Annotated in this window: 41 protein-coding genes and 1 pseudogene (2 of these 42 cut by a window edge); 26 read left to right on the top strand and 16 right to left on the bottom strand. The window is 72.7% G+C overall.

The genetic code is table 11. From position 1 onward, the window contains the following. The 11 genes from RQM47_RS07900 to RQM47_RS07850 all read right to left on the bottom strand — a co-directional run. Positions 1 to 1,273, bottom strand: the 5' portion of a protein-coding gene (locus tag RQM47_RS07900) for a glycosyl hydrolase family 28-related protein (protein ID WP_314008328.1). It extends 416 nt beyond the left edge of the window; 1,273 of the gene's 1,689 nt are visible here — the first part of the coding sequence; it begins with the start codon at positions 1,271 to 1,273; the stop codon falls past the left edge of the window. A 53-nt stretch (positions 1,274 to 1,326) separates the two neighbouring features. Further along, positions 1,327 to 3,090, bottom strand: a complete 1,764-nt coding sequence (locus tag RQM47_RS07895; RefSeq protein ID WP_314008326.1) for a chondroitinase-B domain-containing protein — start codon at positions 3,088 to 3,090, stop codon at positions 1,327 to 1,329. A 92-nt stretch (positions 3,091 to 3,182) separates the two neighbouring features. Then, entirely contained in the window at positions 3,183 to 5,042 is a 1,860-nt protein-coding gene (locus tag RQM47_RS07890; RefSeq protein WP_314008324.1) for a hypothetical protein, read from the bottom strand. A gap of 88 nt (positions 5,043 to 5,130) precedes the next feature. After that, entirely contained in the window at positions 5,131 to 6,765 is a 1,635-nt protein-coding gene (locus RQM47_RS07885) for a T9SS type A sorting domain-containing protein (RefSeq protein WP_314008321.1), read from the bottom strand. A gap of 87 nt (positions 6,766 to 6,852) precedes the next feature. After that, on the bottom strand, positions 6,853 to 9,750 hold the full coding sequence (locus RQM47_RS07880) for a TonB-dependent receptor (RefSeq protein ID WP_314008319.1): 2,898 nt from the start codon (positions 9,748 to 9,750) through the stop codon (positions 6,853 to 6,855). Positions 9,751 to 10,265: 515 nt separating this feature from the next. After that, positions 10,266 to 12,743, bottom strand: coding sequence for a glycoside hydrolase family 2 TIM barrel-domain containing protein (locus tag RQM47_RS07875; protein ID WP_314008316.1), 2,478 nt, complete (start codon positions 12,741 to 12,743; stop codon positions 10,266 to 10,268). A gap of 13 nt (positions 12,744 to 12,756) precedes the next feature. After that, positions 12,757 to 15,045 carry a DUF4861 family protein gene (locus RQM47_RS07870; protein ID WP_314008313.1) on the bottom strand — a complete coding sequence of 763 codons (2,289 nt, stop codon included), beginning with the start codon at positions 15,043 to 15,045 and terminating at the stop codon, positions 12,757 to 12,759. Beyond that, positions 15,042 to 15,833, bottom strand: coding sequence for a gluconate 5-dehydrogenase (locus RQM47_RS07865; protein WP_311662246.1), 792 nt, complete (start codon positions 15,831 to 15,833; stop codon positions 15,042 to 15,044). Before RQM47_RS07865 ends, RQM47_RS07870 begins: the two co-directional genes overlap by 4 nt. Further along, positions 15,830 to 17,038 (bottom strand): alginate lyase family protein, encoded by a 1,209-nt coding sequence (locus RQM47_RS07860; protein WP_311662245.1) that lies wholly within the window; start codon positions 17,036 to 17,038, stop codon positions 15,830 to 15,832. Before RQM47_RS07860 ends, RQM47_RS07865 begins: the two co-directional genes overlap by 4 nt. Further along, the gene (gene kduI, locus RQM47_RS07855) at positions 17,038 to 17,880 is read right to left on the bottom strand and encodes a 5-dehydro-4-deoxy-D-glucuronate isomerase (protein WP_311662244.1); all 843 of its coding nucleotides are present in this window, start codon (positions 17,878 to 17,880) and stop codon (positions 17,038 to 17,040) included. Before kduI ends, RQM47_RS07860 begins: the two co-directional genes overlap by 1 nt. Positions 17,881 to 17,994: 114 nt before the next feature. Continuing rightward, on the bottom strand, positions 17,995 to 19,044 hold the full coding sequence (locus RQM47_RS07850) for a LacI family DNA-binding transcriptional regulator (protein ID WP_311662243.1): 1,050 nt from the start codon (positions 19,042 to 19,044) through the stop codon (positions 17,995 to 17,997). 264 nt (positions 19,045 to 19,308) lie between these two features. Between RQM47_RS07850 and uxaC the strand changes: the two genes are divergently transcribed. The 9 genes from uxaC (at position 19,309) to RQM47_RS07805 (ending at position 28,796) form a co-directional block, all read left to right on the top strand. Next, entirely contained in the window at positions 19,309 to 20,871 is a 1,563-nt protein-coding gene (gene uxaC, locus RQM47_RS07845) for a glucuronate isomerase (protein ID WP_311662242.1), read from the top strand. After that, a complete protein-coding gene (locus tag RQM47_RS07840) occupies positions 20,868 to 21,878 on the top strand; it encodes a TRAP transporter substrate-binding protein (RefSeq protein ID WP_311662241.1) in 1,011 nt (336 codons plus the stop codon). Before uxaC ends, RQM47_RS07840 begins: the two co-directional genes overlap by 4 nt. Beyond that, the gene (locus tag RQM47_RS07835; RefSeq protein WP_311662240.1) at positions 21,875 to 22,501 is read left to right on the top strand and encodes a TRAP transporter small permease; all 627 of its coding nucleotides are present in this window, start codon (positions 21,875 to 21,877) and stop codon (positions 22,499 to 22,501) included. Before RQM47_RS07840 ends, RQM47_RS07835 begins: the two co-directional genes overlap by 4 nt. Further along, complete coding sequence (locus tag RQM47_RS07830) at positions 22,498 to 23,841, top strand: TRAP transporter large permease (protein ID WP_314008311.1); 1,344 nt, start codon at positions 22,498 to 22,500, stop codon at positions 23,839 to 23,841. Before RQM47_RS07835 ends, RQM47_RS07830 begins: the two co-directional genes overlap by 4 nt. A 43-nt stretch (positions 23,842 to 23,884) precedes the next feature. Then, entirely contained in the window at positions 23,885 to 24,724 is an 840-nt protein-coding gene (locus RQM47_RS07825) for an SDR family oxidoreductase (protein ID WP_314008309.1), read from the top strand. A gap of 2 nt (positions 24,725 to 24,726) precedes the next feature. Continuing rightward, positions 24,727 to 25,809 carry a mannonate dehydratase gene (locus RQM47_RS07820; protein WP_314008306.1) on the top strand — a complete coding sequence of 361 codons (1,083 nt, stop codon included), beginning with the start codon at positions 24,727 to 24,729 and terminating at the stop codon, positions 25,807 to 25,809. Positions 25,810 to 25,864: 55 nt separating this feature from the next. Then, positions 25,865 to 26,539: a bifunctional 4-hydroxy-2-oxoglutarate aldolase/2-dehydro-3-deoxy-phosphogluconate aldolase gene (locus RQM47_RS07815; RefSeq protein ID WP_311662236.1), complete on the top strand. Its 675-nt coding sequence runs from the start codon at positions 25,865 to 25,867 to the stop codon at positions 26,537 to 26,539. An 86-nt stretch (positions 26,540 to 26,625) separates the two neighbouring features. After that, on the top strand, positions 26,626 to 27,678 hold the full coding sequence (locus RQM47_RS07810; protein WP_311662235.1) for a sugar kinase: 1,053 nt from the start codon (positions 26,626 to 26,628) through the stop codon (positions 27,676 to 27,678). 131 nt (positions 27,679 to 27,809) lie between these two features. After that, on the top strand, positions 27,810 to 28,796 hold the full coding sequence (locus tag RQM47_RS07805) for a polysaccharide lyase (protein WP_314008304.1): 987 nt from the start codon (positions 27,810 to 27,812) through the stop codon (positions 28,794 to 28,796). 412 nt (positions 28,797 to 29,208) lie between these two features. On the opposite strand, the gene RQM47_RS07800 is transcribed toward RQM47_RS07805, so the two are convergent. Together RQM47_RS07800 and RQM47_RS07795 are read right to left on the bottom strand one after the other, a co-directional pair. After that, positions 29,209 to 31,002 (bottom strand): hypothetical protein, encoded by a 1,794-nt coding sequence (locus RQM47_RS07800; protein ID WP_314008301.1) that lies wholly within the window; start codon positions 31,000 to 31,002, stop codon positions 29,209 to 29,211. After that, positions 30,995 to 31,999 (bottom strand): DNA-formamidopyrimidine glycosylase family protein, encoded by a 1,005-nt coding sequence (locus tag RQM47_RS07795; RefSeq protein WP_314008298.1) that lies wholly within the window; start codon positions 31,997 to 31,999, stop codon positions 30,995 to 30,997. The genes RQM47_RS07800 and RQM47_RS07795 overlap by 8 nt, the downstream gene beginning before the upstream one ends. A gap of 151 nt (positions 32,000 to 32,150) precedes the next feature. Here RQM47_RS07795 and RQM47_RS07790 point away from each other — a divergent pair, with 151 nt between their 5' ends. Next, complete coding sequence (locus RQM47_RS07790) at positions 32,151 to 32,702, top strand: hypothetical protein (RefSeq protein ID WP_314008295.1); 552 nt, start codon at positions 32,151 to 32,153, stop codon at positions 32,700 to 32,702. Positions 32,703 to 32,738: 36 nt separating this feature from the next. Here RQM47_RS07790 and RQM47_RS07785 read toward each other — a convergent pair whose 3' ends face one another. Both RQM47_RS07785 and RQM47_RS07780 read right to left on the bottom strand, forming a co-directional pair. After that, a complete protein-coding gene (locus tag RQM47_RS07785) occupies positions 32,739 to 33,479 on the bottom strand; it encodes a prolyl oligopeptidase family serine peptidase (RefSeq protein ID WP_314008292.1) in 741 nt (246 codons plus the stop codon). A 263-nt stretch (positions 33,480 to 33,742) separates the two neighbouring features. Next, complete coding sequence (locus tag RQM47_RS07780) at positions 33,743 to 34,483, bottom strand: hypothetical protein (RefSeq protein ID WP_314008289.1); 741 nt, start codon at positions 34,481 to 34,483, stop codon at positions 33,743 to 33,745. Between the two features lie 135 nt (positions 34,484 to 34,618). Here RQM47_RS07780 and RQM47_RS07775 point away from each other — a divergent pair, with 135 nt between their 5' ends. Together RQM47_RS07775 and RQM47_RS07770 are read left to right on the top strand one after the other, a co-directional pair. After that, positions 34,619 to 35,563: a diacylglycerol kinase family lipid kinase gene (locus RQM47_RS07775; protein ID WP_314008286.1), complete on the top strand. Its 945-nt coding sequence runs from the start codon at positions 34,619 to 34,621 to the stop codon at positions 35,561 to 35,563. Positions 35,564 to 35,625: 62 nt separating this feature from the next. Further along, complete coding sequence (locus RQM47_RS07770) at positions 35,626 to 36,174, top strand: 2TM domain-containing protein (RefSeq protein WP_314008283.1); 549 nt, start codon at positions 35,626 to 35,628, stop codon at positions 36,172 to 36,174. Positions 36,175 to 36,198: 24 nt separating this feature from the next. On the opposite strand, the gene RQM47_RS07765 is transcribed toward RQM47_RS07770, so the two are convergent. After that, entirely contained in the window at positions 36,199 to 37,188 is a 990-nt protein-coding gene (locus tag RQM47_RS07765; protein WP_311662226.1) for an RsmB/NOP family class I SAM-dependent RNA methyltransferase, read from the bottom strand. Positions 37,189 to 37,721: 533 nt separating this feature from the next. Here RQM47_RS07765 and clpX point away from each other — a divergent pair. From clpX to RQM47_RS07695, 14 genes and pseudogenes are all read left to right on the top strand, one after another. Beyond that, the gene (gene clpX, locus RQM47_RS07760; RefSeq protein WP_311663121.1) at positions 37,722 to 38,999 is read left to right on the top strand and encodes an ATP-dependent Clp protease ATP-binding subunit ClpX; all 1,278 of its coding nucleotides are present in this window, start codon (positions 37,722 to 37,724) and stop codon (positions 38,997 to 38,999) included. Positions 39,000 to 39,129: 130 nt separating this feature from the next. Beyond that, a complete protein-coding gene (locus RQM47_RS07755; protein ID WP_311663122.1) occupies positions 39,130 to 40,656 on the top strand; it encodes an SLC13 family permease in 1,527 nt (508 codons plus the stop codon). Positions 40,657 to 40,729: 73 nt separating this feature from the next. Next, positions 40,730 to 41,830, top strand: a complete 1,101-nt coding sequence (locus RQM47_RS07750) for a YihY/virulence factor BrkB family protein (protein ID WP_311663123.1) — start codon at positions 40,730 to 40,732, stop codon at positions 41,828 to 41,830. A 59-nt stretch (positions 41,831 to 41,889) separates the two neighbouring features. After that, positions 41,890 to 44,208, top strand: coding sequence for an outer membrane protein assembly factor (locus RQM47_RS07745; RefSeq protein WP_314008280.1), 2,319 nt, complete (start codon positions 41,890 to 41,892; stop codon positions 44,206 to 44,208). Between the two features lie 162 nt (positions 44,209 to 44,370). Then, positions 44,371 to 49,587, top strand: a complete 5,217-nt coding sequence (locus RQM47_RS07740; protein ID WP_314008277.1) for a translocation/assembly module TamB domain-containing protein — start codon at positions 44,371 to 44,373, stop codon at positions 49,585 to 49,587. Positions 49,588 to 49,715: 128 nt separating this feature from the next. Beyond that, on the top strand, positions 49,716 to 50,675 hold the full coding sequence (locus tag RQM47_RS07735; protein ID WP_314008274.1) for an ABC transporter permease: 960 nt from the start codon (positions 49,716 to 49,718) through the stop codon (positions 50,673 to 50,675). Positions 50,676 to 50,768: 93 nt separating this feature from the next. Then, the gene (locus RQM47_RS07730) at positions 50,769 to 51,788 is read left to right on the top strand and encodes an ABC transporter ATP-binding protein (protein ID WP_314008271.1); all 1,020 of its coding nucleotides are present in this window, start codon (positions 50,769 to 50,771) and stop codon (positions 51,786 to 51,788) included. Positions 51,789 to 51,913: 125 nt separating this feature from the next. Then, on the top strand, positions 51,914 to 53,098 hold the full coding sequence (locus RQM47_RS07725; RefSeq protein WP_314008268.1) for an MlaD family protein: 1,185 nt from the start codon (positions 51,914 to 51,916) through the stop codon (positions 53,096 to 53,098). A gap of 134 nt (positions 53,099 to 53,232) precedes the next feature. After that, positions 53,233 to 54,528 carry an FtsX-like permease family protein gene (locus tag RQM47_RS07720; protein ID WP_311663129.1) on the top strand — a complete coding sequence of 432 codons (1,296 nt, stop codon included), beginning with the start codon at positions 53,233 to 53,235 and terminating at the stop codon, positions 54,526 to 54,528. Positions 54,529 to 55,000: 472 nt separating this feature from the next. After that, a complete protein-coding gene (locus RQM47_RS07715; protein ID WP_314008265.1) occupies positions 55,001 to 55,441 on the top strand; it encodes an Rrf2 family transcriptional regulator in 441 nt (146 codons plus the stop codon). A gap of 54 nt (positions 55,442 to 55,495) precedes the next feature. After that, positions 55,496 to 56,557 (top strand): annotated as a pseudogene (gene nirK, locus RQM47_RS07710) (copper-containing nitrite reductase); the annotation flags it as partial. Positions 56,558 to 56,691: 134 nt separating this feature from the next. After that, entirely contained in the window at positions 56,692 to 57,231 is a 540-nt protein-coding gene (locus RQM47_RS07705; protein WP_311663132.1) for a plastocyanin/azurin family copper-binding protein, read from the top strand. Positions 57,232 to 57,293: 62 nt separating this feature from the next. Next, the gene (locus RQM47_RS07700) at positions 57,294 to 57,614 is read left to right on the top strand and encodes a cupin domain-containing protein (protein ID WP_311663133.1); all 321 of its coding nucleotides are present in this window, start codon (positions 57,294 to 57,296) and stop codon (positions 57,612 to 57,614) included. A gap of 4 nt (positions 57,615 to 57,618) precedes the next feature. Further along, a protein-coding gene (locus RQM47_RS07695; protein WP_314008262.1) for a group III truncated hemoglobin crosses the window boundary here: on the top strand, positions 57,619 to 57,671 show its start. The gene runs 334 nt beyond the window's last position; 53 of the gene's 387 nt are visible here — the first part of the coding sequence; the start codon lies at positions 57,619 to 57,621; its stop codon lies off the right edge, out of view.

Below are 57,671 nucleotides of genomic sequence, written 5' to 3'. Positions count from 1 at the left end.
AGTGCGTGTAGACGCACATCCGCGAGCCCGTGTTGAACGTGAACGTGTGGACGACCGGCGCCGCCACGTACACGTCGCGTGCCAGCACGTTGTAGCAGTCGCCCATGTGGACGCCGTAGTGGTACGTCCGACCGTAGACGCCGACGTCCTCGATCGTCACGTTCGAGCACACGTCGGTCAAAATCCCGCTGTCGCCGTTGACCACGTCCACGTCGCGGACCCACGAGTGGGCCGTGTTGGTGAGGTAGACGGCGTTGTTACCCGGCTCGACGTGGTGGACGTTGTACTCGTCGTAGAGGAACTCGAACCGGATGCCCTCGATGCCCACCTCGGTGATCGGCTCCCACGCCGTGAGCGTCGGCGTCCACGCCGGCCGGAGGTCGTGGAGGAGCGGCTCCTTGATCGTCACCCGGTCCCCGTCGACGGCCAGCACCGTCACCTCCTGGCGCGTCAGCGGCATGTCAGGGCTCTCCCAGTGGCGCTCGCCGATCGCCAGGTCGCCGGCGCGGCCGGCATAGAGGTAGTCGAGGAGCGACCCGTCCGGCCCCTCCCGGTTGAACCAGTTGACCTGGACGATCTGGCCCGGCGCGACGTCCGCCCCGCCCTCGGCCGTGACCACGTGCGTGCCGCGCACGCCGCTCAGTCCGGTCGCGAGCGTGGCCGGCTCGCGGTCGTAGCGGGCGAGGTACGGCTTGCCGCGCCCGCCCGGCGTGTTGGTCCAGATGTAGCCGCCCGACCACGAGTAGAGCGAGAATGGCTCGTCGATGCCGCGGTCCCGCTCGCGCTGGCGCTTGTCGTTGGCGAGCAGGTACTCTTCGAGCTCGGCCATCGGCGCCGGCGTGGGGAGCGCGCCGAGCGGGGCGGGCATGTAGAGCGTCGTGCCGTCCGCCCCGCCCCCGGCGCCCTGGAGCACGAAGTCGCTCCGCTCGATGTACAGGATGTCCGTGAGCACGAGCCGCCCCGCCGGGAGGCGCACGAGCACCGGCCCGTCCGTGTCGTGGGCCGCCGCGAACGCCGCCCGCAGCGCCGCCGTGTCGTCGTCGCCGTCGTCGGGGACCGCGCCGTAGGCGGCCGCGTCGAGGACGGCGTGGCCGTCGAACCGCTCGGGCAGCGGCTCCTCGCCCCAGCGGTAGCCGGCATAGGAGAAGTCGGGGAGGTAGTGCTCGTCCTGGACGGCGTCCGACAGGATCTCGGGCGTCCACGCCTCCTGCGCGGCGGCGCTCGACGCCAGCGCGACCAGGAGAACGGCGGCGAGCGGGGCGGGGCGGGTCATGGTACAGGGGGGTCTGGGACCACCCCGCCCTACCTGGGCGGGGCGGGGCGGCGTCAGTCGCGGCGCCCGGCCACGACGACGGCCCGGCGGGCGACGTCGGCGCCGGCCTGCGCGACGACGAGGTAGCGGCCGGCGGGCACGCGCGCGGCGTCCCACGCGAGGCGGTGTTCACCGGCGGCGACCGGGCCGTCGACGAGCACGGCCACCTCGCGGCCGAGCACGTCGTACACGCGCACGGCAACGTGGCCGGCCGCGGCGAGCCGGACCGGCACCGTCGCCCGTTCCAGCGTCGGGTTCGGGTAGGGGAGGCCGAGCGCGAGGGCCGCCCCGCCCGCCGGGTCCTCCCCGCTCGCCGTCGGTCCCGACCCGCCGCCGGACGACGGGCGCTCGCGCGGCCCGACGTCCTCGGCCGTGAGGGGCCGGCGGAGGACCGGCGCGTCCGAGCGCTCGTCGGCCCCGATGTCGGGTGTGGCGTCGCGCGGCTGGCCGTCCACGTCGGTGGCGAGGTCGAGGCCCGGGACCGAGGCCGCCGCGTCGAACAGTGGGCTCCCGTCGAGCGGGCGCCACAGCACGCCGTCACCCGGCTGCAGGAGCGGGTTGGCGCGCGTGACACCCTGCGGCTCGTCGATGCCCAGCGAGCCACCCCAGTAGACCGTCCCGTCCCACGTCATGTCCACCGGCTCCGCCTTCAGGTCTACAATCGTCTCCCCTTGCGAGAGGAGCACGTTGTTGTGGAAGCGGACCCCCTCCGGCGGCAGCGTCCGTTCCGAGTCCGCCCCGGCCCCGATCGTCAGCGCGTCGCGCGCCCGAACGATCGTGTTGTAGGCGACCGTGACGTTGCGGACCTGGAAGTAGCGGTTGAGCGGCGAGTTGGGGACCCCGTTCATGAGGGCGATGGCGGACTCGAACCCGGTCCCCGCCAGCAGCTCGAAGTAGTTGTTCACGATCACGTGGTCCTCCCCGATCACCCGGACCCCGCCTGTGTCGTCCACGCGCTCCCCGAGGAACACGTTGCCCTCGACGAGCGCACCGTTCCCGTGGCGGAGCGTGAGCGCCCCGCGCGACCGCAAGAAGGTGTTGCCGCGGAAGACGTTCTTCCCGCTCTTGTTCGAGATGATCTCGGCTTCGCCGTCGCACCGCTCGAACAGGTTGCGCTCGACCGTCACGAAGGCGTCCTGCATCGACTTCGTGCTCGTCCCGATCCGGATCGTCTCGCCCTCGTTCTGGCCCAGCGGCGGGCGCGGCCCGAAGTGGTTGTGGTCGATCCGGTGGTACGTCGGCTCGTGGCGCGACGCAGGCTCGAGCCAGACCACGAGCGTCGTCCCCACGTTCGTCTTCCCCGCGATGTAGTTGTGGTCGACGCGGTTGTGGGTCCCGTAGATCGAGACCCACTTGTACTCGACGTTCCGGTTAGACGGGTTGACGTCGACGACGGTCGAGTTAGTCAGGCGGCTGTGGTTGGCCGTTCGCCCCCCGTCGCGGAACTGGATGACGTGGCCGCCGCCGAGCGCCCCGCCCTCGAACCGGAGCCCGTCCACCACGACGTAGTCCCCCCCGATCCGCAGCGACGAGGACCCGTCCAGAATCACGCCCCCCGGCGTCTGGGCGACGAGCCGGACCGAGTCGGCCTCGGCGCCGTCTGCGTTGAACGAGATCGCCACGTCCGTCCACCGCCCGTCGGCCATGACGATGGTGTCCCCGGGCTGGGCACCCGAGATCGCCGACCGAAGCTCGGACGGCGTCGTCACGAGCGTGCTTTGCGCCGCCGCTGCGCCAGCGACGAGGAAGGACAGGACGAGGAGGATGGGTCGGGACATGGTCAGCAGAGGGCCGGGCACACAGCGCCGGGCGGGGTGGTGGATAGGAGGGGTCCGCCCCACCCCCGGATCACGGGCGGGGCGGGGCGGCATCAGCGGACGACGGTGAACGACCGCGCGGCGACCGCGTCCGCCCCGGCCGCCAGCCGCGCGAGGTAGGTGCCCGGCGCGAGCCGGCCGGCCGGCACCACGACGTCGTGGCGCCCGACGCCGTACGGACCGGACGCCGCCACGACCACCTCCCGCCCGAGCACGTCGAACACGGACAGCCGGACCGGCGCCGGCGCCGCCAGCTCGAACGCGAGGCGCACGCTCCCCCGAGACGGGTTCGGGGCGGGGGGGAGGAACCGGGTCCCCACCCCGCCCGAGGGCTCCGACGCCACCGGCCGGCCGGCGTCATCGAGTTGGCGGAGGTAGAGCGAGCGGGGCATCAGGCCGTCCCGGTTCGTGCCCTCGATGTACGGGTCGGTGTCGCGGAGGAAGGGGCCGTCGGCGCTCACCGTGCCCGACACGCCGATGGCGTAGTTCTGAGCCGTCGGCGGCTTCTCCACAACCACGAGCGCCCCGTTCATGTCCGCGTTCCACACCACGCAGTTCGCACACGCCCACCCGTGTGAAGACCCGTAGTCGCCCCGGTTGCCCAGGTGAATCCGGCGGTCGCTCGTGCCCGTCCCGCGCGAGCCGATCTCCACGTGGTTGTCGTAGAGGAAGCCCATCCCCCACTGCCGGTGAGCCTCGCTCGACGTGGAGGCGTCTTCGGACGTGTTGTCCAAAAAGACGATGCCCGAGTCCAGCGACGTCCCGTTGCCCACGTAGGCGTGCCGAGCCTTCGTCGCCCGGTTCCCCTCGAACAGAACGAGCTGGGACTTCTCCACCTCGAAGTTGTAGCGCCGCCCGCCACTCACGAGCGAGTGGGGCTCCAACGCCTGGCAGCCCCGGACGGTGACGTAGCGCGAGTTCTGGACCGACACCCCGGCATGCCAAAAGTGCCGCGCCGTCACGCCTGTCACCCAGCCGTTCTCGACGAGCGCGAACACGAGCGCGTTGCGCGCCTGCGTCTCGTCGGACGGCCCCCGCGTCTCGATCTCGATCCGCAGGTCCTCCACACCCACCTCCTTGGTCACGCCCGACACGTCGCGGCGGTACAAGAACGATTCTGAGACCGAGCGGTCGAGCCGGTAGAACACCGGCGCGTCGAGCGTGACCGTCGCGCCGTCCACCGCCAGGACCGTCCGAGCGTACGCGATCGGGTACTCGTCGACCTCCCAGTCCGGGTCCGACGCCGTCCCGCCTCCGTCCACAGCGGCCACCCACGCGGCCGTGGCGGGGTGGAAGAGCACCACCGGGTCGCCGGCTCGAACCCGCTCCGGGTTGGCGACCTCGAACGTCCGAGCCCCAATGGGCACCACGTCGTCCGCGACCAACGTGGGCGCGCGCGCCGACACGCGCCCGATGAGCGCGTCCCCGCCCGCCGACGCGCTCCGCCCGACGTAGACGACGGGGTCCTGGTTCGCCCCGCTCCGCACCAGGACCGTGCTCGACGCCGGGTCGTCGCCGTCGCCCGCTCCCCGGAGGACCACCCCGCCCCTATCGATCACGAGCGTCCCAGAGATCTCGTACGTGCCCGCCGCCAGCTCGACGGCGCCGCGGAGACCGTCCGCGTTCGGGGGAAGCGCTTCGACCGCGTCGATGGCTGCCTGCACCGAGGCCGTGTCGTCGCCGTCCACGGGCGCCACCGCGCGCGCCGTCGGCACCTCGGGCAGGGCCACGCCGCCGCCGCCATATCCGGCTCGGGAAAAGTCTGGGACGCGGTTCCCCTCCACGTCAGAGGCGTACTGGAGCCGGCCATCCGGCCCCGTGCGGACAGCCTCGGACTCCCAGCTCTGGGCGCGCGCCGACAGCGACGCCGCACCAGCGAGAACAACGAGAGACAGCAGGCGAGCCGTAGACATAGCAGTCAAGAAAGGCCGGGCGCACGATGCGCCCGGCCGTGAATGAAGTGGCCCGGCCGCTCACGAAGAACGGCCGGGCCGGGTGCAGCTACCGGGCGATTGTGAACCGCACCGTCTGGACGCGGACCGCCCCGCCCGTATCGGCGGCGACGCGCGCCACGTAAAGGCCCGACGGCAGCGACGACCCATCTAGGCGCACCGTGTGGCCTTGCCCGGCAGGCACCGTCGTGGACGGCACCGAAAGGACGCGCCGGCCCAGCACGTCGAACACCTCGACCGCGACCGAGGCCGCCTGGTCCAGGTCCATCCGGAGCGATGCCACGCCAGCCGACGGGTTCGGCGCCGTGCCGCGAAGCACGAAGCCTCCCTGGCTCGGGTCATCATCCGCGTCCGTCGCCATGCCCCCGGCGGCCTCCCACGCGGCTTTCACGGCCGGCGGGAAGTAGTTCAGGTCGCCGAGCGGGAAGCCCAACTGACTCGCGGTGTACGCCGGGTTCGAGGCCGGGTACGAAAGGTCCTCCGGCGGCGGCTGGTCGGCTGGGAAAAGGTCGTCCGACCCAAACGTCCACGTCCCTGGGTCGGTCGCGCCGTTGCGGAAGGCCCTCAGAAAGGCGATGTAGTCGTCGAGGTTCGGCGGATTGGTAAAGTCGATGTCGTACGTCTCGTTCTCATTGAGGACCACGCTTGGGTTCGCGGCAGCGTACTCCAAGAGAGCGTCGTCGATGAGCGCGTAAGCCACGAGCGGGTCGCCCGATGCCGTGCGCGCGTCGTAGAATGCCTGGAGGTCGTCGGTGATCATGTACCCGTTGTTCTCGACCACGATCCTCCGGTCCGCCTCTGTAAACCCGCTCGCGATGTCGGCGTCGAGCGAGTCGATCCGAACCACGCCGTCAGCCACCTCGCCCTCCTCCGGCGGCGCCTGGCCAAACCCGTAAGGGTTAACGACGAGGTTGTTCGTGAACCGGAAGTTGATGGCCTGCGTGGCGAACGCGTTCGTCGTCAGGTCTCGGCCGGTCCCGTAGACCGTGACGTGGTTGAAGATGGCGTTCTCGAGCACCGGGCCGTCGTAGCGGACGAGGTAGCCCGAGATGTTCAGGAACGACGTGTTCTCCACCACCAGCGAATCGCCCGTCACCGTCCGGTAGTCGATGGGGCGCCCGTTCGAGCTCCCATCGTTGCGAATGAGGTTGCGGAACTGGCTGTCGGTGAAGTACAGCTTCGTGTCGTCCACGTTGACCTCAATCAGGCGCGACCCGCCGCCCTGGAATACGCAGTCGTCTACCACGAACCGCATCCCCTCCGCGTTGAGCGCGAACGAGGTCGCGTTCTCGCCCCCCTGCGGGTTCACCGCCAGAAAGTAGATGCCTGTGAAGTAGGTGTCCCGCGCGAGGTTGAAGTAACGGCTGGCGACCGGTTTGCCCTGGGCGTTGATGCCGGGATGGACCACCGGCCGGTTGCCGTCGCCGTCGGCCGCACGAATGCGCAGCGTGTAGCCCTGGTTGTTGATCTCGCGCGTGACGCCGTAGTAGGCTCCGCGCTGGAGGACGTAGACGCGGTCCGCTGGTCGGTCGGTGTCGTTCTCGATGGCCGCGTTGAGCGTCCCTGGGCCGGGCTCGACCACGAGCGGCGACTGAGCCGCCGCGCCGGACGTGAGCGCCAGCGCGAAAACGGCGATGAGGAACAGGCTCAGCCTGTGGGTGGGGATGGGAGTAGCAGTACGCATGGCAGCAGTAGGGTGGGGTTGAAGGGCGCGACCACAAGACCAGGATGGACGTCCTGGCCCGGCCCGGTCGCGGGGCCGAGCATGTGTTTAGGGGCGGAAGCGGAGCCCGAGGTTGAACGAGCGGCCGTAGACCTCCTCCTCACTCAGGAAGCGCCCCGTGCTCTGGAGCGCGACGTCCGGCCGGTTGCTCAGGTTGTTGAGTTGAGCGAACAGGCTCAGCGACGGGAGCACGCGGTAGCTCGCTTGGGCGTCCCACCGGACGTAGGTGTCGAAAAAGGAGAGCGTGCGGTCGCTGTTGCCGTAGCCCGTCAGGTTCCCCTTCTGGTACAGCACTGATGCCCGACCCGAGAACGGTCCGCGGTCGTACCCCAGCGAGAGGTTCGCCACCCAGTCTGGCTGGTCGATCAGTCGGACCTCCTGGTTCACGTTCGTGAACGTGGTGACGGGGATGAAGAACGGCGGCTCAGCGACGGTCGTCGCCTGAACGCGCTGGATCTCCGTGTCGGAGAAGATGCGCGAGACGTTGGCGTTGAACACGACCCCGTTGAGCACGCCCGGTAGCCACAGCAGGTTAGCCTGCCAGTCGACCTCGATGCCGCGCACCGTCGTCGGGCTGTCGAGGTTGCGCGGCTCAAGGACGCGGTACCCCACGAACTCGGGGGCATAGCCGTTCGCCGCCGCCGTCGACTCGTCCTGAAGCTGGATGTCGGCCTGGTAGATGACCCCCTCGATTCGCTTGTAGAACGCGCCGACGCTGAAGAGCCCGATGCGGTTGGAGTAGAAGGAGAGGTAAGCGTCGACATTCTGGGCCTGCGCTGGGCGGAGCCCAGGGCTCCCCTTCGTGATCAGGCCCGAACCGGCGTCCCGGATGCGGAGCTGGGGCGACGTGTCATCGAGGTCCGGCCGCGCCTGGGTCTGCGTGTAGGCCACCCGGACGTCGAACCAGTCCGTCGGCCGGACGCGGAGCTGGACCATCGGAAACCAGTTGCCGTAGCTCTGCTCCGAGCTCGTGTCGCGGAGTACCACTTGGTCGGCCTCGGCACCCGTGTCAATCTGCGGGACCCGGCCGAAGAAGGCCTCGTAGCTCGTGTTTGTCCGCTCGTACCGGATGCCCGGCAAGAGCAACACGCGCGGACCGAAGTTGAGCTCCGTCATAACGTAGCCGGCCAACACGTCTTCGACGACGTCAAAGTCCTGGAAGTCGCCCCAGATCGCCTGGATCATCTGATCGTCGAGCTCGCTCTGGGTGCGCCGCGCGAGGTCGAGCAGGGGCGTCTGCGAGACCTGGAAGTCGCCTCCGAGAATGTCCTGGCCCGAGTTCGCCTCGTCGACGAACGACCGGAGCCCGACCTGCCCTCCCGCCGACCGCTGGGCGTCTGGGAACAGAGAGGCGAGCTCGTCGAGCCCCCCGATCTCGCCTCCGTAGTACAGGTGGAGGTAGCGCTGGGTGTTGTCGTTGTTTCGGTGCTTCGACCTGTATTTGCCGCCGGTCTTGACGAAGCCTGAGACCCAGGAGCCGAGCGCGAACGGGACCTTCAGGTTCGCCTGGGCGCCCAGGTCACGTTCGCGGCCCCGCTCCTCAGAAAAGTCCAGCCGCTCGAAGAAGGTGTTGTCGACGTCGCCTCGCGCCGCTTCAGGGACCGCCTGCGGCCCCTGATCCCGAACCAGCGAGTCTGCGATGAACGCCGAGTTTTCGCGGAAGCGGGCACGGCTGTCGTACGGCGTCTCCAGCACTGAAACCGAGCGATTCAGCGTCACGTCGAGTTCCGCGACCTCACCCAGGTCAAAGTTGCCCGAGAGTGCCGTGCTCAGGACATCCGTCTGGAGTTGGGCGTCACGGATGTCGTAGGTCACCTCGGACTCGACCGGCCCGTAGGTGTTGTCGCGCGAGACATAGTCCCGGTCCAGCCGGCTGACAAAGTTGGTGAGTTGGACCGCCCCCACCGGGAGGCGGTAGTCCAGAATGAGACTGGCCCCGTAGCGGTCACGCGTCTCCGCACGGTTGCGGAGGTCGACATTGTCGATCAGCAGCGTGCGGTCGTTGGCGTCGTCGCTGTTGGCCTGGTCGAGGTAGTCGGCCGTGATCCGCTCGGAGCTGCGGTCCGCGCGTTCCAGGTTGCCCTGGACGAACACGCCGAGGCGGTCGCTGAGGAAGCGGTTGCTGGCCGAAGCGTTTGCTTTGTACTGCCCGAACGACCCCGTAAGGTCGTTGTACCCGCCCTGAATGAGCGCCCGCGTGCGGAGCCTGTCGGGCGCCCCCTGGAGCCGGAAGTTGACCGACCCACCGATCGCGTCGGCATCTTGGTCGGGCGTGATCGACTTGTACACCTCGACGCCAGCCAGCATCTCCGACGAGATCGAGCCGAGGTCGGTGGCCCGGGTGTCGAAGCTGGTCGACGGGAGCTTGACACCGTTGACCGTCACGTTGTTGTACTTCGGCGACAGGCCGCGGATGACCACGTTCTGCCCCTCCCCCGCGTCGCGCTGGATCGAGATACCCGGGAGGCGGCCCACCGACTCAGCGGCGTTGGCGTCCGGCAGTTCTTGGAGGCGGGCGGCCGAGACGACGCTCACGATCTGGTTTGATTGGAGCTGCTGATTGATCGCCGCCACCTGCCCCTCGGCCTGAGCCGTGATCTCGACGCCCTCGCCCTCGATCACGTCCAGTTCCAGCGCGATGTCGAGCTCCTGGGTACCCCCCTCTGGGAGGTTGACCTCGACGCGCTGCTCGCGGTACCCGATGTAGGTCACGATCACCGTCTGCGGGCCGCTCGGCGCGCGCGCGATCCGGTACTCGCCGAGCAGGTCCGTCGCGTCGCCGAGGGAGGTCCCCTCAATGCGGACGGTGGCGCCGATGAGCACGTCTCCCGTCTCCGCGTCGGTGACGGTCCCGGTCAGCACGGCCGGGAGCGGGCCGGCGGCGGCCGGCACCGCAAGCGCGGCGAACAAGACCGGGAGGGCGAGGAGGAGGAGGGTTCGGATCATGGAGGATGAACGACGTGGAGTCTGCCTAGCGATGCCCGGCTCCGCTTCCGCTGACCCGACACTCGCCTTCGACGGTGTCGTAGCGGCCTGGAGGGGCGGGGCGGTGCATGAGTAACGAGCCCGTGTCGAGAAGGGCAGCGAGTGTGCCCGGAGAGGCCCCCGAACGCTCGACGCGTCCGCACCAGGGGGGGAGTTGACCTCGAGCTCCAACAAGGGCGCGCCCCAACGTTGGAAGCGCTTCGCGGGAGACGCAGAGCCTTCCATGCGGGGAGGTATTAGGGAGAGTGGCAAGCCAAAGGCGGACGCTTCTGAACGAATTTGAACATTCACTGGACCGCAAGAGCCTTCATGGTAGGGCTTCCGAAAACTCAAGTCAAGTCCACAGGAGGCATTTATCTCCCCCCACGCTCTCAGAGGCTGGAAACAGCATTCAACCTTGAAATGAACGTTTCAACACACTCCTCAATCACCGCCCCGCCCCGCCCTCCTCGCATGCAGAGGGCGAGGCGGCTCCGTCAGGGGCGCCGTGACGATGTCGCCTCGGGGGCCGGGACCACGAGGTAGGTCCCCTTGAAGTCCTGGTTCAGCACGCTCACCACAGCCCGGCCGCCGGTCGTCGGGACGAACTCGATGGCCGCCCGCCCGTTCGCCATCGACACGCGCTGGCTGCGCGTGGGCGTCCCCCAGTCGACGAGGATCTCGCCGTCGCCGTCGTGGCTGAAGTAGACCGGCTCCTCGTAGTCGAGCACGCGGCGCCCCTCGGCGTCGAGCATCGTCGCCACGACGAGCACGTTCCCGTTTGCGAGCGGGGCGGTCGAGAGCACGAGGTCGCTGGCAGTCCCGGGCGGGGTGGTCGCGTACGACACCGCGAGCGAGTCGCGCGTGACCTCCGCCCCGCCCACGAAGCCGACCGCCACCAACTCGTTCGGGCCTTCCACGAACGGGACCTGCCACGAGAGGCCCGACGCCGGGAAGGCGGCGATGTCCTTCTCATGCATGCCCAGGCTCTCCCCGTTCAGATAGAGGTGTGCAGCGTCCGTGTTGCAGTAGACGCTGGTCTCGCGCGGCTCACCCGCCGGCCCCGTCCGCTCGGTCCACGTCGGGGATTCGATGTAGCAGAACGGGTCGTCGCCCTCGGCCGCCGAGGTCCAGTAGCTCTTGAACACGTAGTAGGCGTCCTTCGGCCGCCCCGCCCGGTCCACGAGCCCTTTCTGGTTTACGAACGGGAGGTCGTTCTCGGGGCGGAGCGGGGTCCCGAAGTCCTTGAACGCCCACTGCGCGTTGCCCGAGAACGTCGGCATGGTCTCCGAGACGCGGAGGTGCCAGTCGAACAGGTCCACGATGTAGTTTTCGCTCCAGTCCCCGTTCTGGGCGATGTTCGCGACGGCCACCTGGTTCACGGCCTCGCTGAACTCGTCGGGGTCCACGAGCCCTTCGCCGTCGATGGGCGTCTCGGTGTGGCGGCCGACGTGGCTGGACCCGCCGTACTCCATGTGGAGGAGGCGCGGGTACTCGGCCTGGGCCTCTTCGATGGCCTCGGCGTACTTCGTGTAGACGCCTGAGTACCACCCCGCCCAGATCGACGGCGAGAACACGTCGACGAGGTCGTCGCCGTCGTAGTACTTCCGCATGGCCGTCATCCGCGACGGGTCGAGCGCGTGGGCGACGGAGTCGAGGTGCTCGACCGTCGCGCGCAGAAGGTCCGGGTCGTCGCCGCCGGGGACGTCGGGGAGCCAGTAAATCTCGTTCCCGAGCGACCAGAATAGGATGCTCGGGTGGTTCAGGTTCTGGTCGATCTGCTCGCGGAGCAGGCGCTCGGTGTTGGCCTGCCACGCCGCCCCGCCCGCGCCGCCACGGTTCCACGGGAGCTCGTCCCAGAGGATGATCCCGAGGCTGTCGGCGGCCTGGTACACGACCGGGTCCTGCGGGTAGTGGCCCAGGCGCACGAAGTTGGCGCCGACCTCCTTCATCATCTCCATGTCGCGCCGGTGGAGCGCGTTGGGCATGGCCGAGGCGTAGCCGGCGTGCTCCTCGTGGCGGTGCGTCCCGCGCAGCAGGAGCCGCTCGCCGTTGAGGAAGAACGCGCCGCCGGGCTCGAACGAGAACCACCGGAACCCGAGCGGCTCCGTCACCGAGTCGATGGTCTCCCCGCCCCGCATCAGGTCCACCTCGACCGAGTAGAGGGCGGGGCGGTCGGGCGACCACAGGGCGGGGCGGGCGACCGTGTCGAATGCGAGGTCCACCACCCCGCCCGCGGCCGGGGCCTGCGCCGTATCGACGGTCCGGCCGTCCGGGTCGACGAGGCGCGCGGCTGCGGTGAGGTCGGCCGCCCCGCCCCCGGCGAGGCGCACGCGGACCGTAGCCTCGGCCTCCTCGGCGCTCACCGTCGGCGTGAGGACGTGGGCGCGGTCGATGTAGGTCTCCGGCACACTCTTAAGCCAGACGTCGCGCGTCAGCCCCCCGAACAGGAAATAGTCGGCCTTCTGGGACGGGATGAGGTCGGGGTCATAGGCGTTCGACACGCGGACCATCACCTCGTGCTCGGCGCCCGGCGTGACGTGGTCGGTAAGGTCGACGTCGAACCCGACGTAGCCGCCGACGTGGCCGCCCGCGTACGCGCCGTCGACGTAGACGTCGGCCGTCATGGCGGCGCCCTCGAAGTACAGGATCGTCCGGCGGTCCGCTCCGGGCGGGGCGGTGATCGTGCGGCGGTACCAACTCGCGTCGCGGCGGTAGCCGGGGACGATGTCGGTCGTGTCCCACACGTTCCAGCTGTGGGGGAGCGAGATGGGCTCCCAGCCGTCGGCCGCCAGAGCGTCCGCTACGTCCGCGTGGGCCTCTTCGAGGTAGTCCCAGTCGGCGTTGACGTTCGTCACCACGCGCTGGGCCTGGGCGTCTGACAGGGCGAGGAACGCCAGGGCCACCGCCACGAGGGCGGAGCGGAACCGCAGGGTCGTCAGCACGGGCGAGAGGCGAGCAGGAGAAACGGACATGGGCGGGGTGGGATCAGCGGGCGCCGAGGGCGGGGCGGCCCTCGTCGAGGCGCAGCCGGCGCTGGAGGGCCTCGACGTAGTAGTAGTCGGCGTAGACGATGGGGACGTCGACCTCGAACTGGTCGGGCACGCTGCCCACGCTGTGGTCGAGCAGGAACGGCTGGTCGTAGTCGTCGGCGACGCGGTAGTCGGTCGCGAGGCTGGTCAGGATGCGGTCGGCGGCGGCCACGTAGCGCCCGCGCTCGGGCTCGGGCACGAACCCGGCCAGCTCGTACAGCCCCGACGCGAGGACGGCGGCGGCCGAGGCGTCGCGCGGCTCGTCGGGGAGGGCCGGCGCGTCGAAGTCCCAGTACGGGACGCCGTCGCCCGGGAGCTGCGGGTGCGCCAGGACGTAGTCAGCGATGCTCTGGGCCTGGGCGAGAAAGTCGGCCTCCCCGCTCTCGCGGTAGGCCATCGCGAACCCGTAGAGCCCCCACGCCTGGCCCCGGCTCCACGCGGACGCGTCGCTGAACCCCTGGTGCGTGCCCTTGTAGAGCACCTCCCCGCCCAGCGAGTCGTACTGGACGACGTGGTACGAGGAGTCGTCGGGGCGGAAGTGGTTGGCTAGAGTCGTCCGCGCGTGCTCGGTCGCGGCGCGGGCGAACTTGTCGTCGCCCGTCAGCTCGGAAGCGGCGTAGAGCAGCTCCAGGTTCATCATGTTGTCGATGATGACCGGGAATTTCCAGTTCCCCCAGTCCCACGAGCGCGTGGCGCCCACGTTCGCGTCGAACCGCGTCAGGAGCGTCTCGGCCGCCTCGACCACGACGTCGCGGTAGTCGTCGTCGCCCGTCAGGCGGAGGCCGGCGCCGGCCGTGGGGTAGATCTTGAAGCCCATGTCGTGCGTCCCCGCGTTCGTCTTCTCGGGCTCGACGACGGCGGTCCACCGGCGCGCCGCGTCCTCAAAGGCCGGGTCGCCGGTGGCGTCGTAGAGCTCCCAGAGCGTGCCGGCGTAGAACCCGCTCGTCCACTCGCGCGAGGGCGACACGTCGAGCGCGCCGTCGGCGTCGATCGAGCGCGGGATCTCGTCCGCGCGGGCGGGGCGGTCGAGGAACGGCCGCAGCCGCTCGGCGGCGGCGTCGAGCGCGGCCTGGGCGTCGAGGGCGTCGTCGGGGAACGAGACGCGGAGCGGGTGCGCCAGCCGCTCGGCGGCGTCGTCGAGCGTCGCCCACCACTCTTCCACCCCGCCCACGTCGTTTGCCGTCCACCCCGCCCCGACGTAGGCGACAAACGGCGTGCCGGGCTCGGCCTCGGTCACGAGCAGGCTGTGGTCCTCGGCCTCGGCGTGCTCCGCCACGCGGTCTGTGCGGACCAGGACGGCCGTGCCTAGGTCGCCGTGGCCCTCGTTGCCGACCGGCCCCCAGCCGCTCAGCCACGTCCACCGCCCCGCCCCGCGCGTCGACGTGACCATGCCAGGGCGGTGGACGAGCCCGACGACCGTCTGAAGCGGCGCCTCGCCGTCGGACTCGAATACGCTCTCCTGCCGGTAGACCGGCTGCCCGGCGTCGACCGTGATCCGGCGCGTTTCGGTCACCGCGCGCCCGGCGGCGTCCCAGGTCGGGTACGTGAGTTCGGCGACGGCGCGGAGCGGGCCGTCGGCCAGGATCCGGTGGGCGGTAAAGTTGGGGGCGGGGTGGAGCGCGCCGCCCGCCCAGACGGCGGTTCCGCCGGCGCCGAGCGAGCGGCCGACCGAGAAAAAGTCGGCGCCCTCGCCGGTGTCGGTGTGGTAGTCGCCCTCGGCGTACCAGCGGTCGGCCACGAGGGCGTCGGTCCGCTTGGTCCACACGTCGACGCCGCTGCTGACGAGGTCTTCGAGCGCGCTCAGGCCGGCGCCGTACGTGCGGAAGGCGACGCGGTCGTTTTCCCAGGCGAGGTCGTCGCGCCGGGCGTCGCGCAGGACGTGCGCGCGCGCCTCGACGGGCGCGGGCGGGGCGGCCTCGACCGTGAACGTGCGCGCCTGGCCGGGCCAGAAGGGGGCGAGAAACAGGAGCGCGTCCGGCGTCCCGTCGCCGTCGTCATCGAGGACTTGCGACGGCGCCTCCCCGCCCTCGGCGTCGAGCACGCGGACGCGCCCGGCGCGGGCCGCGGGGAGCCGGCGCTGCAACGCCTCCCAGTCGACGCTTACGATCTCGTCCGGCCGCTCGGTCGCGGCCGGATTTTCCACGCGGAGGGACACCTGCGCCGCCCCGCCCTGCGCCGCGACGGGCGGGGCGGCGGCGAGGAGCAACGTGAGAGCGAAGAGGAGTGGGGCGGGGCGGAGCGTCATGCGTCTTGGGGGCGGCCGATCGTGGCAAGGATGCCGCCGTCGACGTAGAGGACGTGGCCGGTCACGAAGTCGCTCGCGGCAGAGGCGAGAAAGACGGCGGCGCCCTGCAAGTCGCTCGGGTCGCCCCAGCGGCCGGCCGGCGTGCGGCTCACGATCCACTCGTTGAACGGGTGGCCCGGCTCGCGGAGCGGGGCGGTCTGGGTCGTGGCGAAGTAGCCCGGCCCGATCCCGTTGACCTGGATGTTGTGGCGGCCCCACTCGGTCGCCATCGACTGCGTGAGCATCTTGAGCCCGCCCTTCGCGGCGGCGTAGGCGCCGACCGAGTCGCGGCCGAGCTCGCTCATCATCGAGCAGATGTTGACGACCTTGCCGCCGCCCCGCTCGACCATCCGGCGGGCCACGGGCTGCGTCATCACGAACACGCCCGTGAGGTCCGTGCCGACGACCTTCTCCCACGCCTCGACGCTCATGTCGAGGAGCGGGACGCGGTCGATCACGGCCGCGTTGTTGACCAGGATGTCGATGGGTCCGACCTCGGACTCGATCCGCTCGACGGCGGCCTCGACCTCGTCGGATTTCGTGACGTCGAACAGGTAGCCGTGCGCCTCGATGCCGTCCTCGCCGTAGCTCTCGACGGCCCGGTCGATCTTCTCCTGCGACGAGTGCCCGTTGATGACCAGCGTGGCGCCGGCCCGCCCGAGCCCGCGCGCCATGGCCATGCCGAGCCCGTGTGTGGCGCCGGTCACGAGCGCGCGCGTGCCGGTCAGGTCAAAGAGGGTCGTGCTCATCGGGCGGGGTGGGGAAACAGCAAGTGGTAGCGGGCAGTCGGGTCCGGGTCGAGCCGCTCGCGGGCGGCCTCGTAGGCCGGCGCGTCGTAGGCAAGGGCCGCCCGGCGGAGGAGCGCGGCGAGCCGCCGTTCGCCGTCGTCCCAGGCGTTCGGGAGCTGGGGGAACGCCCAGTTGTCTCGGCCCTCCACGACGGGGACGAGGTAGTCGAGCGCGCGGCGCAGGCTCCGGCCCTCGACCGACTCGTAACCGAACAGGTCGACGCCGACGCGCGGCGCGAGCGCCGCGGCATTGAAGGCGTGGAGGAGGTTGGAGGCCGAGTACCCGAACGACTTCGTCCGCGCGGCCTCCTGGGGCTGGATGCCACCCGGCTCGATCTGGCGGTCGATCCGGCGCGCGGGGAACGCCGCCAGCACCTCGCGGGCAGTCTCGTCCTGGCCTAGGTACAGCGCGATCGCCGCGACCTGGGCGTCGTAGGCCGTCGCGTGGTTGTTGAGCCAGTTCGACTCCGCGATCCCAAGCTCGCTCGTGCGGAGCCAGACGAGATAGTCGGCGAGCCAAGCGTCGACCCCGCCCCAGTCGGCAGCCGAGAGGGCGGGACCCGTCTTGAGCACGGCGAGAGCGTCGACGACCTCAGGCATCTCCGACGTCTCGATGATCCCGAACTTCCGCCCGTCGCTCCGGCCCCGGATGCCCTGGGCATACGTGAGGTTGGGGTTCATCCGCGTGGCGGGGTCCACGAACCAGAGGCGGAGCAGGTCGCCGGCCTTGGCGGCGTAGCGGTCGTCGCCCGAGAAGTACCACGCCCACGCGAGCGTCGGGACCGCGTCGAGGACAGCCGAGAGCGCCCGGTCATCGAGCGCCCGCGCCTCGGGGTTCCGCTCGCCGTCGCGGCGGACGTAGGGGAGCCCGTCCGGCGTGTCTGGGTCGGGCCACCAGTAGGGGGCCAGGCTGTAGTAGTCCTGCGGGTCCCCGCTCGGCGCCGTCGCGTCCTTGTCCAAAATCGAGGCGAACGCCGTGCCGACCGCCTCGTCGGCCTCCGCCAGAAGGCGCTCGTACGCCGGCCGGAGCGCGGCGTCGCCGTCGCGGACGCGCTCTCGGACGGCCTCCACCCCGCCCCGCCCGTCCCCACGCACCCCCTGCGCCGACGCGGAGGCGACGACGAAGAGCCCGAGGGCAACCAGGAGGGCGGGGCGGGGCGGGCGCACTAGCGGAGGTCGGCGACGTCCACGACGTCCATGTCGCCGTAGTCCAGGTTCTCGCCGGCCATGCCCCAGATGAACGTGTAGCTGCCCGTGCCGGCACCGGCGTGGACCGACCACGGCGGCGAGATCACGGCCTGCTGGTCGTGGACCCACAGGTGGCGCGTCTCGTCCGGCGGCCCCATAAAGTGGCACACGGCTTGGCCCTCGGCCACGTCGAAGTAGAAGTAGACCTCCATCCGGCGGTCGTGGGTGTGGGCCGGCATCGTGTTCCAGACGCTCCCCGAGGCCAGCTCGGTCATCCCCATCTGGAGCTGGCACACGTCGACCACGCTCGACACGAGGAGCTTGCGGATCGTTCGCTTGTTGCTCGTCTCCGCCGCGCCGGCCTCGACGACCTCGGCGTCGTCGGCCGTCACCTTTTTCGTCGGGTAGGCCGCGTGCGCCGGCGCCGAGTTGAGGTAGAACCGGGCGGGGCGGTCGGCGGCGTCGCTGGCGAACGAGACGTCGCGGGCGCCGCGCCCAACGTAGAGCGCCTCCTTGTGGCCGATGGCGTAGGCCTCGCCGTCGACCGTGACGGTCCCCGCCCCGCCCACGTTGATGACGCCGAGCTCGCGGCGCTCCAGGAAGAAGTCCGCCTTGAGCGGGTCGATGGCCTCGAGCGTCAGGGCCGAGCCCGTCGGGACCGCCCCGCCCGCGACAAAGCGGTCGTAGTGCGTGTACGTCAGGCGGATCTCGCCCTCGGTCATGAGGTCCGGGATGAGGAACTCGTCCCTCAAGCGCTGGGTGTCGTACGCCTTGACGGCGTCGGGGCTGGCGGCGTAGCGGGATTCGTAGGAGGTGGGCACAGAAGGGGCGGGGTAGGGAGAACGTCGCGGATTACTGGTCACTCGCCGCCTCGACCGATGCGGGCGTGCCGCGAGCGCCGAAGACCGAACAGGCGAATGAAACGGGACGAGCGGCTACAGAGAACGGGTCGAGGCCCGCTCGACGAGCTCGGCGTCGAGGACCACGCGCTCGGGCGGGGCGGGCGCGTCCGACGAAAGCTGGAGGTCGAGGAGGGCGGCGGCGCGCCGGCCCATCTCGCGCGTCGGCACGCGGACGGTCGTGAGCGGGGTGGCGAGGTAGGCCGCCATCTGGATGTCGTCGTAGCCGACGACCGAGACGTCGCCGGGCACGCTCAGGCCGAGCTCGGCGAGCGCCCGGAGCGCGCCCATCGCGACGAGGTCGTTGAAGCAGGTGATGGCCGTGGGCCGCTCGCCGCCCCGCCCCGCGTCGCCGCCGAACACGTCGAGCGCCACGCGGTAGCCGTCTTCCAGGCGCGCGCCGCCGGGGACCACGACGTCGTCGTGGAACTGGAGCGGCGACTCGCTGAACGCCTCCTTGACGCCGGCCACGCGGTCCCGGCTGTGCTGCGAGTACTGCGGCCCCGAGACGTGAACGATCCGCTCGTGCCCGCCCTCGATCAGATGCCGCACGGCCGCCTTCGACGCCTTGACGTTGTCGACCGTCACGCTCGCGGCCTGGAGCCCGTGGACGTCGCCGAGCAGGACGAAGGGGAACCCGGTCCGCCGGAGCGTGAACAGGTGCGAAAGGTCGACGTGCTCGTCCAGGACCGGCGCCACGATGACGCCGTCGGCGTGGCGCTCGCGGAACGCCTGGATCAGCCGGCCCTCCTCCTCGAAGCTGCCCTCCGACGTCCCGAGCAGGAGGTGCGCCCCGCTCTCCTCCAACGCGGCCCGGACGCCGAGCAGCACGTCGGCGTAGAACGGGTTGTCGGCCTCCTTGATGATGACGCCGACGCTCCGCGGCCGCTCGGCCCCGTCCTCGGACGCGCGGCGCGCGAGCGGGGAGGACCGCGGCAGGCGGTACTCGAGGTCCCGGATCGCGTCCATCACCTGCTGCCGCGTCGTGTCGCGGACCGAGCTCCGGGCGTTGATGACCGCCGAGACGGTCCCCGTGGAGACGCCGGCGGCCTCGGCCACGTCGAGGACGGTCACACGCTTGGCCATGCTTGAACGTTTCAGGTTTTGAGAGAATCAGCCGGACGATGTCGCCTCGGATTTCAATCGGAGGATAGACGCGCGGCCGAGACGTGTCAAGGAAAGACGGGCGGCCTCGGAAGGGATTTTTTGAAGCCTGGGCTCGTATTCCCTCTGGACTGTCCTTACCCTTGCGGTGGCCCTGGCCCGCCACCCCGCTCCCAGATTGAACAGGACGGCGCGTCATGTCAGAAAGTTGAAACCGTCAAGTTGTCCCCATCCGCCGCCCCACCCGTGGCTGACGCCCTCCGTCTCCACCCCGACCGCTTTTTCCCACCTGATCGGGCGGAGCGGGACGCCGCGCGCGCCGTCTACGACGAGACGGCCGGGCTCCCCATCGTGAGCCCGCACGGCCACGTCGACCCGGCGCTGCTCGCCGAGGACCGCCCGTTCCCCGAGCCGGCCGAGCTCCTCATCACGCCGGACCACTACGTGTTCCGGATGCTCCACAGCCAGGGCGTCCCGCTCGACGCGCTCGGCGTCCCCCGCGCCGACGGCTCGCGCGCTGACGTCGCCCCCCGCGAGGTGTGGCGCCTGTTCTGCGCCCACTGGCACGCGTTCGCCGGGACGCCCACGCGGGCGTGGATGGAGTACGAGCTCCACGAGCTGTTCAGCGTCGAAGTCGCCCCGAGCGCCGACACGGCGGACCGGATCTACGACCAAATCGCCGAGCGCCTGGCCTCGCCCGAGTACCGGCCGCGCGTTCTGTTCGAGCGGTTCGGGATCGAGACGCTCGCAACGACCGACGCGGCCTCTAGCGCGCTGGAGCACCACCGGGCGCTCGATGCCGACGACTGGAACCGCCCCACCCCGCCCAACGGCGCCGCCGACGGTAGCGCAGGCGCTCGCCGCGTGATCCCGACGTTCCGGCCCGACGCGCTCGTCCAGATCGCGCGGGCGGGGTGGTCCGACCACGTCCAGCGGCTTGGAGAACTCGCGGGCGGGGCGATCGAGGACTACGACTCGTTCGCCGCCGCGCTCCGCCGGCGCCGCGCCGACTTCGCCGCGCTCGGGGCCGTCGCCACGGACCACGGCGCCGAGACGGCGCGGACGGGCTGGCTCCCGGAGGCCGAGCGCGACGCGGTCTTCGCGCGCGCCCTGGGCGGGGCGGCGACGGCCGAGGACGAGGCGGCGTTCACGGCCCACATGCTCATGGCGTTCGCCGAGATGAGCGCCGACGACGGGCTCGTGATGCAGCTCCACGTCGGCGCCCTCCGCAACCACGACCGGCCCCTGTTCGAGCGGTTCGGCGCGGACAAGGGCGCCGACATCCCCGTCGCCACGGAGTTCACGCGCGCGCTCCGCCCGCTCCTCTCCGAGTTCGCGGGCGGGACGGACCGCGACACGGCGGCCGCGGACGGGGCGGGGCGGCCGCCGTTCCGCCTGATCGCGTTCACGCTCGACGAGAGCACTTACGCCCGCGAGCTCGCCCCGCTCGCCGGCTACTACCCGGGCCTCGTCCTCGGGCCGGCATGGTGGTTCCACGACTCGGTCGAGGGCATGCTCCGCTACCGCGAGCGGACGACCGAGACGGCCGGGTTCTACAACACGGCCGGGTTCAACGACGACACGCGCGCGTTCTGCTCGATCCCCGCCCGCCACGACCTTGCCCGGCGCGTCGACGCCCACTACCTCGGGCGGCTCGTCGCCCGCCACCAGCTCGGGCTGTCCGAGGCCCGTGAGGTCGGCCGCGCGCTCGCCTACGACCTCCCACGGCGGGCGTACCGGCTCGACCGCCCCGCCCCCGCCACAGCGGGCGGGGCGGCGCACGCGCGCACCGACGGGGTGCTCGCGTGAGGTGGGTCCTCCTCCTCGCGCTCGTCGGCGGGTGTGCCTCCGGGCCCACGGGCGGGGAGGGCACGCGCGTGCTCCGGCTCGGCCATGGGCTGAGCACGGACCACCCGGTCCATCTCGCCATGACGGCGATGGCCGCGCACGTCGACTCTGCGAGCGGCGGGAGCCTCCAGCTCGCCATCTACCCGTCGGGCCAGTTGGGGAGCGAGCGCGAGTGCCTGGAGCTGCTCCAGATCGGGTCGCTCGCGATGACGAAGGTGTCGGCGAGCGTGCTCGAAGGGTTCGCGCCCGAGTTCGCCGTGTTCTCGCTCCCCTACCTGTTCCGCGACGAGGCCCACCGGCTGGCGTTCTTCCACAGCGACGTCGGGGCCGACGTGCTCGACTCGACCGAGCCGTTCCGCTTCCGCGGCCTCACCTACTACGACGCCGGCGCCCGGAGCTACTACACCGTCGAGCGGCCGGTGCGGACGCCAGACGACCTCCGGGGCCTCAAGATCCGCGTGCAGGAGAGCCCGACGTCCATGCGGATGGTCCGCGCGATGGGCGGGAGCCCGACGCCGATCTCGTGGGGCGAGCTCTACACGGCGCTCCAGCAGGGCGTCGTCGACGGGGCCGAGAACAACCCGCCGAGCTACCACCTGTCGCGGCACTACGAGGTGGCCCCGTACTTCGTGCTCAACGAGCACACGGCGGTCCCGGACGTGCTGGTCATCGGGGCGCCCATCTGGGACGAGCTCTCGGAGCAGGAAAAGCGGTGGGTCGAGGAGGCCGCCGAGGCCAGCGCGAGGCTGGAGGAGCGGCTCTGGCGCGCGTCGACGGCCGAGGCGCTCGCGGCCGTCCGCGAGGCCGGGGCCGAGGTGATCGAGATGAGCGCCGAGGACCGGGTCCCGTTCTCCGACCTCGTCGCCGCCATGCTCACCGAGGTCGACGCGCCGACGCGCGCGCTCATCGAGGAGATCCAGGCCGTCGAGTCCCGCCCCGCCCCGCCCGCGAGCCCCGAGGCCGAGTGAGCGCGCCCCTCCTCCGCGCCACCACCGCGGGCGGTCTGAAAGGGACCGTCGACCGCGTGCTCGCGTGGGCCTGCGTCGTGCTCATGGGCGCGAGCGTGATCAACGTGACGTGGCAGGTCGTGACCCGGTTCGTCTTGGGCAGCCCGAGCGGGTTCACCGACGAGCTGGCCCGGTTCCTCCTCGTCTGGCTCGGCCTCCTCGGCGCGGCCTACGCCGTGGGCCAGCGGATGCACCTCGCCATCGACCTCCTCCCGCGCGCGCTCGACGCGAGGCCAAAGGCGCGGGCCTCGCTCGGGGTCGTGCTCCAGGGCTGCGTCTTGGCATTCGCCGTCGGCGTGATGCTCTACGGCGGCGGCAACCTCGTTCGCCTGACGACGCTGCTGGGGCAGCGCTCGGCCGCACTCGGCGTGTCGCTGGGCGCCGTCTACACCGTGCTCCCGCTCGCAGGCGCCGTCATCGGCTTCTACGCGCTCCACGCCATCGGCCTCTACGTCGCCGTGCTGCGCGGGCACGGGCGGGGTGGCCCCGACCCGGACGGGTCGAGCGCGGAGGCGTTCGCCGCCGCCAGCCGGCCCGACGCGACGCCGGGGTCCGAGCTCCCCATCCGCGAGGACGACCGATGACGTGGGCGCTCCTCCAGGCCGCCCCCGAGGCGTCGGCCGCCCTCGCTGCGGACGGCACGGCCATCGCCGTGCTCGTGGGCGTGTTCGTGGTGCTGCTCGCGCTCGGCGTCCGCGTGGCGTTCGCGATCGGGCTGGCGACGGTCGCGACCATGATGCTGTCGATCGGCCCGACGGCCGCGCTCACGACCGTCGCCCAGCGGATGGCGACGGGCCTCGACAGCTTCACGCTGCTCGCCATCCCGTTCTTCATCCTGGCCGGCCAGCTCATGAACCAGGGCGGGATCGCAGCCCGGCTCATCGACTTCGCCAAAGCCCTCCTCGGCCCGCTCCCGGGCGGGTTGGCGTTCGTGAACGTGCTCGCGTCGATGCTCTTCGGCGCCATCTCGGGGAGCGCCGTCGCCGCCGCCTCCGCCATCGGCGCGACGGTCGGGCCGCGCATGGTGGACGAGGGCTACGACCGCGACTTTGCCGCCGCCGTCAACATCACGAGCGCGACAACGGGGCTCATCATTCCGCCGTCGAACGTGCTCATCGTGTACTCACTGGCGAGCGGAGGGGCGTCGATCGCGGCGCTCTTCCTGGCCGGCTACGTGCCGGGCCTGCTCGTGGGCGGGATGCTCATGGCCGTGGCCGGCGTCACGGCGTGGCGGCGCGGCTACCCGACCGGCGAGTGGTCGGCGTTCGGCGAGATCGTACGCCGGTTCGTAGCGGCGCTGCCCAGCCTGTTCCTGCTCGTCGTCGTGATCGGCGGGATCGTGGGCGGCGTGTTCACGGCGACCGAGGCGGCGGCCGTGGCCGTCCTCTACGCCGGCGCGCTCGCGTTCGCCTACCGCGGCATCACGCTCCGCGACCTCCCCCAGATCCTGCTCGACGCCACGGCGACGACGGCGATTGTCCTGCTCCTGATCGCGGTGAGCATCGCGATGTCGTGGATCATGGCCTACGTGAACCTGCCGCAGGCGATCGCCAGCACGGTCACGGCCGTCGAGAACCCGATCGCCGTGTTCCTGATCATCAACGTCGTGCTCCTGTTCGTCGGCGTGTTCATGGACATGACACCGGCCATCCTCATCTTCACGCCCATCTTCCTGCCGGTCGTGGTCGAGTTGGGGATGGACCCGGTCCACTTCGGGATCGTGATGGTGCTCAACCTGTGCATCGGGCTGTGCACGCCGCCCGTCGGGAGCGTGCTGTTCGTGGGCGTCGGCGTGGCCGAGACGACGATCGCGCGCGTGGTCCGGCCGCTGCTCCCGCTGTTTATCGCCATGCTCATCGCCCTCGCCCTCGTGACGGCGTTCCCCGGGTTGTCGCTCTGGCTCCCGTCTCTCCTCGGCTACTAGCGCCGCCCTGCCCGCGCGTCGCCCCTCCCCCACCCCGCCCCGAATGCCCACCCCGCCCTCCCCTTCCTTCCGCCTGGACGACCGCGTCGTCGTCGTGACCGGCGGCTACGGCACGCTCGGCAGCGGGATGTCGCGCGGCCTGCTCGCCGCCGGCGCCCGCGTCGTCCTCCTCGGGCTCGACGCCGACGAGGCGCAGGCCGCGGCGCGCGAGATGGACCCGACCGGCGAGCGGGCGCTCGGCGTCGAGGCCAACGTGCTCGAGGTCGACGCCCTCGAGCGCGCCCGCGACGCCGTCCTCGACCGCTTTGGCCGCGTCGACGCGCTCGTGAACACGGCCGGCGGCAACGTGGCCGGCGCGACGCTGGCGCCGGGCGACAGCCCGTTCCGCCTCGACCCGGAGGCCTGGCGGGGCGTGGTCGACCTCAACCTGCTCGGGACCGTGCTCCCGACCCAGACCTTCGGCGAGGCGATCGCCGAGCACGTGGCCGAGCCCGGGGGCGGGGCAGTCGTCAACGTGTCGTCGATGACGTCCACGCGCGTGATCTCGCGCGTCGTCGGCTACTCGACGGCGAAGGCGGCCGTGGACCAGTACACGCGCTGGATGGCCGTCGACCTCGCCAAAGAGACCGAGGGCCGGGTCCGCGTCAACGCGGTCGCCCCGGGCTTTTTCGTGGCTGACCAGAACCGCGACCTCCTCCTCAACGCCGACGGCTCGCTCACCGAGCGCGGGGCCGACATCGTCGCGCACACGCCGGCCGGCCGCTTTGGCGAGCCGGACGAGGTGGCCGGCGCCGTCGTCTTCCTGTGCTCGCCCGCCGCCCGCTTTATCACCGGCGCCGTCCTCCCCATCGACGGCGGATTCGCAGCCTACGGGGGCTTTTAGACATGAACCTTTCTTTCCGCTGGTACGGCGAGTCCGACCCCGTCACGCTGGACGCCATCCGCCAGATCCCGGGCGTCGGGGGCATCGTGAGCGCGCTCTACGACGTCGCGCCCGGCGTGGCGTGGACCGCCGACGCCGTGACGTCGCTCCGCGAGCGCGTCGAGGACGCCGGCCTCGCGCTGACCTGCATCGAGTCGATCCCGGTCCCCGAGGGCGTCAAGCTGGGGACTGACGACCGCGACCGACTGGCCGACGCCTGGTGCGCGTCGGTCGAGGCCGTGGGCGGGGCGGGCGTGCCGGTCGTGTGCTACAACTTTATGCCCGTGTTCGACTGGACGCGGACGGACCTCCACCGCCCGCTCCCCGACGGGTCCGAAGCGCTGGCCTACTTCGAGGGCGAGTTGGCCGAGGTCGAGACGGCGCTGGCGTCCGGCGGCCTTCCGGGCTGGATGGACGCGCACTCGCCCGACGACCTCCGCCGGCTGTTCGCGGCCTACGCCGAGGTCGACACGGAGCGGATGTGGGACCACCTCGGGTGGTTCCTGGAGCGGGCCGTGCCCGCCGCCGAGGCGGCCGGCGTCAAGCTCGCGATCCACCCCGACGATCCGCCGTGGCCTCTTTTCGGGTTGCCGCGCGTGGTCACGAGCGCCGCCGCCTTCGGCCGCGTCTGCGACCTCGTGGACAGCCCGGCGAACGGGGTCACGTTCTGCACCGGCTCGCTCGGCGCCGACCCGCAGCAGGCGCCGGGGCTGGCCGCCGACGCCGCGCGGCTGGCGGGGCGGGGCCGGCTCCACTTTGCCCACCTCCGCAACGTCGCCCACGTCCCCACGCCGGGCGGGGCGGACGGGGCGGGGCGGGACTTTACCGAGACCGCCCACCCCGACGGCGACGTCGACCTGGCCGCCGTCGTCGCCGCGCTCAAGAGCGCCGGCTTCGACGGTCCGCTCCGGCCCGACCACGGGCGCCAGATCTGGACCGAGCGCGACAACTCCGACGTGCGCCCCGGCTACGGCCTCTACGACCGCGCCCTCGGCGCCACCTACCTCCGCGGCCTCTGGGACGCGGCCACCCCGCCCCGCTCGTAACCCGCGGCCATTCCGCCCCGCCCACCGTGCGGGGCCGCCCCGCCGACGTACCGATATGCCGATCAACCCTGCCACCGACCGCCCCACCGCCGCCACGCGCGCCGACGTCGTCCGCTGGATCGAGCGCGACCGAGCCGTCGCCGTCGTCCGCACCGACGAGCCCGAGAAGCTCGTCCAGATCGCCCAGGCGCTCCAGGTGGGCGGGGTGGTCTGCTTCGAGGTCACGATGACGGTCCCCAACGCCATCGAGGGCATCCGGGCCGTCACCGAGGCCATGAGCGGGTCGGTCCTCGTCGGCGCCGGGTCGGTGACCGACGCCGAGACCGCGCGGGCGGCCATCGAGGCCGGGGCGCGCTACGTCGTCAGCCCCGTGTTTCGGCGCGAGGTGATCGAGGCGGCCCACGACCTCGACGCCGCGGCCATGCCCGGGTGCTTTACGCCGACCGAGATCTACGAGGCGACCGAGGCCGGGGCCGACGTGGCCAAGGTGTTCCCGGCCGGCGCGCTCGGGCCGGGGTTCATCCGCGGCGTGCTCGCCCCGCTCCCCCACCTCAAGCTCATGCCGACCGGCGGCGTCTCGCTCGACAACGCGTCCGAGTGGCTCCGGGCCGGGGCCGTCGCGGTCGGGGCCGGGTCGGCGCTCGTCGAGACCGACGCCGTGGCCGCCGGCGACTGGGCGCGGCTGACCGCCAACGCCAAGCGCCTCCGCGCCTCCGTCGACGCCGCCTGACCACCCCGCCCCCGCCTCCGGGCATGTCCCCGCGCAGGCGGGGGCGGGGCGGTTCCTCTGTTTCCCTCTTCTCTGTCTCTGTCCCTATGTCTACTGTCGTCACGTTTGGCGAGATCATGCTCCGGCTCTCGACGCCGGGGTTCACCCGCATCACCCAGGCCCAACGCTTCGACGCGACCTACGGGGGCGGGGAGGCCAACGTCGCCGTCTCGCTCGCCCACTTCGGCCACGACGCCCGGTTCGTGTGCAAGCTCCCTGAGCACGAGGTCGGGCAGGCGGCGGTCAACCAGCTCCGCCGGTTCGGCGTCGACACGCGGTTCGTCGTGCGCGGCGGGGACCGGGTGGGGATCTACTTTTTGGAGACCGGCGCGAGCCAGCGGCCGTCGAAGGTGGTCTACGACCGAGCGCACTCGGCGGTGAGCGAGATGGACCCGGACGAGGTCGACTGGGACGCCGCGTTCGACGGGGCCGACTGGTTCCACTGGACCGGGATCACGCCGGCGCTCGGGGCCAAGCCGAAGGCGGCCGTCGAGCGGGCGTGCCGGGCCGCCAAGGCGGCCGGGGCGACGGTCTCGTGCGACCTCAACTTCCGCTCGAAGCTGTGGACGACGGACGAGGCCCAGGCGACGATGCGGCCGCTCATGGAGCACGTCGACGTCTGCATCGCCAACGAGGAGGACGCCGACCGCTCGCTCGGCGTGACGACGGAGGGTTCGGGCGCCGAAGCGGCCGAGGACGCCGAGCTCGACGAGGCCGGCTACGCCCAGCTCGCCGAGAAGCTCAAGGCCGACTTCGGGTTCGACGCCGTCGCCATCACGCTCCGCGAATCGATCTCGGCGTCCGACAACGGGTGGAGCGCGATGCTCCTGGGCGGGGCGGGGCGGGCCGCCCCGCTCGCGGAGGCGAAGCGGTCGCGCCGGTACGACCTCCGGCTCGTCGACCGCGTGGGCGGGGGCGACTCGTTCGCGGCCGGGCTCGTCCACGGGCTGCTCACGAAGACGGACGCCGAGGAGGCGTTGAACTTCGCCGTGGCCGCGAGCGCGCTGAAGCAGACGATCCCCGGCGACCTCAACCTCTCGACGGCGGCCGAGGTCGAGGCGCTCGCGGGCGGGGCGGGGTCCGGCCGCGTCCAGCGCTAGCCCCGCCCGTCACCACGACCGAGGGCGGGTCCCTCGCCTCGACCAGATCCGACGTCCTGCGTCTGTCGCCGAGACCTGGGGCGGAACTTGACTCTCCCGCGTGCCACGTGCCGTCCCCCCCTCTCGCTCTCATGACGCGCTCTACTGGTAACCTCCGGCTTCTCGCTTCGGCGCTGCTCGCCTCCGCGTTCGTCCTCACGTCGTGCGACACGACGGCTCCCGACGTCTCAGCCTCCTCGGCCAGCGCTCTCGCAGCGGCCGGCGAGCGCCCCGAGTGCGGCCCCGCCCGCCCAGCCAGCGCTCTCGGGGCGGCCGCTGGGAGCCGGCTCTACGTCGACTTCGACGACTACAGCGACGGCCAGCGGTACCGCGAGAGCGACGCGGAGAGCGACTTCGGCTCCGGCCTCTCGTGGACCCGCAGCAACGACTGGACCTCCAGGGGTAACCTTTTGGAGGTCCACGACGGCGCCCTCCGCTTCCGGCTCCCTCCCGGTATCCACGGCAATGGGACCGGCGGCAAGATTCGCGTGCCGATCCGTCCGCGCTCCGGCTACTACATCCAGTACCGTGTCCAGTTCGAGACGGGGTTCGACTTCACCCCGCCCCCCAAGGGCTCGAACGGTGGCAAGCTGCCCGGAATGGCGGGCGGCGACGGCAACACCGGCGGCGATCCGGGCTGGGACGGCAAGGGCTGGAGCGCGCGCATGATGTGGCGCGGCGACCGGACGTCGAGCCCCAACACGGCTCGCCTCTACGCGTACATCTACTACAAGGGCCAGCTCAGCTGCACCGGCGAGTACGTGGACACCGGGTTCGACGTCACGGCTGGCAAACAGTACGTGGTCCGGATCTACGTCGGCATGAACACCAAGGCCAATAACGACGGCCGTCTCAAGGTGTGGCTGAAGGAGAACGACGACCCGGCTGGGTTTGGCAACTCGAAGGCCAGCAGGGGCGACATCCTGTGGATGGACAACAACCACACGATAGACGAGGCGCTGATCCAGGTCTTCAACGGTGGCGGCACGTCGAAGTGGGACCTGAGCACCACGTCGTTCATCCGGATCGACGACATCGCCACCTGCCACACGTCCGCCGAGTGCGACGGCCTACTGTAGAGGCTGTCTGACGGAGCGGCCCGAGGCGGTATGGCGTCGGCCGGAGCGCGCTAGACGGGGCGGTCGCTTCGCTGGCAGCGGTCGGGGCATGTAGGCATTCGTCTCCCGTCAACGACCTCCGCGTTTGGCGCGGCCCCGGAACTCGCGGCGCCCCTTCCATCGGAAAGGGCGCCACGGGAGACCGACGCTCCTGGCGCTGAACCCAAGCCGTCGCTCCTCGACTCCGGCAAACCCGGGGCGGTTCAACGAGGCGGTACGGACAAGACGAGACGCGGAGGGACGAGTGGGAGGACCTTCCCCAGCCCTCCCGCCCCACCACCATCGGCGGCGGAGGCGGGGCCGTCCCCCCCGCGGAGGCGACGTTTTCGGGCGCAACCAGGGGAAGCAGGCGAGATAGTACCGCCGCTCCCACTCACCGCCCCGCCCCGCCCGCCAGCGCGGCGACGGTCTCGATCGTGTCGATCTCCCCGACCGGCTTGTCGTCCCGCAGGCGGACGATGCGCGGGAAGCGGAGCGCGTAGCCGCCCTTATGCCGCTTCGAGACCTGCACGTTGTCGAACGCGACCTCGACCACGACCTCGGGCTCGACCGTCCGCACCTTGCCGTGGGCGAACGTTTCGAGCGTGTGGGCCTTAAACCACTCGGTCAGCGCGGCCAGTTCGGCGTCGGTGAGGCCGGAGTACGCCTTGCCCACATTGAGGAGCGTGCCGTCGCTCTCGCTCCGGCGGACGGCGAACGTGAAGTCGGAGAGCAGGTGGCGCCGCCCGCCGCTCCCCACCTCGACGGCCGTGACGACGACGTCGAGCGTGGCCAGCGCCTTTTTGACCTTGAGCCAGTCGCGCCCGCGCCGGCCTGGCACGTACGGCGCGTCGAGCGCCTTCACCATGAGCCCCTCGTTGCCGCGCGCCCGCGCCGCGTCGAATAGCTCGTCTAGCGTGTCCGGGTCCTCGACCGCCTGGACGGCCGAGCGGCGGACCGCCCCGCCCGCGCCGAGCCCGAGCCGGTCGAGGAGCGCCTGACGCTCGCGGTAGGAGAGGTCGAGGACGGGCTCGCCGTCCCACGCGAGCACGTCGTAGACCACGTAGCCCACGGGCGCCTCGTCCCGAAGCGCCTGCGGCACCCGCTTCCGCCCGAGCCGCTTCTGCAACGTCTGGAACGGCGCGAGCCGGCCGCCCTCGCCCAGCGGGACGACCTCGCCGTCCAGGACCACCCCGCCCGGCACGTCCGCGGCGAGGGCCGCGAGGGCGGCCGTCAGGTCGGGGAACGAGCGCGTGACGGCGTCGAGCGTCCGCGAAAAGAGGGCGACGCGGACCACCGCCCCGCCCGCGTCCACGACCTCGCCGTGGAGGGCGGGGCGGTCCACGCCGGGCGCGTCGGCGGCCTCGGCCTGCGCCTGGGGCTCGACGTGGGCCTGCGCGCGGATGCCGTCGAACTTGTCCTCGACGGCGAAGGGCGGGGCGATCTGGCGGGCGACCTCCTCGGCCAGTGTCCGCTCGTCGGTCTCCTCAGCGGCGGTCGCGAGCATGAACTTGATCGGGTGGAACAGCCGCATCGTCGCCTCGCCCAGCCGGTCGTGCCGCGCGAGGACCGCCGTCTCGCCGATGTCGCCCGTGAGCATGTTGGCGCGCTTGACGGCGCCGAGGTCGCGCTCGTACAGCCGCGCGAGCGCGTTCTCCACCCCGCCCTCCAGCATCCCGATGCGGAGGTCGCCGGCGAGCAGCTTGACGAGGTAGCGGGCCTCCTCCGGCCCCACGCGCCCGAGCACGCCGGCCACGGCCTCGGTCTTGGCGCCCGACCCGCGGGTGGCAGCGAGGTCCTCGAAAAACGACTCCGCCCCGCCCAGCGTCAGCGGCTCGGGCGGGGCGGGGCGGCCAGCGGCGCGCTCGGCCAGCGCCTCGGCGGCCACGTCGCCGGGGTCGCCCAGGCGGACGAGCGCGGCCCGGAGCGCGTCGTCGTCCGCCCCGCTCGCGGCGGCGAGGGCCTTGCGGATCGCGGCGAACCCGACGCTGACCGTCCGCTGGTCGCTGAGCGGGAACACGCGGCCGGCGGCCCACCGCGCGGCACGCGCGAGGTCGTCGTCGTCGAGGTCGGCGAGGAGCGCGCCGAGCCGGTCGGCCTTGTCGTTGCGGCCGGGGAGCGCGGCGATGTCGCCGAGCGCCTGGGCGAAGGCGCCGAACGCGGCGGGCGGGGCGGGGCGGTCAGGCATCGACGCCCTCGGGGTCGGTCTCCTCGTCGGGCGCGGCCCACTCCGAATCCGGCGGCCGGCGGTCCTTGTGCGGGCGGGGCGGCTTGAGCGCGAGGCTCGTGCCCTGGCAGGTCGGGCAGAAGTAGATGATCCGCTTTTTCTCGACCGTCTCGCCCGTCTCGTCGTCCGTCCACTCGCGCGTGAGCTGGTGCTTTTGGCGGACGTAGTCGTCGCACGTCAGGCACGGGAGGTTCGTCCGGCGGAACACCCAGTGCCGCGTGTTCCAGGCATGGGCGTGCGGCGAGTAGCGGAGGTCGCGGTCGGCCGCCTGCCGCTCGCGGGCGGCGTCGGGGACGGTTTGGCCGCCCCGCTCGTAGGCCAGCCGGCACAGGCGGGGCACCTCGAGCACGAGGCACGCGCGCTCGGCGTCGTCGAGCTCGCCCACGAGCCGCCACGGGTCCATGCGGCACACGTAGAGGATCTCGGCGCGGAGGTAGTTGCCGATGCCCGCGGCCACGGTCTGGTCGAGGAGCGCGGCGCCGATCGTCCGGTCGGGGTCGAGGCGGCGGAGGAACTCGTCGGCGTCGAAGGCCGCCCCGCCCTCGGGGAGCACGTCCGGGCCGAGCCGCGGGAGGGCGGGGAGGACGTCGTACGGGTCGCCGCGGCCGACGTCGAACTGGGGCGCCGAGTAGAGGAGCGCCGCCGCGTCGTCGGTCACGATCCGCCCGCGCTCGCGGCGGTCGCGCGTCTCGACGGCCGGGTCGTCCGGGGCGACGACGTGCCACCGGCCCCACATGAGGAAGTGCGAGTGGAAAAAGAGGTCGCCCTCGACGGTGCCCAGGAGGTGCTTGCCGTGGGCCGTCACGCGCTCGACGCGGCGGCCGACGAAGGCGTCGGGGTGCTCCTCCAGCCACGCCTTGGCCGCCTTCGTCCGGGCGCCGATGGCGCGGATCTCGCGCCCGGCGAGGGCGTCGTGGAGGCGGTCGGCGGCGCGCTGGACTTCGGGACCTTCGGGCATAGGGGCCGATTGCGTCGGGGCGGGGCGGCAGGCCCCGGGCACCGCCCCGCCCCGCCCGCGGTTTCCGACGGGGGTCGGTTCGGGAAAGCCCCGGGGGCGGGGCGGGCGCTATCCTCGGACCGCCCCGCCCTCTGGGTCCGCCCTCCTGCTTGTGGATCGGCTCACCGTCCTCTTCCCGTTCGTCGGCATCCTCGTCGGGCTCGGACTCGCCGACCTCGTGTTCAGCGTGCACCGCTCGGTTCGGGCGGGGCGGCAGTGGCACGCGCTCCCGGCGGCCTGGGTCGTGATCACGTTCCTGTTCGTCGTCCTCTACTGGTGGATCTTCACCGAGATCGGCGGCTACGACACGTTTCGGTCGCTCTGGCGGTTCGCGTTCCACCTCGTCACGCCGCTCCTGCTGGTCCTCGTGTGCGCGGCGGCCCTCCCCGACGGCGACGCCGATGAGCCGGACCTGCTGGCGTACTACGTCCGCAACCGGCGGTACGTCTTCGGGCTCTGGACGCTGCTGTTCGTCCACATCGCCCTGGACTACGGGTTCAACTACGGCTCGTGGGAGCGGGCGCCGCCGTGGGTCATGCTCGCCTCCGCCCTCGCGACCGCCTCGCTCGCCGTCACGGCGAACAAGGCGTACCACGCGGCCGTGACGGCCGGGCTCCTCGCCGCCCTGGCGCTCCTGATCACCGGGTACTCGCTCCAGGTGTAGCGCCGCCCCGGCGTGGGCGGGGCGGGCGTTTCCCGGCTACCGCCCCGCCCGGTCGCTCAGGCGGTGCTGCAACAGCCACTCGTAAACCGCCGGGTTGGCGTAGGTCTCCGTCCACGCGTCGTGGCCGGCGTCGGGGTAGACCGTGAACCGGACCGCCCCGCCCGCCTCGCGGAGCGCGCGGACCATCTCGACCGACGCGCCGACCGGGACGACCGTGTCCATGGCCCCGTGGAACGCCCACACCGGCACGTCGCGAGCCGCCCCGATCCCGAGCCGGTTGCCGCCGCCGCACACGGGGACGGCCGCCGCGAACCGCTCGGGCACCTTCTCGATCGCCTCCCACGTCCCGTACCCGCCCATCGACAAGCCCGTGAGGTAGACGCGGTCGGCGTCCACGCGGTAGCGCGCGAGCGCGTCGTCGAGCGCCGCGACCACGCGCCCGGTCGTCCACCGCTGGCCCTCGGGCACCTGCGGCGCGACGACGACAAACCGTGAGGTCGGCGAAGCCAACGGGAGGTCCCGCCCCGCCCGCCGCTCCTTGAGCGGCCCGTGGACGCCCACGAGCGCGAGGCTGTCGCCCCGCTCGCCGGCCCCGTGGAGGAACAGGAGGAGCGGCCACCGCGCCTCGGGGTCGGCGTCGTAGCCGTCGGGGAGGGAGACGAGCGCCTCGCCGGCGGTCCGCTCGGTCCACCCGCCGTCGTAGGCGAGCGCCTCGGTCTGGGCGCGGGCGCCGGTGGCGAGCAGGGCGAGGAGCACGAGGGCGGGGAGGCGTGGCATGGGACGTGCAGGCGGGCGGGTCAAGCTACGGGCCGCCCCCGCCGGCTCTCCCGCCGTCCCAGAAACGCGACGGACGCCGCCGCTGATGGACGCGCCCGCCGTCCCGCCCGATCCCTCCCCTCCGTTCCCCCCGCCCGTCATGGCCGCGTCCACCCCGCCCGTCATTCCGTCCCCGTGGCCGGTCGCCCCGCGCCCGTCGTTCGCCGACTGGGCGCCCCCGCCCCGCCCCGCCGTCCCGCCCACGGGCGCGGCCGAACGCCCGACTACGCCGCCCGATGGGCGGGGCGGGGCGGCCGAGCCGGCGCCGCCCGCCGCGCGTCGGTAAGCGCGAGGAGCCGGTCGAACTGGGCTTCGGAAATCTGGGGCGGCGTCCGGGTGTTGGGCACGCCGCCGAACACGGCGAGCCAGTCGTCCTGCGTGACGGCGGGCGGGTCGTAGAGGTCGAGGAGCCGGGTCCGGCAGGCGAGGACGACGCCGCACGCCGCCGCGCGCTCGCGGCACACGGCGTCCCAGCCTCCGTCGTGGACGCGGCCGTGGTGGAGCGTGAGCGGGGCGGGCAGCGGCGGGTTCCCGTCGACGACGAGGTTGCCGGGCGGGCGGAGGCCGGCGGCCTGGTACCACGCGGCCGCCTCGGCGTGCGTCCCGAAGCGGTCGCTCACCTCGAGCACGGCGACGAGCCGCCAGTGGGCGCCGGCGCCCCCGCCCCACCGCCCCTTCGTCGTTGTGAACACGACGGCGTCGCCGACGGAGAGGCGCGGGACGAACCCGCGGCCGCGGCTCGACGACGTGAGGGCGGGGCGGGCATGCTCGAAGTCGGGCTCGCGCCGGCTCATCCCGTTCGCGTACGGCGGGAGCCCGTACGCCTCGACGGCCCGGCGCCCGCCGAGCGTCTTGACGAGCGGCCAGTAGGAGCAGAGGAAAAAGCGGCTAGTCGCGGGCGAGACGCCGGGCGGGGCGGTCTCGGACAGACCGGCATCGGGCGGGGTGGCGGAGCGGCGAGTCATGCCCGCAACGTCGGGCGGGGCGGTGCCAGCGGGCCGTCATCCGCCCCGCCCCCGCCCCGCCCCCGGAGCGGGGTGGCGGGGCGCCGGCACCTCGGGGCGCCCGCGACGTTCACCCGCTCCACCCTACCCCGCCCCATGCTCGTCCTCTACAACTCGAACGCCGGCAGCGCGCCCGGAGCCGACGTCGACGCGCTGCGGACGTACCGCGGCGTCGAGCTCGTGGCCTGCGAGAACCCCGACGACACGATCGCCGCCGCCGCCGACGCCGCCCGCACCGGGCACGACGTGGTCGTCGCCGCCGGCGGCGATGGGACGATCCACCTCGTCGCGAACGGGCTCATGGAGGCCGGCGGCTCAGCCGAGGACCGCCCCGCCCTCGGCGTGCTCCCGCTGGGCACCGGCAACGACTTCGCGCGGACGCTCGGGCTCCCGCTGAAACAGCCGGTCGGCGCCGCCGTCGAGGCGCTCGGCCACGCGTCCACGCGGACGCTCGACCTCATCCGCGTGTCGCACCCCGACGGCGAGGGTCAGACGCAGTACGCCGTCAACGCGTGCGCCGGCGGGTTCAGCGGGGCCGTCGACGAGATCCTGACCGACGACCTCAAGGCGACGTGGGGGCCGCTGGCCTACCTCGTCGGCGGCGTCAAGGCCCTCCCCGCCCTCGACGGCTACCGCACGCACGTGACCTGGGGCGGCGGCCCGGCCGAGACCGTCGACGCCTTCAACATCGTCGTCGCCAACGGGCGGACGGCCGGGGGCGGGCGACCCGTGGCCCCGCGCGCGAGCCCCGAGGACGGGCTCCTCGACGTGGTCCTGGTCCGGTCCGGGACCGGCCTCGACGTCGCCCGGCTCCTCGCGCGCGCCGCCGCCGGCGACTACCTCAACGACGACGGCATCGTGTTTGACCAGGTCGAGCGCGTGGCCGTCACCTCGACGCCCGGCATGTGGTTCAACGTCGACGGCGAGCTCAGGACGAACGACCCGATCACGTTCGAGGTGGTCCCCGCCGCGCTCCGCGTGCTCGTCGGGCCGGGCTACCAGGCCGCCCCGCCCGAGCCGGGCGCCACGTCGCCCGTGTGAGGGCGGGGTGAAACCTCGGGGGCGGGGCGGGCCGTACGCGCACGGCCACCGCCTACCCCGCTATGCCCACGGACCTTGCCGAGACCGACGCCCGCCGGCAGGCCCGCAGAGAGCGGGCGTTCTACGCGCACCTGGCCAAGTTCGCCGTCACGATGGCCGTGCTCGTGACCGTCAACCTGCTGACCTCGCCGGGGTACCTGTGGTTTTTCTGGCCGCTCCTGGGCTGGGGCTTCGGGCTCACGAAGCACGCCGCGAGCGTGTTCGGGACGCACACCGGCCAGGCGTGGGTCGACCGCCGAACGCGCGAGCTGATGGGAGAGGAAGCCACCGACGCCCGGCTGCGGACGCTCCTCGACGAGACGCTCGACGCCCGCACCCTCCCGCCGGGGGCGCCCCAAGACCTCGCGCGGCTCCAGCGTCGGATCGAGCACCTCGAAGCCATCGTCACGGCGACCGACGACCCGCTCGCGGCCGAGACCGCCCCGCCCCGCCCCGACCGGATCGGCCATAGGATCAACCTGGACCTGGACGGACTCGACGCGGACCGGCTCGATCCCGCCCCGCCCGTGCGGAATCGTGGGCGCGGCGGGGCGGCGCCGCTCGGACGGTAGCGCGGCGCGTGCGGGCGGGGCGGCTTAGCTGTGCCCGTTCTGCCCGTTCTGGTCGACCGTCGAGGCGTGCTTGGCGATCCGGGCCACGAAGAACCCTTCGAGCAGGCCGTTCGGGAGCACGCGCCGCGTGTTCGCGGCGGCCTCGGGGAACGGCCGCCCGCGCCACTCGGTGAGCCCGGGGACCGCCTGCGCCGCGACCGGGCCGGTCGTCGGCAGGCCGGCGTCGACGACCTCGATGGCATCGCCGAACGTGCGGAGCGCCTTGGCGACGACGCCCTCGTTCTCCTCGGGCGAGAACGTGCACGTCGAGTAGACGAGCGTGCCGCCGGGCTTGAGCGCCTGGATGCCGGCCCACAGCAGCTTGACCTGCTTCGACCGCATCTCCTTCACCTTGCGCGGGCTCCAGTACGCCGTCGTCTCCGGGTCGTGCGTGCGGAACCGGCCCTCGGTCGAGCACGGCGCGTCGACGAGCACGCGGTCGAACGCCTCGGGCTCGCGGCGCCAGTAGACGGCCCCGTTCCCCATCCACGGGAGCACGTTCGTCGCGCCCTGGGCGTAGACGTTGGCCTTCAGCTTGTAGAACCGGGGCCGCACCTTCTCGACAGCCGTCACCTCGCCTTCGGCGCCGACGAGCGCCGAGAGCTGGCCCGTCTTCGAGCCCGGCGCCGCGCACAGGTCGAGGACGCGGTCGCCCTCGCGGGCGGCGAGCGCGTGGGGCGGCAGCTGGCTCGACACGTTCTGGACGTAGACGTGGCCCTCGGCGTAGGGCCGCGACGCGAGCAGCGCCGCGCGGCCCTCCGACGGGACGGCGTACGCGCCGGGCACGCCGGCGACGGCCTCGACCGGGACGCTCTCGCCGCGGAGCGCCTCGACGGTCTCGTCCTCGGGCACGAGGAGCGTGTTGACGCGGAAGCCCGTCGAGACGGGCGCCTCGAACGAGGCGAGGACCGCGTCGAAGCGGCCGGCGGGGACGATCTGCTCGAGGCGTTCGACGAAGGGGGCGGGGAGCGGCACGGGCGCGGGGCGGGCTGCGGAGGGAGCGGGACCCCCTAAGGTGAACCCTGGGCGCCCGGCGTCAAGCGAGGCGTCGGGGAAATCGGAGAGGAGAGCGGGAAGAGCGGGAAGAGCGGGAAGAGCGGGAAGAGCGGGAAGAGCGGGAAGAGCGGGAAGAGCGGGAAGAGCGGGAAGAGCGGGAAGAGCGGGAAGAGCGGGAAGAGCGGGAAGAGCAAGGTGCCCACCCCGCCCCGCTCACGCCACCGGGCGGGGCGGGAGCGCCGCGGAACTTTTCGGCCGCCGCCCCGCCCCCTGCTCTACCTGCTCTACCTGCTCTACCTGCTCTACCTGCTCTACCTGCTCTACCTGCTCTACCTGCTCTACCTGCTCTACCTGCTCTACCTGCTCTACCTGCTCTACCTGCTCTACCTGCTCTACCTGCTCTACCTGCTCTACCTGCTCTACCTGCTCTACCTGCTCTACCTGCTGCGCGGGGCGGCCCCTCCGCTCCCCCGGCGTGTCCTAGATTGGCGGGCCGCCCTGCTCCCGCGCCCATGCCCATTGGAGGCGACGACGTCATCCGCTGCTCGTTCTGCAGCCGGACCGCCCACGAGGTCACCTCGATGGTGGCCGGCCCCGACGTCTACATCTGCGACCGCTGCATCCACGACGCCTCCGGGATCGTCCGGGGCGACCTCCAGCCCTACGTGCCGGCCGCCAGCCGCGTCGGGCGGGGCGGGGCGGGGCGGCCGCAGCGGATGCGGCCGCGCGAGATCAAGGCGGCCCTCGACGCCCACGTGATCGGGCAGGACGGGGCCAAGCGCGCGCTCTCGGTCGCCGTCTACAACCACTACAAGCGGATCGAGTCCGAGGAGTACCTCCACGCCTACGACGACGTCGAGGTCGAAAAGTCGAACATCCTGCTCCTCGGGCCGTCGGGGACGGGCAAGACGCTGCTCGCGCGGACGCTCGCGCGCGTGCTCGACGTCCCGTTCTCGATCGCCGACGCGACGGCGCTCACCGAGGCCGGCTACGTCGGCGAGGACGTCGAGTCCATCCTCTCGCACCTCCTCCAGGCGGCCGACTACGACGTCGAGCGGGCCGAGCACGGGATCATCTACGTCGACGAGGTCGACAAGCTCTCGCGCAAGGGCGACAACGCGTCGATCACGCGCGACGTCTCGGGCGAGGGCGTGCAGCAGGCGCTCCTTAAGATGCTCGAGGGGACCGTCGCGGGCGTGCCCCCGAAGGGCGGCCGCAAGCACCCGGAGCAGTCGCTGGTCCAGTTCGACACGCGGAACGTGCTCTTCATCTGCGGCGGCGCCTTCGACGGGCTCGCCGGCCAGATCGCGCGGCGCCTCTCGCGCGGCCAGATCGGGTTCCAGCTCGACGACGGCGGCCCGCGGCCGGTCAACCCGAAAGACCCCACGCTCTTCCGCTACGCCGAGCCCGACGACCTCCTCCGGTACGGGCTCATCCCGGAGCTTATCGGCCGGCTCCCGGTCCTCACGGCGCTCGACGCGCTCACGCCGGCCGACCTCCGGCGGATCCTGACCGAGCCCAAGAACGCGCTCGTGCGGCAGTACCAGAAGCTGTTCGCCATGGACGGCATCGAGCTCGTGGTCGACGACGAGGCGCTCGACGCCGTCGTGGCCCGGGCCATCGACCTCAAGACGGGCGCGCGCGGGCTCCGGTCCGTCCTCGAAGACGCCATGCTCGACCTCATGTTCGAGGCGCCGGACACGCGCGCCGGCACGATCTGCCGCGTGACGGCCGCGACGATCACCGACGGCGCCGCCCCGCTCTACGAGGAGCGCAAGGCGTCGGCGTAGGCGGACCGGCGACGACCGCCCCGCTCCCGGTGACCATGACCGCGTTCCTCCCCGCCCGCCGCAGGCGTTGCGGAGCGCCCCCGGCGGGCGCCCGCCCCGCCGATAACCGCCCCGCCCGCGGGGCCGCGTCGTGAGCCGCTGGACGCCGGCCCGGATCGGGCTCTGGGGCGGGGCGGCGCTCCTCGTCGCCCTCCTCCTCCTCCCCGCCCCCGACGGGCTGAGCGGGGCGGGGTGGCGCGTGGCGGCGGTCGGGCTGGCGATGGCCGTGTGGTGGATGACCGAGGCGCTGCCGATCGCGGCGACGTCGCTCGTCCCCGTGGTCGCGTTCCCGGTCCTCGGCGTGGCGTCGGTCGACGAGGCGGCGGCGCCGTACGCGAGCCCCATCGTGCTCCTGTTCCTCGGCGGGTTCTTGCTCGCCAAGGCGATGGAGCGGTGGGGGCTCCACCGCCGCGTCGCGCTCTCCGTGCTCGACCGCGTCGGCGGCGCCCCGCGCCGCGTGCTGGCCGGCTTTATCGCGACGGCCGGGCTCCTCTCGATGGGCATCTCGAACACGGCCACGGCCGTCATGATGCTGCCCATCGCGTCGTCGGCCGCCGCCACGCTCCGCGAGGACGGGGCGCCGGGCGCGTTCGACACCACGCTCCTGCTCGGCGTGGCCTACGCGTGCTCGGTCGGCGGCATGGGCACGCTGATCGGGACGCCGACGAACGCGCTCCTGGCCGGCTTCGTGGCCGAGGCCTACGGCGTCGACCTCTCGTTCGCGGGGTGGCTCGCCGTCGGGCTCCCGTTCGCGCTCCTCGGGCTGGCCGTCGTCTACGCCGTCCTCCTCCGGTTCCCGGCCCGCGTGGGCGGGGTGGCGCCCGAGCGCGCGGCGGCGTTCGCGGCGTGGGTGCGCGCGACGCGCGCCGAGCTGGGGCCGGCCAGCCCGCCCGAGCGCCGCGTCGGCGCCGTGTTCGCGGCCGTCGCCGCGCTGTGGACGACGCGGCCGCTGTGGGGCGCCCTCGTGCCGGGCGCGAGCGACGCCGGCGTGGCCCTGCTCGGCGCGCTCGTCTTGTTCGCGGCCCCGGCCGGCCGGTCCGCCCCGCCCCGCCCTCGCTCCGCAGAAGCGGGCGGGGCGGAGTCTGCGGGCGGGGCGGCGCGGCTGCTCGACTGGCCCACCGCCGTCACGATCCCCTGGGGCGTGCTGCTCCTGTTCGGCGGTGGCCTCTCGCTCGCGGCGGCCGTCGACGGCTCCGGCCTGGCCGTGTGGATCGGCGGCCGCCTGGGCGGGGCGGCCGCGCTCCCGCCCCTGCTCGTCGTGGGCGCCGTCGTCGCCGTCGTCGTCGTCCTCACCGAGCTGACGAGCAACACGGCCACGGCCGCTGCCTTCCTGCCCGTGCTCGCCGCGCTCCCGTTCGCGGCCGACCCGCTCGTGGTCCTCGTCGCGGTCACGTTCGCGGCGTCGTGCGCGTTCATGCTCCCCGTCGCCACCCCGCCCAACGCGATCGTGTTCGGGAGCGGGCGCGTCGAGATCGGCCAGATGATGCGGGCGGGCGCCGTGCTCAACGTGGTGTTCGTGGTGCTCGCGACGGCGTGGTGCGCGCTGGCGGTGCCGGCCCTCGTCGACCTCGTGCTGCCGGGCCTCCCCGCCCCGCCCGCAGGCGCGCCCGGCCCGTAGGCCCGCCGGGCGGGGCGGCGACCGTGCCGCCCCTGATGGCCGGCCCGTGTGAGCGTTCGTACTCTCCCCGGCCATGCTCCGCACCGCCTCCCATCACGCCCGCCGCGCGCTCGGCCCGTCCAAGTACTACGGGTCCGGGCTGCTCAAGGTGTTGATGACGGACCCCATCTTCCTGTGGGCGCAGGCGATCTCGTTCAAGACGCTCGTCACGCTGCTCCCGCTGCTCCTGCTGGCGGCCGGCGTGTTCGGGCTCATTCTGCGGGGGCAGGACTCGTTCACGACCGTGGCCTCGTTCCTGCGCACGTTCCTGCCGCCGGGCCAGAGCGACGAACTGGTCGCGCTCGTGTTCGAGCTCCAGAAGGCGTCGGGCCAGCTCACGATCGTCGGCGCGGCGGTCTTCCTGTTCACCGTCGTGACGCTGTTCGCCACGCTCCGCTACGTGGTCGGGGCGGCCATGGGCGAGCGGCGCCACCAGATGCGGTCGCTCTTCGGGGGGTACGCCTTCGACCTCCGAATGATGGTCCAGGTGGGGGTCCTGTTCCTGCTCTCGCTCGCCATCACGGCCGTCGCCACCGTGATCCAGTCGCGGAGCGGGGCGGTCGCCGGCGAGGTCGGACTCGACCCCGCCCTCGCCGAGGCCGCGGGCGGGGTGGTGGCCCGGGTGCTCCTGTTCGTCGTGCCCTACGTGCTGACGGTGGGCATGCTCGTCCAGCTCTACTACTACGTGCCGCGGCCGCACCCCCCGTGGCGGAGCGCGCTGTGGGGGGCGGCCGTGGGGGCCGTCGTGTTCGAGGCGGCCAAGCGCGGGTTCACGTTCTACGCGACCTACCTGGCCGACTTCGACCGCTACGCGGCGCAGGGTCCCGAGGCCGGCGCGCTCGGCGGGCTCGGCGGCGTGTTCGGGCTCGTGCTCGCGTTCGTGTTCTGGGTCTACTTCTCGGGCCTCATCCTCGTCGTCGGCGCGTCGGTGGCCGCCCTCCACGAGCGGCGGCACCGGCCGCGGCGCTCGCGGATCCGCCGGCTGTGGACGCAGATGGGCGCCACGCGGCGGCGCCGCGCGCGGGCCTCCGGCGGCCTCCTGCGCCGGGCGGGGCGGGAGGCCGCCGGCGACGGCCGGGCGCCGGACGCCCTGGGCCGCTCGGACCCCGCCCCGGTCGTCCGGCCGCCGTCGTGAGGCGCCCCCGCCCCGCCCGCCGCCCCGCCCGGGGCGCCCTCCCCCCGACTGCCCCCCGCGTGCCCGCCGTCCGCCCCGCCCTCCTCCTGCTCGCGCTCGCCGCCCTGGCCCCCGCCACTGTGCGGGCGCAGGCCCCGCTCTCGCTCGTCAACGACCGGACGACCGTGTCGTCGATCTCGTTCGATGGGCTCGGGCCGCTCCTCGAGGACAACGTGCGCGAGGTGATCGCGACGACGGAGCCCCAGGTGTCGGTCATCGGGAAGATTACAGGGTTCGCCGCTTCGCTCCTGGGGCGGGGCGACGAGAACGTGTACCCGTTCAGCCCAGTCGAGTTGGCCAAGGACGCCGTCCGCGTTCGGCGGTACTACGCCGAGAGCGGGTTCCCGCGCGCGTCGGTCGGCTACGACGTCCAGCTCGACACGTCGGACAACGCCGTCGACGTCACCTTCCTGATCGAGCGCGGGCCGCCGCTCGTGCTCGACGAGGTCACGTTCGCGGGGCCGGGACAGACGCCGGTGACCGCGCAGCTCCCGCCGTCGCTCCGCGACGACTGGGAGGACTACACGCAGAGCATCCGGCTGCGGAGCGGGACGCGGCTCGACCAGTCGTCGCTGGCCGACCTCCAGCGCCAGACGACCTCGTGGTTTGCCAACCGCGGCTACGCGTTCGCCTACGCCGGCGCCGAGCGGTTCGCGGACTCGACCGGGCTCCGGGCCGACGTCCGCGTCAAGGTCGACGCCGGGCCGCGCGCGCGGATCGGCGACGTCCGGCTGGAGCCCATCGGCGGGCCGCTCTCGGTCAGCGACCGGGTCGTGCTCCGCGAGCTCCCGTTCGAGTCCGGCGACCTCTACGACGCGTCGGAGCTGATCGAGGGGCAGCGCCAGATCTTCGGGCTCGGCCTGTTCCAGCTCGCCCTCGTCAACCTCGCCGAGGGCCAGCCGCGCGACTCGACGGTCGATGTGGTCGTCCAAGTCCGCCAGGGCGACGTCCGCTCGGTCACGGGCTACGCCGGCTACGCGACCGAGGGCGGGGTGACGGGGCGGGGCCAGTTTACGCACCGCAACTTTTTCGGCGGTGCCCGGACGCTCACGCCGGCCCTCGTGTGGCGGACCGGCCTGGGCGGGGAGACGGTCGGGGCCAACCCGGCCACGGCCATCTCGGACTTCCAGGCGACGCTCACGCTCCAGCAGCCGTACGTTTTCGACCGGCGCCTCTCGGCCACGGTCTCGGGCCTGTACCGGCAGCGGAACGACCGGGTCGAGCGGTCGAACCAGGTCGAGGCCAGCACGGCGCTCCTGTTTACCCGGAACACGCTCCAGACCGCCTCGCTGACGGCGACCGTCAACTCGCGGACGCTCCTGGACAGCCGCGTGAGCGGGTTCGGCCTGCTCTCCGAGGACGTGCTCGTCAGCGATTCGACGTCGCTCATGTCGCGGGTGGCGTCGCTCGAACTGGGCGGGACCTACGGCGTCGTCGACGACCCGCTCGCGCCGCGGCGCGGGTTCGTGCTCCGGCCCTCGGCGGCCGTCGCCGGCGGCCCCGTCGGCGGCCTCTCGTTCGGGCGGGGCCGGCTCTCAGCGACGGCGCTCTACCCGTTCACCGACCGGGTCGGGCTGGTCGTCCGGGCCACGGGCGGGGTGCTAGCCCCGTACGGCGATACGGAGGTCGGCGACATCCGCGATTACCTCCTTCTCCGCGACCGCCTGTTCTACGCCGGCGGCACGAACGACGTCCGCGGGTGGGGCGAGGGGCTGCTCGGGCCGAAGGTGTTCGACTTCGACCTGGCCCGGATCGACTCGGCGGAGATCGCAGCGACGTACACCGGCGTCGGCGGGCGGGGCAAGGCGTCGGCGTCGGTCCAGCTCAACCTCCCGCTCCCGATCGGCCCGCAGTGGGGGGCCAACGTGTTCGTCGACGCCGGCCAGGTGTTCGCGCCGGCCGGCGCGCTGGACGGTCTGTTTACGCCGGCCGCGTTCTACGACCCGGGTGAGCCCGTCCCGCCCGGCGTCCCCGGCGCGCTCGACGACGTCCTGGCCCTGTACCGCGACGAGGGCGGGGTCCGCGTCGGGGCCGGGGCCGGCCTCCAGTACCTCACGCCGGTCGGCTTTATCAGCGTGGCGCTGGGCGTGAAGCTGAACCCGTCGTACTTCGACCGCCGCCCGGCCGAGTCCGGCCCGGCGCTCCTGCTCGCGGCCGGCCTCGCCGGCCTCTCGCCCGACGACCTCGACACCGACGCCGGCCTCGCCGAAGCCCAGCGCGTGTTCGACCAGAACGGCTTCTTGAACGCGAGCGACGAGCCGTTCGACGTCGAGGAGGCGCTCGCGCCCAGCTTTTTCAGTCGGCTCCAGTTCCACCTCAGCCTCGGGCAGACGTTCTAGCCCGCCCGCAGAGCGGGGCCGCCCCGCCCGGCCCCCGCCGGTGCGTACCGTTCGGACGGGACGCCCCGCCCAGCGAGCCGCCCGCTCCCCACCCAGGCCGCCGACCCACCGGCAGATCGGCCCCGGACCTACTGAACCGCCGCCCCGCCCGTTCACGCCCCCGTGCCCACGCAACCGACCCGCTCCGACTCGTCGCTCGGCGACGGCGCCGCCTCCAAAGCGGCCCGGCCCGCCCCGCCCGACCGCGAGGGCGGGGCGGGGCGGTGGTCGCTCGGGCGCCGGCTGGGCGTCGCCGCGCTCGTGGTGCTCGCGGTCGTCGTCGTGGCGGTGGTCGGCGTCGTGGTGTACCTCCAGACGGAGTCGGGTCGCGCGCGCGTCCAGACGGTCGCCGTCGAGCAGATCCAGAACCTCCTGGCCGACGACGCGACGGTGTCGGTCGAGCGGCTGGACGGCACCTTCCTGACCGGCGCCCGGCTCGTCGGGCTGGACATCGAGCGGGGCGGCGAGACGGTCGTGGCCGTCGACACGCTGACGATCGACTACAACCTGGCGTCGCTGCTCCGGCGGACGTTCTCGGCGAGCGACGTGTACGTGGCCGGGCCGTCGGTCTACGTCCGCCAGCGGGCCGACAGCACGTTCAACGTGTCGGACCTGCTCAAGCCGGCGGCCGACACGTCGTCGTCGGGCGGCTTCGCCGTCGAGCTCGGCCGGGTCCGCGTGCGGCGCGGGCGGGCCGAGGTCCACTGGCTGAACGCCGAGCGCGACTCGGTCCACACGGTGCGCGACCTGCGCGCCGACGTCCAGGACTTCGTCTCGCGCGACGGGACGGTCGAGGGCGCCCTCGACGCGCTCCGCCTGGAGGCCGTGGCCCCGAGCGACGCCGGCCTTCTGCGGGTGGCGGCGGCCGGGCGGTTCTCCTCCGACGAGGTGGCCCTGACCCAGCTCGACGTCCGCAGCCGGGCCGGCACGGACGTGGGCGGGGCGGCGCGGCTGGTGTTCCAGGACGGGGCGCTGCCTGTTTTCGAGGCCGACATCGAGGCCGCCCCGCTCGCGCTCGAGGACGCCCGCGCGTTCGCCGGCGTCGAGCTCTACGGCGACCCGCGCATCCGGCTCCGGGCCGACTCCGACGGCGGCGCGCTCACGTTCGCGCTCAACGCCGCGCTCGGCGAGGGCGCGCTGACGCTCGACGGCGAGCTCTCGCGCGAGCCTGACGGGCCGGTGGGCTACCGCGCCGAGGGCACGCTCCGCCGGTTCGACCCGTCGGTGCTGACGCGGAACGAGGCACTCGCGGCCGACATCACGGGCGACCTCCGCCTGGACCTCCGGGGCGAGGGGCTGGAGACGCTGACCGGGCCGTTCGACGTCTCGCTCCGCGAGAGCCGCGTGGCGGGGCGGCAGGTCGACCGGCTCGTGGTCGACGGCGCCTTCGAGGCCGGCAGCGTCACGTTCGACGTGAACGGCGCGCTCCCCGGCCTGGACCTCGTGGCCGAGGGCCGCGCGCGGCCGTTCGAGGACATCCCCTCGTTCCGCGTCGCCGGGCGGGCCGACGACGTCGACCTGGGGCGGCTGCTGCCGGGGGCGGGGCGGTCCGACGCGTTCGCGGGCGAGTTCGCGGTCATCGGGCGCGGCACGTCGCTCGACACGTTCTCGGGGTCGGTCGCCCTCGGCCTCTCGCGCGCCGAGATCGACCTGGGCGACCGGCGGCTCCGGCTGCGCGCGTTCGACCTCGACGCCGACGTCGCCGACGGCCGCGCGGCCTTCGACGCGGCCGCCGTGCTGCCCGACGGCGGGCTCGTGGCGGCGGTCGGCACGGCCGACCTGGGCGCTGACCCGCTGGCGTACACGGTCACCGACGGCCGGCTCCAAGACGTCAACCTCGCCGTGCTCACCGGCGACCCGTCGCAGACCTCGGACGTGACGGGCTCGTTCACGCTGGACGGCCGGGGCCTCGACCCGCAGACGGCGCGGATCGACCTCGCGGCCAGCCTCCGCCCGTCGAGCTACGGCGACTATCGGCTGGAGAGCGGCCGCCTCGCCCTCGGCCTCCGCCGCGGCGTCGCGACGGTCGACCTCGCCGCCGACCTGGGCGCGGGCGGGGCGGTCACGGCCGCCGGGACGGTCCGCCCGTTTGCCACCCCGCTCGCGTACGACCTCTCGGGGACGGTGCGGAACCTGGACCTCGCGGCGTTCACGGGCAACCCGGACCAGGCGAGCGACCTGACGGGCACGTTCACGGCGACGGGCGCCGGCATCGACCCGGCGACGCTCGACGCGACGGCGCGAGTCCAGATCACGGAGCCGTCGAGCTACGGCGCCCGGCTCCTCGACGACGCCGACCTCACGCTCCGCCTCGCGCGCGGCGACCTCGCGCTCGACGGGACGATCGGGACGCCCGAGGGCCGGTTCGACGTTGCCGTCACGGGCCGCCCGTTCGACGGCGACCCCAGCTTCGCGTTCGAGGAGACGTGCTTTTCGGGCCTCGACCTGTCGCGGTTCGCGGCCGCCGCTCCGCGCTCGGACCTCAACGGGTGCCTGAGTGGCTCGGTCAGCGGGCTCGCCGATCTGGAGGCGGCCCGCGGCGACGGCGTGGTCACGCTCCGCCCGTCGACGATCAACGGGGCCGAGGTCGAGGACGGCCGCGTCGTGTTCGACCTCGTGGACGGGGCGGTCGCGGCCACGCTCACGCTCGACCTCGCCGAGGGCGGGGCGGTCGTGGCCGCGCTCCAGGGCCGGCCGTTCGACGAGACACCCACGTTCTCGCTCCGCGGGCGGACCGACGCGCTCGACGCGGCCGTGCTCCTGGACCTCCCGCCCGATCAGCCGCTCCGGCTCACGACGACGTTCGACGTCGACCTTCGGGGGACCGACCCCGAGACGCTGTCGCTGACGGCGTCGCTGGCCGGCGGGTCGTCGGTGGCCGGGCCGGTCTCCGTCGACACGCTCCGCGCCGAGCTCGCGCTCGACCGCGGCGTGCTCCGCGTGGACACGCTGCTCCTGGACTCGGACGTGGCCGACCTCACGGGCGGCGGCACGCTCGCGCTCCTCGACGCGGGCGCGGCGTCGGACTTCCGGCTCGCGGGCGAGATCGAGAGCCTGACCCCGATCGCGTCGTACACCGGCGGCACGCTCGGGCTCGAGAGCGGGTCGTTCGCGCTCGCCGCGCGGGCCGCGCCGGGCGACCCCCTCGCGATCACGGGCACCGTCGAGGCCCAGCAGCTCGTGGTCGGCGAGTACGCCGCGACCGGGATCGACGCCGACCTCGACCTGACGTGGGACCGGGCCGCCGCCGACTCGCTGGGGCTGGCCGCGCTCGCGGGCGGGGCGGACGCGTCGTTCTCGGTCCTCTCGACGCCCCAGTTCCTCGTCCAGGAGGGGGAGGCGACCGTGGCCCTCGACGACGGCGAGGTCACGCTCGACGGCTCGGTGCTGCTCGACGAGCGCCGGGACCTCGACTTTTTCGCCCGCCTCGAAGCCGGCGCCACCCCGCCCACCGTGCTCCTGGAGCGGGGACAGTTCACGATCGACGGCCAGACGTGGGCGCTCCTCCAGCCCGCCCGCATCACGGCCGCCGACGGCGTCGTCGACGTGCGCGGGCTGCTGCTGGCCGCCGACGGCGGAGGCCAGCAGATCGCGGCCGACGGCGAGATCGACTTCAACGGCGACCAGAACTTTATCGTGACCGCCGAGGACGTCGAGATCGGCGGCGTCACCGACCTCCTGGGCTACGACGGCCTGGGCGGCCGGCTCACCGCCACGCTCGTGCTTTCCGGCCCGGCCGCCGCCCCGCTCATCGACGGGACCGTCGCGCTCGACAGCCTCACGTCGCGGGACGACCTTGTCGGCTCGCTGGCCGCGACGGTCGCCTACGCCGACCGCCAGCTCGACCTCGACGCCGTGCTCACGCACGTCGACGGCCAGGCGCTCACGGTGGCCGGCACGCTCCCGCTCGCGTTCTCGCTCGCGCCGGGCGACTCGGCCGCCGCCCCGCCCGCGGCGGCCGGCGTCGACCTCCGCGCGCAGGCCGACGCGTTCCCGATCGCGTGGGCGCAGCCGTTCCTCGCCGACCGCGGCATCACGGCGCTCGGCGGCGACCTCCGGCTCGACCTCGCGGTGAGCGGCACGCAGGGCGCGCCGCGGCTCGACGGGACGGCCCTGCTCCGCGGCGGCCGGCTCGGGATCGAGGCGACGGGCCAGGTCTTCGAGCCGGTCCGCGCCGACCTCCGGTTCGAGAACGACCGGATCGTGCTCAACGACGTCCGCGTGCTCGACGGCGCCCGCCAGGCCCTGTCCGTCGAGGGCTCGGTCCGGCTCCGCGAGCTGTCGGTGGGCGAGCTCGACCTGACGATCGTGCCCGACGACTTTGTCGCCCTCGACACGCCCACGTTCCGGCGGCTCACGCTCGACCGCGGCTCGGAGCCCATCCGGCTCACCGGCACGATCGACCGGCCCGTGCTCCGGGGCGCCGTCGCCCTCGAGTCCGGCGACATCTACCTCACCAACGAGCTGACGGCCAACGACGTCGACGCCGTCGAGCTGACCGACGCCCAGCTCCTCGAGCTCGAGGCCACGTTCGGGCGGACGATCACGGCCCGCGACACGGCCGTCAACCGCTTTGTCGACGCGCTCGACTACGACATCACGGCCGAGATCCGGCAGAACGTCTGGCTCCGCTCGAACGCGCCGGACCTCCAGTTCGACATCGAGTTCGAGGGCAACGTCGAGGCCGTAAAGCCGTCGTTCGCCGAGTCGTCCCGGCTGTTCGGCCAGATCGACCTCGTCCGCGGGACGGTCAACCCGTTCCCGTTCTCGGGCCGCGACTTCGAGATCGTGAACGGGACGCTCACGTTCAACGGCGACCCGCTCGCCGTCGTCCTCGACGTCCGCGCCGAGTCCGACGTCCGCCTCCAGGGCAGCGCGCAGGGCAGCGCGGCGACGATCGTGTTCACGTTGCAGGGGCCGTTCAACGAGAACCCCGAGATCACGCTCAGTTCGGACCCCCCGCTCCCCCAGGCCGACCTCATCTCGCTGATCGCGACGGGCCAGCTCTCCGGCGAGGTCGGCGCGGGCGGGGTGGGCGCCGGGTTCCTCCGCAACCAGCTCCAGTCGGTCGGGGGCGGGTTGGTCCCGCTCGACCTGTTCCAGATCGACGTGAACGCCCAGAACCAGGTCGTCATCCGACTTGGCAAGTACCTCAGCGACCGGCTTTTCATGTCGGGCAGCTTCCCCGTGAACAACGGCGACAACGCGCGGCTCGACGCGTTCACCGACTCTTACCAGGCCACGCTGGAGTACCAGCTCCGCCGCTGGCTCGCGCTCCAGGGCGCCTACGGCGACCAGACCGGGGTCGAGGCCGGCGCCCAGGCCAAGATCTCCTGGTAGCGCCGCCCCGCCCGGAGGCGCCCGCCCGGAGGAGAAGAGGGCGGGGAGACGGGGCGGGGCGGCCGCCGAGCCGCCCGGGTCACCGCCCCGCCCCCGTTCCCCCTCCTCGCCCCGGCTACCTTCCCCCCATGGAGTCCCCGCCCCGCCTTCCCGCCCCGCCCGCCGGCCGCCCGGACGGCCCGCCTGACGAATCGCTCACGCAGCGGCTCCGGGCGGGGCGGCGGGCGCGGCAGAACGAGAAGATCCTCCAGGACAAGGAAATCGAGGACAAGGTGGCCCAGCAGGAGGCGGCCGCCCGCGAGCGCCAGGAGTCCCGCCCGTTCGAGGGGTTCCTGAGCGAGGCGGGGCGGCTCTTCGAGTTTGTCGGCCGCTTTTTCTCGCAGTTCTGGCGTCGGCCGTTCGAGTGGCGCGAGCTCACGGCGCAGATGGACGAGGTCGGCGCGAAGAGCCTGACGCTGACCGGCGTCGTCGGCTTCTCGATCGGGATCGTGCTGGCCATGCAGAGCCGGGGGACGCTCGCGCGGTTCGGGGCCGAGAGCTTCCTGCCGTCGATGCTCGCGCTGTCGGTCATCAAGGAGATCGGGCCGGTCCTCACGAGCCTCGTGCTGGCGGGGCGGCTGGGCGCCGGCATGGGGGCCGAGCTGGGATCGATGAAGGTGACCGAGCAGATCGACGCGCTCGAAGTCGCGGCCCTCAAGCCGTTCCGCTACCTCGTCGTGACGCGCGTGCTGGCGTGCGTCATCATGTTCCCCGTCATGACGGTCCTGACTGACCTCTTGGCCCTGCTCGGGGGCTTCCTGGAGTCCGTGTTCTCGGGCGGCATGGACTACCGCGTCTTTATCGCGACCGCCTTCGACACGATGCGCTTCGTCGACGTCATCGTGGACACGATGAAGACGTCGGTGTTCGGGTTCATCGTCGGCATCGTGAGCTGCTACCTGGGCTACTCGGTCCGGGGCGGCACGCGCGAGGTGGGCCGGGCGGCCATGCAGGCCGTCGTCGTATCGAGCCTGCTCATCCTCATCGCCGACGTCGTCATCGTCCGCGCCTCGCTCCTCATCTTCGGCGACATCTCGGGCTCGTCGTAGGGGTTCAGGGTGGGTCGGTTCGGGGTTCAGGGTTGGAGCCCTCCCGGCCGGTGCCTCGACCCCTGAACCGTCAATCCCTGAACCACCCCGCCCATGTCCCTCTTTTCGCGCCGCGCCGACCGCCACCGGGACGAGGAGACCGGCCGGGCCGCCGACGCCCGACCGGACCCGCTCGGGCCGGAGGGCGAGGCCAGCGACGGCCCCGAGACGCGCCCGGGCGACGAGCCCACGGGCGCCCCGCGCGCCGGCGTTCCCGCCCCGCGCACCGAGGGCGGAGCGGACGGCGACGGGCGGGGCGGCGGCCAGGGCACCGACCGCGGCCTCGACGGCGAGCCGGTCACGGGCAACGCCCCGCCCCCGCCCGACAACGTCGTCGTCGAGCTCCGCGACGTGTACAAGTCGTTCGGCCCCAAGGAGATCCTGAAGGGCGTCAACCTCGCCGTCGAGCGCGGGACGAGCGCCGTCGTCCTGGGCGGGTCGGGGACGGGCAAGAGCGTGCTGACCAAGCACGTCGTCGGGCTCCTCACGCCGACCGCGGGCGAGGTCTGGGTGCTCGGCGACCGCGTCGACCTGCTGGACCAGGACCAGCTCGACCGGAAGCGGACGCGGCTGGGGTACCTGTTCCAGGGCGGCGCCCTCTTCGACTCGATGACGGTCTACGAGAACATGCGGTTCTTCCTCGACCGCCTAACGACGCTCGACCGGGGCGAGAAAGACGACCTCATCGACGAGAGCCTCGAAGACGTGAACCTGCCGGAGACGCTGCACCAGTACCCGGCCGAACTGTCGGGCGGCCAGAAAAAGCGGGTCGGCCTGGCCCGGACGCTCATCCTCCGCCCCGACATCATCCTCTACGACGAGCCCACGACGGGGCTCGACCCGGTCAGCGTCCGCGTCGTCTCCGAGCTCATCGTCCAGCTCCGCGACACGCGCGGGATCTCGTCGATCGCCATCACGCACGACCTGCTCGCCGCCGAGATCATCACGGACCAGGCCCACTTTCTCAGCGAGGGCCGCATCGTCGCGAACGGGACGCTCCAGGAGGTCCGCCGCTCGGACAACCCCGTCGTCGAGGAGTTTTTCAAGGGGACCGAGGCGTACGGCGCCGCCTGAGGCCCGCCGCCCCGCCCCGTCCGGCGCGGGGGCGGGGCGGCACGGCCGCGTGACTTGCCCGCCCCCCCGCCCGACCGTACCCTGCCCCGCCCGGGCGCCCGCCCGGGGTCCCCCACCCCGCCCTCATGTCTCGTCAAGCCCGCCTCGGCCTCGTCGTCATCGTCGGCCTCCTCGGAGCCGTCGGCTTCATGTTCGTCATCGCGAGCCAGGGCAACCTGCTCGGGAGCTCGTTCGGCCTCCGGTCCCAGTTCAACAACATCGGAGGCCTCCTGCCGGGGGCCAAGGTGCTCTACGGCGGCTACGGCGTCGGCCGCGTGACGGGCATCCAGCTCCCGAACGCGCCGGGCCAGCCAATCACCGTGTTCATGCAGGTCGACGAGGAGGTCCGCCCGCTGATCCGCGAGGACAGCCGGGCCGCCATCCAGACCGACGGGCTCGTGGGCAACGTGATCGTCTCGCTCACGCCCGGCAGCCCCGACCTCCCTGAGGTGGCCACGAACGGGGTGCTCGAAGGCGTGGACCCGTTCGCGATCTCGGCCGTGACCGACCGGCTGTTCGCGTCGGTCAGCCGGTTCGACTCGCTGACCCTCAACCTCACCGACATCACGAGCGACATCCGCTCGGGGCAGGGCACGCTCGGCCAGTTCCTCTACGACGAGGCGCTCTACGACAACACCGTGGCCACGACCGAGGAGTTCCAGAACACGCTCCGCACGTTCACGACCCGCGCCGACGCGCTCGTCTCCGTCGCCGAGGACGCCTCGCAGAGCGTGGACCAGATCCTGGCCAAGGTCAACACCGGCGGCGGGACCGTCGCCCGGTTCCTCAACGAGGACGACGTGTACGAGACGTTCCTCGAGACGGCCCAGCAGCTCCAGGCGGGGGCCGCCCAGCTCCAGACCGTCTCGGCCGACGTCCGCGCCATCACGGACCGGTTTAACCAGGCGGCCGGGTTCGCCACGCTGGGCGCGTTCCGGTTCGCCGAGCTGATGGAGGCCGGCAAGCACAACTTCCTGTTCCGCGGCTACTTCGAGGACCGAGGCTACTACGAAATGGCCCCGTTCGAAGTCCGCGAGCGGGCGATTGCCGAGACGCTCGCCGACCTCCAGGAGTGGGAGCGCCGGCTGCTCGCGCAGCAGCAGGAGATCGACGCCGCGCTCCTCGAGCTCGAACGGCGCGGGATCACGCTGCCGGACGCCCCGCCGTCGGGCGCCGCGACGCCGGTCGTCCCGCCGCCCGTGGTCCCGAACGCCGACGTCCCCCCCCGCCCCGCGCCCGTCCAGACGGGCGGGGCGGCAGACGGGCAGTGAGGGCGGGGCGGGCACCCGTCGCGGCGCGGCGTGTCGGGCGGGGCGGGCTCGCCTGACCACCCCGCCCCTGCGCAGCCTGGCAGGACCGCCCCGCCCACACGCGACACGGCGCGCCGTGTCCCTCCGCCTACGCCGTGGATTACCGCCTGCTCATCGCGCGTCGCTACCTCGCCAGCCGGCGGCGCGTGACGCTGATCTCGGTGATCTCCGGGATCTCGGTCGCCGGCGTCGCGCTCGGGGTCGCCGCGCTCGTCGTGGTCCTGAGCGTGATGAACGGGTTCTACGACGTGGTCCGCGACCTGCTCGTGAGCTACGACCCTCACGTCCGCGTCGAGGCGGCGGACGGGCGCGGGCTGGAGTCGCCGGACTCGCTCGTCGACCTCGCGCGCGGGCTCCCCGGCGTCGTCAGCGCGGCGCCCTACGTCGAGGGCAAGGCGCTGCTCACGACCGACGGCGGCGGCACGCTCAACCAGGTCGTCGTCGTGCGCGGCGTGGACGCGCGGGCGCTCGACGCCGAGGTCGAGCGCTCGGTCCGCGACGGATCGTTTGACCTCGAACGGCGGGGCGGGGCGGCGGGCGTGGTCATGGGCGGGGCGCTCGCGGCGCGCTCCGGCGTCTACGCCGCCGACCCAGGCGAGGCGGACGCGGGCGGGGCGGCCGTCGCCGGTAGCCGGGTCACGCTGCTCTCGGCGCAGGCGCTCGAACGGGCCGTCGTGCAGTATCCGTTCGGGCTCCCCGACCAGCGCGCGTTCACGGTCCGCGGGACGTTCGAGCTTGAGCCGACCTACGACGAGACGCACGTGTTCGTGGCGCTCGACGAGGCGCAGCGCCTGTTCGGGACGCCCGGGCTGGTGACGGGCGTCGACCTCCGCCTGGACGACCTCGACGACGCGCCGGCCCTCGCCGAAGCGCTCCAGGGCCGGCTGGACGCGGCGGCGCCGGGCCGGTTCAGGGTCCAGACGTGGGCCGACCTCCAGGGCTCGCTCTACAGCGTGATGCGGCTCGAAAAGTGGGCGGCCAGCGCCATCCTCGGCCTCATCATCGTGGTCGCCGCGTTCAACATCGTCGGGGCGCTGACCATGATCGTGATCGAGAAGCGGCGGGACCTGGGCGCGCTCCAGGCCATGGGCGCGAGCCGCCGCGACGTCCGCCGCATCTTCCTGCTCGAAGGGCTCCTCGTGGGCGGGGTGGGGACGGGCATCGGGCTGGCCGTCGGGCTCTCGATCTCGCTCGCGCAGCAGGCGTTCGGGATCGTGAAGCTGGCCGAGGCCGGCTCGTTCGTGATCGACGCCTACCCCGTCGCCATCCGGCTCGTGGACGTGGGCGGGGTGGCGGTCGCGGCGGTCGGGCTGTGCGCGCTCGCGGCGGTGTACCCGGCCAGCCGCGCGGCGCACGTGGACCCGGCTCGGGCGGTGCAGTCGGGGGCGTAGGGCAGCGGGCAGCGGGCAGCGGGCAGCGGGCAGCGGGCAGCGGGCAGCGGGCAGCGGGCGCAACATGCACCGCCCCGCCCACAACGCGCGGGCGGGGTGGTGTCGTAGGGGCGACCGGCGGTCGCCCGTGGGCGGGGCGGGCGTAACGGACGGGGCAGGAACGCGGGGACACCACGCGTGACGTTCGCATCGGGGGCGCGGTACGCCACCCCGCCCTCAGGAGGCGCGGGCGGGGCGGCGCCGTCCAGGACCGCCCCGCCCTTTGGGTCCGCCCGCGTCGGACACGACGCTTCGTGTCCCTACGGGTGCCCGCGACGGGCGGGGCCACGGGCGGGGCGGTCACGGGCGGGGTGGATTTCTGGACTCGCGGCCCGCCGGCCCGTGAACTCGCCGCGAGGCTGGATCCGCCGGGGGGTCGGCAGGTTGGATCGATGCAATCAAGACCTCACGGTCCGAATTAAAAGCGCCCGCCATGCTTCTCTCCCAACGCTGCGAGTACGCCGTCCGGGCCGCCCTCTACCTGGCGGCGGCTGACCGCACGGGGTACGTCGCCGTCCGAGAGATCAGCGAGGCGCTCGGAATCCCCCGCTCGTTCCTCGCCAAGACGGTCCAGGACCTCACGGCCGCCGGCGTCTTTACCTCGATGCGCGGGCCGTCCGGCGGCCTCGCCCTCGCCCGCCCCGCCCACCGGACCACGATCGAGGAGGTGGTCCTCGCCGTCGACGGGTCCGCCCTCTTTACCGAGTGCGTCCTCGGGCTCCCCGGCTGCGACGACCTCCGGCCGTGCCCGCTCCACGCTCAGTGGAGGCCGATGCGCGCCCGCGTCCGCGCCATGTTCGCCGGCGCGACGCTGGCGGACACGGCCGCCCAAGTCCGAGACGGGAAGTTCCGCCTCGCGCTGGAGGCCCGCTGAGTTTTTTTCGACCTAATCAGGACCATTTGGTCTCGATTATATCACCCCGCCCCCATGACCCGCCCCCTCCTCCTCGTCCTCGCGGCGGTCGCCGTGATCGTCCTCGTTGGACTGACCGCGTTCGGCGTCGGTCGGAGCTCCGCCGACGGCGTCGCCTCCGACGTCGCGTTCGCCGAGACCGCCGAGATCACGCTCCCCGAGATCGTGGGGCAGGAGACCGCCGTGCTGACGCAGGCCCCCAACGTCCCGCCGCCGATCGACCGCGACTACGCCTCCCGCGTCGTCGTCGAGATGGAGACGGTCGAGCTCACGAAGGAGCTGGCCGACGGCGTCGAGTACACGTTTTGGACGTTCGACGGCGAGGTCCCCGGTCCATTCGTCCGCGTGCGCGAAGGCGACCTCGTCGAGTTCCACCTCGCCAACGCCGCCTCCAGCACGGTCCCCCACAACATCGACCTCCACGCGGTCACTGGGACCGGCGGTGGCGCCGAGATCTCGCTCGTCGTGCCCGGCCAAGAGACGGCGTTCGAGTTCCGGGCCATCAAGCCCGGCCTCTACGTCTACCACTGCGCGACGGCGCCCGTCGGGCTCCACGTCGCCAACGGGATGTACGGCCTGATCCTGGTCGAGCCCGAGGGCGGCCTGCCGCCGGTCGACAAGGAGTTCTACGTGATGCAAAGCGAGTTCTACACGGCCGGCGCGACGGGCGAGCCGGGCGTGCAGCCGTTTAGCCTCGAAAAGGCCCGCGACGAGGAGCCCGAGTACGTCGTCTTCAACGGGCGCGTGGGCTCGATGACGGGCGAGGACGCGCTCCAGGCGTCGGTGGGCGAGACCGTCCGCCTCTTCGTCGGCAACGGCGGCCCCAACCTCACGTCGAGCTTCCACGTGATCGGCGAGATGTTCGACCGCGTCTACGGCGAGGGCGGGACGGCCGTGAGCCAGGGCAACGTCCAGACGACGGGCGTGCCGGCCGGCGGCTCGACGATGGTCGAGTTCCTGGTCGACGTCCCCGGCCGCTACACGCTCGTGGACCACGCGCTCTTCCGGGCCTTCAACAAGGGGGCCGTCGGCCTTCTCGAGGTGAGCGGCGACGAGCACCCGGAGATCCTGTCCCGCGTCTCCGCGCTCTGACCGCCCCGCCCTTCCTGACCTCCCCGCCCTTTCCGGCCACTCCGCCCTACGACCTCCCTGCTGCGGCCCCCTGCCCAGCGCCGGTCTGCCTCTACACCCACATCCACACCCTCATCCCCATGACCCGCCTCCCCGCCCTCGCCCTCACCTTCGGCCTCGCCCTCTCCGCCTGCGCCGACGCCCCGGCCCCCGACGCCGCCCCGCCCCCGACACAGGCCACAGCGCCGGAGGCCACGGCGCCGGCCCAGGCCGCCGCCGAGATCGCCCCCTATGATGGCCCCGCCGCCGATGTCACGATCACGCCGGTCGGCGAACTGATGGAGTACGCCGAAAAAGAGATCACCGTCCACCCCGGCCAGACCGTCCGGCTCACGTTCGAGAACACGGCGACCAGTGAGGCCATGAGCCACAACGTCGTCGTGCTCCAGCAGAACGCGAGCGTGAACGACATCGGGCAGGCGGCCATGTCGGCGGTCGACACCGACTACATCCCGTCCGGCTTCGACGACCAGATCATCGCGCACACGGCCATGTCCGCGCCGGGCGAGACGGTGACGGTCGAGTTCACGGCGCCGGCCGAGGGCGACTACACCTACATCTGCACGTTCCCCGGCCACTACATGGTCATGCAGGGGACGATGCACGTCGTCCCCGCCTGACCCGCCCCGACCCGCCCCGCCCGCCGAGGGCGGGGTGGTGTCCCCCTACCTTTTCTCCGACCATGTCCCTCGACTCTTCCACCGTCGCCCCGCTCGACCGGCTGGCGCCGGACGCGCCCGACGCCGTCGCCAGCCGCGTGCTCCTCAAGGCCGGCGGCGGCTCGGCCACGCTCTTTTCCATCGCCGAGGGCGACGGCCTAAAGGAGCACGCGACGCCGCACGAGGCGCTCTTTACGGTACTGGGCGGGGCGGCCGAGGTCGCGCTCGGCGGGGCGACCCACACGGTCCGCGCGGGCGAGGCGATCCGGTTTCCGGCCCGCGCGCCGCACTCCGTCCGCGCCGTCTCCGACCTCCGGTTCCTCCTCGTCCTCCTCCGCGCCTGACCCGATGCCCCACCTCCCCGACATCGAGACCGAGGCCGACGTCGCCGCCGTCGTCCA

Origin of the sequence: Rubrivirga sp. S365 (genome assembly GCF_032248475.1) — a bacterium.
GTDB lineage: Bacteria > Bacteroidota > Rhodothermia > Rhodothermales > Rubricoccaceae > Rubrivirga > Rubrivirga litoralis.
This window is presented reverse-complemented; position numbering and strand designations above follow the sequence as displayed.

What these genes read in the sequence shown, in the direction of transcription:
- RQM47_RS07895 (WP_314008326.1), bottom strand. Translation starts at nt 3,090, where the DNA reads ATGTCCCGACCCATCCTCCTCGTCCTGTCCTTCCTCGTCGCTGGCGCA.
- RQM47_RS07890 (WP_314008324.1), bottom strand. Translation starts at nt 5,042, where the DNA reads ATGTCTACGGCTCGCCTGCTGTCTCTCGTTGTTCTCGCTGGTGCGGCG.
- RQM47_RS07885 (WP_314008321.1), bottom strand. Translation starts at nt 6,765, where the DNA reads ATGCGTACTGCTACTCCCATCCCCACCCACAGGCTGAGCCTGTTCCTC.
- RQM47_RS07880 (WP_314008319.1), bottom strand. Translation starts at nt 9,750, where the DNA reads ATGATCCGAACCCTCCTCCTCCTCGCCCTCCCGGTCTTGTTCGCCGCG.
- RQM47_RS07875 (WP_314008316.1), bottom strand. Translation starts at nt 12,743, where the DNA reads ATGTCCGTTTCTCCTGCTCGCCTCTCGCCCGTGCTGACGACCCTGCGG.
- RQM47_RS07870 (WP_314008313.1), bottom strand. Translation starts at nt 15,045, where the DNA reads ATGACGCTCCGCCCCGCCCCACTCCTCTTCGCTCTCACGTTGCTCCTC.
- RQM47_RS07865 (WP_311662246.1), bottom strand. Translation starts at nt 15,833, where the DNA reads ATGAGCACGACCCTCTTTGACCTGACCGGCACGCGCGCGCTCGTGACC.
- RQM47_RS07850 (WP_311662243.1), bottom strand. Translation starts at nt 19,044, where the DNA reads ATGGCCAAGCGTGTGACCGTCCTCGACGTGGCCGAGGCCGCCGGCGTC.
- RQM47_RS07830 (WP_314008311.1), top strand. Translation starts at nt 22,498, where the DNA reads ATGACGTGGGCGCTCCTCCAGGCCGCCCCCGAGGCGTCGGCCGCCCTC.
- RQM47_RS07825 (WP_314008309.1), top strand. Translation starts at nt 23,885, where the DNA reads ATGCCCACCCCGCCCTCCCCTTCCTTCCGCCTGGACGACCGCGTCGTC.
- RQM47_RS07820 (WP_314008306.1), top strand. Translation starts at nt 24,727, where the DNA reads ATGAACCTTTCTTTCCGCTGGTACGGCGAGTCCGACCCCGTCACGCTG.
- RQM47_RS07815 (WP_311662236.1), top strand. Translation starts at nt 25,865, where the DNA reads ATGCCGATCAACCCTGCCACCGACCGCCCCACCGCCGCCACGCGCGCC.
- RQM47_RS07810 (WP_311662235.1), top strand. Translation starts at nt 26,626, where the DNA reads ATGTCTACTGTCGTCACGTTTGGCGAGATCATGCTCCGGCTCTCGACG.
- RQM47_RS07805 (WP_314008304.1), top strand. Translation starts at nt 27,810, where the DNA reads ATGACGCGCTCTACTGGTAACCTCCGGCTTCTCGCTTCGGCGCTGCTC.
- RQM47_RS07800 (WP_314008301.1), bottom strand. Translation starts at nt 31,002, where the DNA reads ATGCCTGACCGCCCCGCCCCGCCCGCCGCGTTCGGCGCCTTCGCCCAG.
- RQM47_RS07795 (WP_314008298.1), bottom strand. Translation starts at nt 31,999, where the DNA reads ATGCCCGAAGGTCCCGAAGTCCAGCGCGCCGCCGACCGCCTCCACGAC.
- RQM47_RS07785 (WP_314008292.1), bottom strand. Translation starts at nt 33,479, where the DNA reads ATGCCACGCCTCCCCGCCCTCGTGCTCCTCGCCCTGCTCGCCACCGGC.
- RQM47_RS07780 (WP_314008289.1), bottom strand. Translation starts at nt 34,483, where the DNA reads ATGACTCGCCGCTCCGCCACCCCGCCCGATGCCGGTCTGTCCGAGACC.
- RQM47_RS07775 (WP_314008286.1), top strand. Translation starts at nt 34,619, where the DNA reads ATGCTCGTCCTCTACAACTCGAACGCCGGCAGCGCGCCCGGAGCCGAC.
- RQM47_RS07770 (WP_314008283.1), top strand. Translation starts at nt 35,626, where the DNA reads ATGCCCACGGACCTTGCCGAGACCGACGCCCGCCGGCAGGCCCGCAGA.
- clpX (WP_311663121.1), top strand. Translation starts at nt 37,722, where the DNA reads ATGCCCATTGGAGGCGACGACGTCATCCGCTGCTCGTTCTGCAGCCGG.
- RQM47_RS07750 (WP_311663123.1), top strand. Translation starts at nt 40,730, where the DNA reads ATGCTCCGCACCGCCTCCCATCACGCCCGCCGCGCGCTCGGCCCGTCC.
- RQM47_RS07735 (WP_314008274.1), top strand. Translation starts at nt 49,716, where the DNA reads ATGGAGTCCCCGCCCCGCCTTCCCGCCCCGCCCGCCGGCCGCCCGGAC.
- RQM47_RS07730 (WP_314008271.1), top strand. Translation starts at nt 50,769, where the DNA reads ATGTCCCTCTTTTCGCGCCGCGCCGACCGCCACCGGGACGAGGAGACC.
- RQM47_RS07725 (WP_314008268.1), top strand. Translation starts at nt 51,914, where the DNA reads ATGTCTCGTCAAGCCCGCCTCGGCCTCGTCGTCATCGTCGGCCTCCTC.
- RQM47_RS07715 (WP_314008265.1), top strand. Translation starts at nt 55,001, where the DNA reads ATGCTTCTCTCCCAACGCTGCGAGTACGCCGTCCGGGCCGCCCTCTAC.
- RQM47_RS07705 (WP_311663132.1), top strand. Translation starts at nt 56,692, where the DNA reads ATGACCCGCCTCCCCGCCCTCGCCCTCACCTTCGGCCTCGCCCTCTCC.
- RQM47_RS07700 (WP_311663133.1), top strand. Translation starts at nt 57,294, where the DNA reads ATGTCCCTCGACTCTTCCACCGTCGCCCCGCTCGACCGGCTGGCGCCG.